At 70.9% G+C, this 57,671-nt stretch carries 40 protein-coding genes and 3 pseudogenes; 11 read left to right on the top strand and 32 right to left on the bottom strand.

Going from position 1 to position 57,671, the window contains the following annotated elements; genetic code table 11:
* Positions 1 to 71 precede the first annotated feature (71 nt).
* The 5 genes from ACY34J_RS19630 to ACY34J_RS19610 form a co-directional block, all read right to left on the bottom strand.
* Positions 72 to 2,510 (bottom strand): GcvT family protein, encoded by a 2,439-nt coding sequence (locus ACY34J_RS19630; protein ID WP_462727758.1) that lies wholly within the window; start codon positions 2,508 to 2,510, stop codon positions 72 to 74.
* Between the two features lie 362 nt (positions 2,511 to 2,872).
* Complete coding sequence (locus ACY34J_RS19625; protein WP_462727759.1) at positions 2,873 to 3,871, bottom strand: ABC transporter substrate-binding protein; 999 nt, start codon at positions 3,869 to 3,871, stop codon at positions 2,873 to 2,875.
* 45 nt (positions 3,872 to 3,916) lie between these two features.
* A complete protein-coding gene (locus ACY34J_RS19620) occupies positions 3,917 to 5,908 on the bottom strand; it encodes an ABC transporter permease (RefSeq protein ID WP_462727760.1) in 1,992 nt (663 codons plus the stop codon).
* On the bottom strand, positions 5,908 to 6,990 hold the full coding sequence (locus ACY34J_RS19615) for a quaternary amine ABC transporter ATP-binding protein (RefSeq protein WP_462727761.1): 1,083 nt from the start codon (positions 6,988 to 6,990) through the stop codon (positions 5,908 to 5,910). Before ACY34J_RS19615 ends, ACY34J_RS19620 begins: the two co-directional genes overlap by 1 nt.
* Before the next feature lie 131 nt (positions 6,991 to 7,121).
* Positions 7,122 to 8,591, bottom strand: coding sequence for an aldehyde dehydrogenase family protein (locus ACY34J_RS19610; RefSeq protein WP_462727762.1), 1,470 nt, complete (start codon positions 8,589 to 8,591; stop codon positions 7,122 to 7,124).
* A 225-nt stretch (positions 8,592 to 8,816) separates the two neighbouring features.
* On the opposite strand from ACY34J_RS19610, the gene purU reads away from it, so the two are divergent.
* Complete coding sequence (purU, locus tag ACY34J_RS19605) at positions 8,817 to 9,689, top strand: formyltetrahydrofolate deformylase (RefSeq protein WP_462727763.1); 873 nt, start codon at positions 8,817 to 8,819, stop codon at positions 9,687 to 9,689.
* A gap of 68 nt (positions 9,690 to 9,757) precedes the next feature.
* Here purU and ACY34J_RS19600 read toward each other — a convergent pair whose 3' ends face one another.
* Positions 9,758 to 10,639, bottom strand: coding sequence for a methylenetetrahydrofolate reductase (locus ACY34J_RS19600; protein WP_462727764.1), 882 nt, complete (start codon positions 10,637 to 10,639; stop codon positions 9,758 to 9,760).
* Between the two features lie 16 nt (positions 10,640 to 10,655).
* Positions 10,656 to 12,359 (bottom strand): choline dehydrogenase, encoded by a 1,704-nt coding sequence (betA, locus tag ACY34J_RS19595; RefSeq protein WP_462727765.1) that lies wholly within the window; start codon positions 12,357 to 12,359, stop codon positions 10,656 to 10,658.
* A 182-nt stretch (positions 12,360 to 12,541) separates the two neighbouring features.
* On the opposite strand from betA, the gene ACY34J_RS19590 reads away from it, so the two are divergent.
* On the top strand, positions 12,542 to 13,339 hold the full coding sequence (locus tag ACY34J_RS19590; RefSeq protein ID WP_462727766.1) for an IclR family transcriptional regulator: 798 nt from the start codon (positions 12,542 to 12,544) through the stop codon (positions 13,337 to 13,339).
* A 49-nt stretch (positions 13,340 to 13,388) separates the two neighbouring features.
* Here the strand turns inward: ACY34J_RS19590 and ACY34J_RS19585 are convergent, their stop codons facing one another.
* From ACY34J_RS19585 to ACY34J_RS19555, 7 genes are all read right to left on the bottom strand, one after another.
* Positions 13,389 to 14,522 carry an aromatic ring-hydroxylating oxygenase subunit alpha gene (locus ACY34J_RS19585; RefSeq protein ID WP_462727767.1) on the bottom strand — a complete coding sequence of 378 codons (1,134 nt, stop codon included), beginning with the start codon at positions 14,520 to 14,522 and terminating at the stop codon, positions 13,389 to 13,391.
* Between the two features lie 108 nt (positions 14,523 to 14,630).
* Entirely contained in the window at positions 14,631 to 15,821 is a 1,191-nt protein-coding gene (locus ACY34J_RS19580) for an NAD(P)/FAD-dependent oxidoreductase (RefSeq protein WP_462727768.1), read from the bottom strand.
* On the bottom strand, positions 15,818 to 16,192 hold the full coding sequence (locus tag ACY34J_RS19575; RefSeq protein ID WP_462727769.1) for a bifunctional 3-phenylpropionate/cinnamic acid dioxygenase ferredoxin subunit: 375 nt from the start codon (positions 16,190 to 16,192) through the stop codon (positions 15,818 to 15,820). Before ACY34J_RS19575 ends, ACY34J_RS19580 begins: the two co-directional genes overlap by 4 nt.
* 664 nt (positions 16,193 to 16,856) lie before the next feature.
* On the bottom strand, positions 16,857 to 21,920 hold the full coding sequence (locus tag ACY34J_RS19570) for a hypothetical protein (protein WP_462727770.1): 5,064 nt from the start codon (positions 21,918 to 21,920) through the stop codon (positions 16,857 to 16,859).
* Positions 21,921 to 22,012: 92 nt separating this feature from the next.
* The gene (locus ACY34J_RS19565) at positions 22,013 to 22,861 is read right to left on the bottom strand and encodes a hypothetical protein (RefSeq protein ID WP_462727797.1); all 849 of its coding nucleotides are present in this window, start codon (positions 22,859 to 22,861) and stop codon (positions 22,013 to 22,015) included.
* 214 nt (positions 22,862 to 23,075) lie between these two features.
* Positions 23,076 to 24,683 carry a hypothetical protein gene (locus tag ACY34J_RS19560; protein ID WP_462727771.1) on the bottom strand — a complete coding sequence of 536 codons (1,608 nt, stop codon included), beginning with the start codon at positions 24,681 to 24,683 and terminating at the stop codon, positions 23,076 to 23,078.
* Between the two features lie 153 nt (positions 24,684 to 24,836).
* Positions 24,837 to 25,547 (bottom strand): GntR family transcriptional regulator, encoded by a 711-nt coding sequence (locus ACY34J_RS19555; RefSeq protein ID WP_462727772.1) that lies wholly within the window; start codon positions 25,545 to 25,547, stop codon positions 24,837 to 24,839.
* A gap of 272 nt (positions 25,548 to 25,819) precedes the next feature.
* Here ACY34J_RS19555 and ACY34J_RS19550 point away from each other — a divergent pair, with 272 nt between their 5' ends.
* The 3 genes from ACY34J_RS19550 to ACY34J_RS19540 are packed head-to-tail and all read left to right on the top strand — an operon-like array spanning position 25,820 to position 28,070.
* Positions 25,820 to 26,584, top strand: a complete 765-nt coding sequence (locus ACY34J_RS19550) for a LamB/YcsF family protein (protein WP_462727773.1) — start codon at positions 25,820 to 25,822, stop codon at positions 26,582 to 26,584.
* Positions 26,581 to 27,201 carry a 5-oxoprolinase subunit PxpB gene (gene pxpB / locus ACY34J_RS19545; protein ID WP_462727774.1) on the top strand — a complete coding sequence of 207 codons (621 nt, stop codon included), beginning with the start codon at positions 26,581 to 26,583 and terminating at the stop codon, positions 27,199 to 27,201. The genes ACY34J_RS19550 and pxpB overlap by 4 nt, the downstream gene beginning before the upstream one ends.
* Positions 27,198 to 28,070 carry a 5-oxoprolinase subunit C family protein gene (locus ACY34J_RS19540; protein ID WP_462727775.1) on the top strand — a complete coding sequence of 291 codons (873 nt, stop codon included), beginning with the start codon at positions 27,198 to 27,200 and terminating at the stop codon, positions 28,068 to 28,070. The genes pxpB and ACY34J_RS19540 overlap by 4 nt, the downstream gene beginning before the upstream one ends.
* 112 nt (positions 28,071 to 28,182) lie before the next feature.
* On the opposite strand, the gene ACY34J_RS19535 is transcribed toward ACY34J_RS19540, so the two are convergent.
* The 5 genes from ACY34J_RS19535 to ACY34J_RS19515 all read right to left on the bottom strand — a co-directional run bounded on the left by ACY34J_RS19535 (position 28,183) and on the right by ACY34J_RS19515 (position 37,214).
* Positions 28,183 to 31,782: a hydantoinase B/oxoprolinase family protein gene (locus ACY34J_RS19535; RefSeq protein WP_462727776.1), complete on the bottom strand. Its 3,600-nt coding sequence runs from the start codon at positions 31,780 to 31,782 to the stop codon at positions 28,183 to 28,185.
* Complete coding sequence (locus ACY34J_RS19530; protein ID WP_462727777.1) at positions 31,782 to 32,957, bottom strand: SGNH/GDSL hydrolase family protein; 1,176 nt, start codon at positions 32,955 to 32,957, stop codon at positions 31,782 to 31,784. Before ACY34J_RS19530 ends, ACY34J_RS19535 begins: the two co-directional genes overlap by 1 nt.
* 260 nt (positions 32,958 to 33,217) lie before the next feature.
* The gene (locus ACY34J_RS19525) at positions 33,218 to 34,450 is read right to left on the bottom strand and encodes a glycosyltransferase (protein ID WP_462727778.1); all 1,233 of its coding nucleotides are present in this window, start codon (positions 34,448 to 34,450) and stop codon (positions 33,218 to 33,220) included.
* Positions 34,447 to 35,583, bottom strand: coding sequence for a glycosyltransferase family 4 protein (locus tag ACY34J_RS19520; RefSeq protein ID WP_462727779.1), 1,137 nt, complete (start codon positions 35,581 to 35,583; stop codon positions 34,447 to 34,449). Before ACY34J_RS19520 ends, ACY34J_RS19525 begins: the two co-directional genes overlap by 4 nt.
* A 182-nt stretch (positions 35,584 to 35,765) precedes the next feature.
* Entirely contained in the window at positions 35,766 to 37,214 is a 1,449-nt protein-coding gene (locus ACY34J_RS19515) for a HEAT repeat domain-containing protein (protein ID WP_462727780.1), read from the bottom strand.
* 404 nt (positions 37,215 to 37,618) lie between these two features.
* Between ACY34J_RS19515 and ACY34J_RS19510 the strand changes: the two genes are divergently transcribed.
* Positions 37,619 to 39,082 (top strand): PP2C family protein-serine/threonine phosphatase, encoded by a 1,464-nt coding sequence (locus tag ACY34J_RS19510; protein ID WP_462727781.1) that lies wholly within the window; start codon positions 37,619 to 37,621, stop codon positions 39,080 to 39,082.
* Between the two features lie 94 nt (positions 39,083 to 39,176).
* On the opposite strand, the gene ACY34J_RS19505 is transcribed toward ACY34J_RS19510, so the two are convergent.
* The gene (locus tag ACY34J_RS19505) at positions 39,177 to 40,649 is read right to left on the bottom strand and encodes a DNA-binding protein NsdB (RefSeq protein ID WP_462727782.1); all 1,473 of its coding nucleotides are present in this window, start codon (positions 40,647 to 40,649) and stop codon (positions 39,177 to 39,179) included.
* A gap of 264 nt (positions 40,650 to 40,913) precedes the next feature.
* On the opposite strand from ACY34J_RS19505, the gene ACY34J_RS19500 reads away from it, so the two are divergent.
* Both ACY34J_RS19500 and ACY34J_RS19495 read left to right on the top strand, forming a co-directional pair.
* Complete coding sequence (locus tag ACY34J_RS19500; protein WP_462727783.1) at positions 40,914 to 42,029, top strand: aminoglycoside phosphotransferase family protein; 1,116 nt, start codon at positions 40,914 to 40,916, stop codon at positions 42,027 to 42,029.
* Positions 42,030 to 42,384: 355 nt separating this feature from the next.
* A complete protein-coding gene (locus ACY34J_RS19495; protein WP_462727784.1) occupies positions 42,385 to 44,367 on the top strand; it encodes an N-acetylmuramoyl-L-alanine amidase in 1,983 nt (660 codons plus the stop codon).
* A 56-nt stretch (positions 44,368 to 44,423) separates the two neighbouring features.
* On the opposite strand, the gene ACY34J_RS19490 is transcribed toward ACY34J_RS19495, so the two are convergent.
* The 4 genes and pseudogenes from ACY34J_RS19490 to ACY34J_RS19475 form a co-directional block, all read right to left on the bottom strand.
* Positions 44,424 to 44,924: a hypothetical protein gene (locus ACY34J_RS19490; protein ID WP_462727785.1), complete on the bottom strand. Its 501-nt coding sequence runs from the start codon at positions 44,922 to 44,924 to the stop codon at positions 44,424 to 44,426.
* A gap of 106 nt (positions 44,925 to 45,030) precedes the next feature.
* Positions 45,031 to 45,432 (bottom strand): ACT domain-containing protein, encoded by a 402-nt coding sequence (locus tag ACY34J_RS19485; protein ID WP_462727786.1) that lies wholly within the window; start codon positions 45,430 to 45,432, stop codon positions 45,031 to 45,033.
* A 124-nt stretch (positions 45,433 to 45,556) separates the two neighbouring features.
* Positions 45,557 to 45,796 (bottom strand): DUF397 domain-containing protein, encoded by a 240-nt coding sequence (locus tag ACY34J_RS19480; protein WP_462727787.1) that lies wholly within the window; start codon positions 45,794 to 45,796, stop codon positions 45,557 to 45,559.
* Positions 45,797 to 45,872: 76 nt separating this feature from the next.
* Positions 45,873 to 46,100 (bottom strand): annotated as a pseudogene (locus ACY34J_RS19475) (thiolase C-terminal domain-containing protein); the annotation flags it as partial.
* Here ACY34J_RS19475 and ACY34J_RS19470 point away from each other — a divergent pair.
* Positions 46,096 to 46,355 (top strand): annotated as a pseudogene (locus ACY34J_RS19470) (AMP-binding enzyme); the annotation flags it as partial. The pseudogenes ACY34J_RS19475 and ACY34J_RS19470 overlap by 5 nt on opposite strands.
* 25 nt (positions 46,356 to 46,380) lie before the next feature.
* Here the strand turns inward: ACY34J_RS19470 and ACY34J_RS19465 are convergent.
* The 3 genes from ACY34J_RS19465 to ACY34J_RS19455 form a co-directional block, all read right to left on the bottom strand.
* Positions 46,381 to 46,923 (bottom strand): type 1 glutamine amidotransferase domain-containing protein, encoded by a 543-nt coding sequence (locus ACY34J_RS19465; RefSeq protein ID WP_462727788.1) that lies wholly within the window; start codon positions 46,921 to 46,923, stop codon positions 46,381 to 46,383.
* Positions 46,924 to 47,038: 115 nt separating this feature from the next.
* Entirely contained in the window at positions 47,039 to 47,557 is a 519-nt protein-coding gene (locus ACY34J_RS19460; RefSeq protein WP_462727789.1) for a VOC family protein, read from the bottom strand.
* A gap of 139 nt (positions 47,558 to 47,696) precedes the next feature.
* Entirely contained in the window at positions 47,697 to 49,277 is a 1,581-nt protein-coding gene (locus ACY34J_RS19455; RefSeq protein ID WP_462727790.1) for an acyl-CoA synthetase, read from the bottom strand.
* Positions 49,278 to 49,640: 363 nt separating this feature from the next.
* Between ACY34J_RS19455 and ACY34J_RS19450 the strand changes: the two are divergent.
* Together ACY34J_RS19450 and ACY34J_RS19445 are read left to right on the top strand one after the other, a co-directional pair.
* Positions 49,641 to 50,421 (top strand): annotated as a pseudogene (locus tag ACY34J_RS19450) (helix-turn-helix domain-containing protein).
* Positions 50,400 to 50,618: a DUF397 domain-containing protein gene (locus ACY34J_RS19445; RefSeq protein ID WP_462727791.1), complete on the top strand. Its 219-nt coding sequence runs from the start codon at positions 50,400 to 50,402 to the stop codon at positions 50,616 to 50,618. The pseudogene ACY34J_RS19450 and the gene ACY34J_RS19445 overlap by 22 nt, the downstream one beginning before the upstream one ends.
* Positions 50,619 to 50,731: 113 nt before the next feature.
* Here the strand turns inward: ACY34J_RS19445 and ACY34J_RS19440 are convergent, their stop codons facing one another.
* The 5 genes from ACY34J_RS19440 to ACY34J_RS19420 form a co-directional block, all read right to left on the bottom strand.
* On the bottom strand, positions 50,732 to 51,043 hold the full coding sequence (locus ACY34J_RS19440) for a DUF1266 domain-containing protein (RefSeq protein ID WP_462727798.1): 312 nt from the start codon (positions 51,041 to 51,043) through the stop codon (positions 50,732 to 50,734).
* 292 nt (positions 51,044 to 51,335) lie between these two features.
* Complete coding sequence (locus ACY34J_RS19435; RefSeq protein WP_462727792.1) at positions 51,336 to 51,743, bottom strand: hypothetical protein; 408 nt, start codon at positions 51,741 to 51,743, stop codon at positions 51,336 to 51,338.
* On the bottom strand, positions 51,743 to 56,437 hold the full coding sequence (locus ACY34J_RS19430) for a putative T7SS-secreted protein (RefSeq protein WP_462727793.1): 4,695 nt from the start codon (positions 56,435 to 56,437) through the stop codon (positions 51,743 to 51,745). Before ACY34J_RS19430 ends, ACY34J_RS19435 begins: the two co-directional genes overlap by 1 nt.
* Entirely contained in the window at positions 56,437 to 57,054 is a 618-nt protein-coding gene (locus tag ACY34J_RS19425; protein WP_462727794.1) for a hypothetical protein, read from the bottom strand. Before ACY34J_RS19425 ends, ACY34J_RS19430 begins: the two co-directional genes overlap by 1 nt.
* Positions 57,051 to 57,443 (bottom strand): SseB family protein, encoded by a 393-nt coding sequence (locus ACY34J_RS19420; protein ID WP_462727795.1) that lies wholly within the window; start codon positions 57,441 to 57,443, stop codon positions 57,051 to 57,053. The genes ACY34J_RS19425 and ACY34J_RS19420 overlap by 4 nt, the downstream gene beginning before the upstream one ends.
* Between the last annotated feature and the right edge of the window lie 228 nt (positions 57,444 to 57,671).

The raw sequence follows: 57,671 nt of genomic DNA, 5'->3' as shown, positions 1-57,671 counted from the left end.
TTCATACAACCTGCCTCGGTCGTGGGGACGGGAGGGGTCTGCGGAAGGGGAAGCAGTAGGACGGCTGCCGGCTAGCCCCGCAGCCGGGACATCGACGGGTCGAACAGCGGCTCTTCGGCGACGACCGCGGGGACGCGCTGGTCGAAGTAGCCGATGTGCAGGGTGCGGCCGGTTGTCGCCAGCTCGGCGGGCAGCCACGCGTAGGCGATGCCCTTGCCGATCGTGTAGCCATATGCGGCGCTGGTGACGTAGCCGGCCGGCCGGTCGCCGTCGTAGACGGGCTCCTTGCCCATGACGACGGCGCGCGGGTCGTCGATGGTCAGGCAGGTGAGGCGGCGGCGTACGTCGGCCGCGCGCCGCTCCAGCGCCGCCCGCCCGATGAAGTCGCCCTTGTCCATCTTCACGGCGAAGCCGACGCCGGCCTCGTACGGGTCGTGCTCGTAGGTCATGTCGGTGCCGAAGGCGCGGTAGCCCTTCTCCAGGCGCAGGCTGTTGAAGGCGCCGCGCCCGGCGGCGATTCCGCCGTACGGGCGCGCGGCCTCCCAGAGCGTGTCCCACAGCTTCAGGCCCATGTCGGCGGTCGTGTACAGCTCCCAGCCGAGCTCGCCGACGTAGGACAGCCGCATGGCGGTGACGGGTACCGACCCGATGTAGGCACGCTTGGCCCGGAAGTACTTCAGGCCGTCATTGGAGAAGTCGCTGTCGGCGAGCGGCTGGAGGACCTCGCGCGCCTTGGGTCCCCACAGCCCGATACAGCACGTGCCCGCGGTGATGTCGCGGACGGCGACCGAGCTGTCGTCCGGCAGGTGCCGGGTGAGCCAGTCCAGGTCCAGGTTGCCGTTGGCGCCGACCTGGAAGTGGTCGCGGCCGAGCCGGGCGACGGTGATGTCGCTCCGGATCCCGCCATCGTGGTCGAGCATCAGGGTGTACGTGACCGAGCCGATGGACTTGTCGACGTTGGCGGTGGTCATGCGCTGGAGGAACGCGGCGGCCCCGCGCCCGGTGACCTCGAGGCGCTTCAGCGCGGTCATGTCGTACATCGCGACGCTCTCGCGGGTGGCGTGGGCCTCGGCGCCGACGATGGGCGACCAGTAGCGCGCGGCCCAGTCGTTCGGGGTCGGGATCTCCCGCCCGGTCAGCAGGGGCTCGTTGGCGGCGTACCACTGCGGCCGCTCCCAGCCGGAGGCCTCCAGGAAGTACGCGCCGAGCTCCTGCTGGCGGGGGTGGAAGGGGCTGGTGCGCAGGGGGCGGGGCGCACCAGCCGGCTGGAGGGGGTGCAGGATGTCGTAGACCTCGACGAAGTTCTGACGGTCGCGCGCCAGCACATAGTCGGGGGCCAGCTGGTGCGGTTCGAAGCGGTTGACGTCGCACTCGTGCAGGTCGAACGAGGAGCAGTGGCCGTCGACGAGCCATTCGGCCACGGCGCGGCCGACGCCGGCGGAGTGCGTGACCCAGACCGCCTCGGCCACCCAGAAGCCCTTCACCTCGGGCGATTCGCCGAGCAGCGGCATGCCGTCGGTGGTGAACGAGAAGAGCCCGTTGATGCCTTCCTCGACCTTTGCCTCGCGGGTCGCGGGCAGCAGGGACCGGGTCTCGGTCCAGGCGTCGGCGAAGTCGTCCTCGGTGAAGCGGAGGACAGAGGGCATCTGCTCGGCGGCGTCGACGGAGAGGATGTCGTCGGGGGCGACGGGCATGGGGCGGTGACCGTAGTAGCCGATGCCGAGCCGGTCGAAGCGGTCGCGGTAGTACAGGTCGGCGTCCTGGTGGCGCAGGATCGGGCGTACGGCCTCCTGCGTCTGCCCGGCGAGCGCCGGCACGGGCCCAGTCCAGGCCAGCTGGTGGGCCAGCGGGGTCAGGGGCAGGTTCATGCCGGCCATGCGGGCGACCTTGGGGCCCCAGATACCGGCGCAGCACACGACGATGTCCGCGGGGATCGCGCCCTGGTCGGTGACGACGGCGCCGACGCGGCCGGACTCGGTACGGATGTCGAGGACTTCGTGGCGGCCCAGGACCCGTACGCCGCGGGCCTTGGCGGCGCGGAGCTGAGCTTCGACCGCGAGGACGGCCTTGGCCAGGCCGTCGGTGGGAATCAGCAGGCCGCCGAGCACGCGCTCGCGGCTGACCAGTGGGTGCAGTTCGACGCACTCGTCCGGGCCCAGCAGCCGGGCCTCGACGCCCCAGGAGGTCACCCAGCCGTGGCGGCGGTGGAGTTCGGCCAGGCGCTCGGGGGTGGTGGCGATCTCGAGGCCGCCGACCTGGAGGAAGCAGGGCTGCCCGTCGACGTCGAGAGAGCTGAGCTTCTCGACGGTGTAGCGGGCCAGTTCGGTCATGGTCTTCGAAGGGTTGGTCTGGAACACCAGGCCCGGAGCGTGGGACGACGACCCGCCGGTGGCGGGCAGCGGGCCCTGGTCGACGACCGTCACCTCGGTCCAGCCACGGGAGGACAGTTCGTCGGCCAGCGCCGCCCCTACGACGCCCGCTCCGATGATGACCACGCGCGGTCCCGCCATCGCATAACCTCCGGTTGCTGTGAGCGCAACATGCTTCAGGTTGCGCAACTCACAGTGCCGGGCCCCCACAGCGGTGTCAAGGGCCCTGAACAGGCCCGCTGAGAAGGCAATTTCAGCCCCGGGAAAAGAGGGCCGCAGACAGGCACGCGAGCACGCCAAAGGGCGCGCCGGCGCCGGGTCTGGGGGCACCGCCCAGCGGTAGTCCCCCTGGGCCTGACGGGCCGGGTGGGGGCGCCCCAGCGGTAGCTGGGGGGAGTGCCCCCAGGGGGAGCCCGGAGGTGAGCCGAGCACCAAAGACGCAGCCCGGCGGGCTGCTGGGCAGCCCGCCGGGCAGGGAACGGCGTGGGTTGAAGGCTCCTGGATCAGCTCTTTCCGAGCCAGGCGTCGACCTTGTCGCGGTTGTCCTTCACCCACTTCTCCGCGGCCTTGTCGGGCGACATCTTGTCCTGCGCGATGTACTTCGCCACGATGTTCTGATCCTCGTTCGTCCACTTGAAGTTCTTCACCAGCTTGTAGGCCGGGCTGCCGGAGGCGGCGAACTTCTTACTGACGATCTTGTCCAGGGCGTATTCGGGATAGTCGCAGGCGACCTTTTCCGGCTTGGCGTCGCAACCGTCCTTGTACGGCGGCAGGTTCACCTTCACGAGCTTGATCTCCGAGAAGAGCCACTGCGGCTCGTAGAAGTACCCCAGCACCGGTGTCTTCTTCTGTTCGGCCTGGCGGAACGCCTGGATCAGCGCGGCCTCGCTGCCGGCGTACACCACCTTGTAGTCCAGCTTCAGATTCTTCACCAGCGCGGCGTCGTTGGTGACGAACGAGGGGTCCCCGTCGAGCAGCTGACCCTTGCTGCCGGATTCGGAGGTCTTCAGGAGCTTCGCGTACTTGTTGAGGTTCTTCCAGTCGGTGATGTCCGGGTACTTCTTCGCCATCCACGGCGGCACATACCAGCCGATGACGCCCTTGTTGCCCGTCTCACCGGCGGAGACAGCCGTCTTCTGATCTTCTATGTACTTCTTCATCAGATCCGGGTGGCCCCAGTTCTCGACGATCGCGTCGACCTCACCGGTGCCGAAGCCCTGCCAGGCGACCTCTTCCTTCAGGTCCTTCTTCGTCACCTTGCAGCCGAGTTCCTTCTCCGCGACATACGCGATGACGGCCGCGTTGGCCTCGTAGCCGACCCAGGGGTTGATCGCGAGATTGAACGTGCCGCACTTGCCCGCGCCTCCGCCCGAGCCCGAGGCCGACTCGCCGACCTTCGCGCCGCCGCAGCCGCTGACCGCGAGGGCGAGCGCCGCAAGACCGGCCAGACCGGCCCTCCGCCGCCCGCGCCCTCTGATGATGTTCTTTACTTGCCGTTGCACGTGCTCTCCTGCCCTTTCTGCATAGCCTTGCCCCGGCGCTCGGCCTCAGCGCGCGCGAGGCGCCCTTCCGGCCCGGTGCGCCGCCGCTTGAGTAATCCGGTCGAACATCACGCCGAGCAGGACGATTGCCAGTCCCGCCGCCAGGCCCTTGCCGTACAGCTGGCCCTGCGAGAAGCCGGCGACAACGTTGTAGCCGAGGGCGCCGGCCCCCACCAGTCCGCCCACCACGACCATCGACAGCACATAGATCAGGCCCTGGTTGGTCGCCAGTGTCAGCGCGCTGCGGGACATCGGCAGCTGCACCTTGGTGATGAGCTGCCAGGTACTGGAGCCGGCCGCCGTTGCCGCCTCCACGGTCGTCACCGGTACCGCGCGCACCCCGTCCGCGATGATTTTGATCGCCACGGGGGCGGCGAAGACGATCGCGGCGACGATGGCGGTGAAGCGGGTCGCCCCGAACAGCGCCAGAATCGGCACCAGATAGACGAAGGCGGGCATCGTCTGCCCGGCATCGAGCGCGGGCCGGATCAGCCGGTCGGCCAGGGCGCTGCGCCCCATCCACACCCCGATCACCACGCCGAGAGCCATCACGATGACGGTGGCCACCAGGCTCGAGGCGAGCGTTGTCATGCTGTCCCGCCACAGGCCCGACGCGAGGATCAGCGCCACGCACACCGCCGCCGTAACCCCCGCGCGCCACCCGCCGAGCAGAGCGCCGACCGATACCAGGACCGCGCCCACGAGCCACCACGGGGATCCGGTCAGCAGCGCCTCGAAGGGGTTGAGCAGCAGCGTGGTGATCACATCGCGCAGACCGTTGGTCACCCCGGAGAAGCTGCCCTGCACCCACTGCGTGACGGAGTCGGCCGTACGGGCGATGGCACTGCCCAGATCGATGGTGTCGGGGAACTCCGCTGCCCAGACGTAGGTGTGCGACAGCCAGACACAGACGGCGGTCACGGCCCCGCCGGCCAGCAGCAGCGGGCGACGCCACGCCTGGGTACGCCCGCCTCGGCGGCGGGTGTTCTCCACCCTTACGCTCGCCGCGGTCGTGACCCGGTCGAGCACGATGGCCATGACGACGATGGCGAGCCCGGAGTTGAAGGCCACGCCGACATCCAGCGTCTCCAGCGCCTTGATGACCGTCTTGCCCAGCCCCGGCGCGTCGATGAGCGCCGCGATGGTGACCATGGACAGCGCGGCCATGATGGTCTGGTTCACGCCCAGCACGATCGTGCGCTTCGACATCGGCAGCAGCACCTTGGTAAGCGTCTGCCGCCGGGTCGAGCCCAGCGACTCGGCCGCCTCGACCGTCGTCTCCGGCACCCCGCGGATGGCGTGAGCGGTGATGCGTACGGCCGGGGGCGTCGCGTAGATCAGCGTGGCGATGGTGGCGGACGCCGGGCCGATGAGGAAGAACAGGGTGAGCGGGGCGAGATAGACGAACGTCGGCATCGTCTGCATGAAGTCCAGCACCGGAGTGACGATGCGGCCCACCCGGTCCGAGAGCCCGGCCCACAGGCCAAGCGGGATACCGATGAGCAGGGAGACCAGGACAGCCGCCAGGGTGAGGGCGAGGGTGTCCATGCTCTCCTGCCACAGCCCCTGCAGCCCGAAGAGGACGAAGCCGGCCACGGCCAGCGCCGCGACGCGCAGATTGCCGAGCGCCCAGGAGACGTAACCGACGATGGCGACCACGCCCAGCCAGCCGATCACGGGCACCGGCCGTCCGAACGACGCCTGGGAGATCAGGGCCTGGATGAAGGTGACCAGGTTGTCGATGACCAGCCGGATCTCATTGAAGAAGTAGAGGAAGACCGGGTTGCTGTTGCGATTGGCGCCGACAGCGTCATTGATGTCATTGAACTCGCGGTGCAGCGGCGTCAGATCGGCCGTGCCCAGGGGGAGGGTGTCGATGCCGCGCAGAATGAACCAGAGTATCACCCAGAGCGCGAGGATCGCGGCCACGGCGAGCGGGCGGCCGCCGCGACGCAGCGGCGACACGGGCCGCGCCGCGGCCTCTGCGAGGACCGCCATCACGCACCGCCCTCGGAACCGGCCACGACAGCCAGGATCTCCTCGTCGCCGACGATGCCCAGCAGCCGGCCGTTCTCCACGACCTTCACCGGCTTGTCGGCGGCGAGCACCGCACGGGTGGCCTCGCGTACCACGACGTCCGGGGCGAGTTCCGGCCCGTCGAGGCTGTCCTCCGGCCGCGCGTCACGCATGATCCAGCGCAGGGTGAGCACATCCGCGCGCGGGACATCCGACACGAACTCCCGTACGTAGTCGTCGGCGGGCGCGCCGACCAGCTCGTCGCCGGTGCCGCACTGGACCGTCTGGCCGTCGCGCATGATAAGGATGCGGTCGCCGAGTTTGAGCGCCTCGGACAGATCGTGGGTGATGAACACCATCGTCTTTCCGACTTCGTGGTGCAGCCGGATGACCTCGTTCTGCATGTCCCGGCGGATCAGCGGGTCGAGCGCCGAGAACGGCTCGTCGAAGAAGAGGACGTCCGGGTCGCCGGCCAGGGCCCGGGCGAGTCCGACGCGCTGCTGCATACCGCCGGAGAGCTGGTCGGGGTAGGAGTGCTCGTACCCGGCGAGTCCGACGAGCTCCACGACCTCCTGGGCCCGCTTGGTGCGCTCGGCCTTGGCCGTACCGCGGATCTCCAGCCCGTACGCCACGTTGTCGATGACCCGGCGGTGCGGCAGCAGCCCGAAGTGCTGGAAGACCATGGAGAACTTGCGGCGCCGCAGCTCGCGCAGCCGCTTCTCGTCCGCGCCGCGGATGTCCTCGCCCTCGAAGACCACCTCGCCGGCGGTCGGTTCGATCAGCCGGGTCAGACATCGCACCAGCGTGGACTTGCCCGAGCCGGACAGGCCCATGACGACGAAGACCTCACCCGGCGAGACATCGAAGCTCACATCGCGGACGGCCGCGGTGCAGCCGGTCCGGTGCATCAGCTCGCGGCGGGTGAGGCCGCAGAGTTCGGGCGAGCGGGGCACCTGTGCCGCCTTGGGCCCGAAGACCTTCCACAGGTCGCGTACGGAGATCACCGGGGGCTTGTCCCCGGACGCACTCCGCGGCGACGGCACTTCTGTCTGTGTTGCGGTCACTTTCGCCCTCTCCTGGGATGGCACGGCCGCGCGGCCCGGTTTTCCGGGGCTTCCGCGCCGGGGTTGTCTCCCGCCCACCCATGGTGTTTTGTGGGTATTTGGGCGGGAAGCGCGCGCCCTGGGTGTGCTGCTCAGCTGCGGAACCAGTGCTGCGGCCGGGGTTGGATGTTGTGCCAAATATGCTTGGGTTCGCGGTATTCCTCCAGACCCGTGGGCCCCAGCTCCCGGCCCAGCCCCGAGTGTCCAAAGCCGCCCCACTCCGCTTGCGGGACGTACGGGTGGTAGTCGTTGATCCAGACCGTGCCGTGCCGCAGGCGCCGGGCGACCCGCTGGGCCTTGCCCGCGTCCTGGGTCCACACCGCGCCCGCGAGCCCGTATTCGGTGTCGTTGGCGATCCGCACGGCGTCATCCTCGTCCGTGAAGCGCTCCACGGTGAGGACGGGGCCGAAGGACTCCTCGTGCACCACGCGCATGTCCTGGCGGCACTCATCCAGCACGGTCGGCAGGTAGTAGAAGCCTCCCGCGAGGGCGGGATCGTCGGGCCGGGAGCCGCCACAGCGCAGTACCGCTCCCTCGGCCAGGCCCGTGGCGACATACTCCTCGACCTTCGCACGGTGCTGTGCGGAGATCAGCGGCCCGGTCTCGGCGTCCGGGTCGAAGGGTCCGCCCAGCCTGATCTGCCGGGCGCGCCGTACGACTTCGTCGAGCAAGGCGTCGTGGATGGAGTCCTCGACGACGAGTCGGGCGCCGGCGGAGCAGACCTGGCCGGAGTGGACGAAGACGGCGGTGAGGGCGAAGTCCACGGCCGTCTCGAAGTCGGCGTCGGCGAAGATGACGTTGGGGTTCTTGCCGCCGAGTTCCAGGGCGATCTTTTTGACCGTGGCGGATGCGGCGGCCATGATCCGCTTGCCTGTCTCCAGCCCGCCGGTGAACGACACCATGTCGACGTCGGGGTGCTCCGAGAGGGGCGCCCCTACCTCGGGGCCGGCGCCCAGGACCAGGTTCGCGACGCCCGTCGGCAGCCCGGCCTCCTCCAGCGCGCGCATCAGCAGGATGGAGGTCGACGGCGTGAGCTCGCTGGGCTTGAGGACGATGGTGTTGCCGGCGGCGAGGGCGGGCGCGACCTTCCACGCCGCCTGCAGCAGCGGGTAATTCCACGGGGTGATGAGCCCGCACACGCCGACCGGCTCGTAGACGACGCGGCTGATGGCGTCGGTGCGGCCGGTGTCGACGACGCGGCCGGCGCTGGTGCCCGCGATCCCGCCGAAGTAGCGGAAGCAGGCGACGACATCGGCGATGTCGTACTCGCTCTCCACCAGGCGCTTGCCGGTGTCGAGCGATTCGGCGCGGGCGAACTCCTTCGCGTCGCGCTCGATGATGTCGGCAGTGCGCAGCAGCAGGGCGCCGCGCTCACGCTCGGGAGTGCCGGGCCAGGGACCCCGGTCGAAGGCGCGGCGGGCCGCGGCAATGGCGGCCTCGGTGTCGGCGCGCGTGCCCTCGGAAACTTTTGCGATTAGAACGCCGTCTGCGGGGCAGCGGATCTCTCGGTGGTCACCTGCCACCGCCTCGCGCCATGCGCCGTCGAGATAGAGATCTGCCACGCGTGGAGCCCTTCCTGTAACGGGGGACTTTCGTTGCGTATCACGCATTAAATTGCTCGTGGTGGAACACCTTGGTCCACTCCGCCGACGTACGTCAAGGGTTTGTACAGCCGTTTCTCCACCATGGCACATTGCCTCAGACCTCTTGACCCGCATTGTCAACCGGCTCGACGATGTTGCGTATCGCTCACCCTGTTGTGCAATGCGCATCAACGGAGGATGCTTATGTCTCCTCGACCGCAGCCCGGCCGCGAATTCGTCCTCACCCTCTCGTGTCCGGACCGGGCCGGCCTCGTCCACGCCGTCAGCGGCTACCTGGTACGCCACGGTGGCAACATCCTGGAGAGCCAGCAGTTCGACGACCGGCTGCAGGACCGCTTCTTCATGCGGGTGCACTTTGAGGTCTCGGAGCCGAACACTGCGCTGGAGGAATTGCGTTCAGGTTTCGGGCCTGTGGCCGAGGCGTTCCAGATCTCCTGGCAGCTGCACGACGCGTCGACCCCGACCCGTACGCTGATCATGGTCTCGAAGTTCGGGCACTGTCTGAACGACCTGCTCTTCCGCAAGAGCACCGGCGCCCTCAACATCGATGTGCCGGCGATCGTCTCCAATCACCGTGATTTCGAGCCGCTTGCCCAGAGTTACGGCATTCCCTTCCATCACATCCCCGTGACTGCGCAGACGAAGGCCGAGGCCGAGGCCCGGCTGATGCAACTCGTCGACGAACTGAGGGTCGATCTGGTGGTACTCGCCCGCTATATGCAGATCCTCTCGGACGACCTGTGCAAGCAGCTGGACGGCCGGGCGATCAACATCCACCACTCCTTTCTGCCGAGCTTCAAGGGGGCGCGGCCGTGCGTTCAGGCGCATGAGCGCGGCGTGAAGCTGGTCGGGGCCACGGCGCACTACGTCACCCCGGATCTGGACGAGGGCCCGATCATCGAGCAGGACGTGGTGCGTGTGGACCACGCACATGACCCGGATGAGCTGGTCGCCGTTGGCCGGGACGTGGAGGCGCGGGTGCTGGCGCGTGCGGTGGAGTGGCACAGCGAGAGCCGTGTGATGGTCAACGACAACCGCACGGTGGTTTTTCGTTAGTTCCCTGCCCACCCACTCCCGACAAAAGGGGCGGGTGGGCGGGAACGACCGCGCCGAAGGCGCGATGCTCAGCCGCCGAGGCGGTCCACCATGGCCCGCCGCCAGCGCTCGGTCTCCGCAACCTGGTTGAACGTAAAGACGTGCAGCCCCGCCACCAGCGCCCCAGGCGCGGTGAGCGCCGCGACGCTCCGGCGCAGCAGCCTCTCAGGCGAGTACCCGCCCGGCGCCGCGAAGCGCAGAAACCACGAGGCATGCCGGGTCAGGAACTTCGCCGACTCACCGACGCCGATCTTCGTCGCCATCGACAGCAGCTTCGCCCGCTCCACGGGCCCGGCGACACCCACCCGCACGGGCAACGAGACATGCCGCCGCCGCACTCGCGCGACCCATCCACCCAGCACCTTCGGATCGAAACACACGTTGCTGACGATGTACGTGGCATGCGGCTGCTTGTCCCACATCGACTGCACGGTGACATCGTCGTCGATGCGCGGATGGCTCTCCGGGTAGCCGGTGATGCCGACCTGCGCAAACGGGCTGCCCATCTCGCTCAGCCTGCGCAGCACGGGCAGGGCCGCGTCGTACGGGCCCACCGGCGGATCCGCGTCGCCGCCGGGCACGAACACATCCTCCACTCCGGCTTCCAGGAGCCGGGCGACGATGTCCGCCAAGTGCGCCTCGTCGGCGATCATCCGGGCGGGCAGGTGCGGGACGACGCGGTAACCGTGCCCGGCCAGTCGCATGACCAGCCGCAGTGTCGGGTCGAGCCCCTTGGCCGGTGACGCGGTGACCGTCACCGGCACCTCCACGGGGACGTGCCGCAGCACCTGCTCCTCGGTGGACTTCGTCGGCAGGACTTCGTACCTGACCCTGCGCAGCAGCTCCGGCAAGCCCCCGACGACGGGGGCAGGGGCCTGCACGGCACCGTCGTGATACGGCGTCAGCCGCATGGCCTGGCCCTCCCGCTCAGGCGGTCCTTGGGCGCTGCCCCTGCTCTGCGTCGCGACGGGGCCGGTGGGACCGGTGGGAACGGTAAAATTCAGCCTTCGACGGCGGCAGCGGGGTGTTGCCCAGAATCAGATCGGCCGACTTCTCCGCGATCATCATCACCGGCGCGTAGATGTTGCCGTTGGTGATGTACGGCATCACGGACGCGTCCACGACGCGCAGCCCGCCCAGGCCATGGACGCGCATGTTCGTCGGGTCGACCACGGCCATGTCGTCGGTGCCCATCTTGCAGGTGCAGGACGGGTGCAGAGCGGTCTCGCCCTCCTTCGCCACCCAGTCCAGGATCTCCTCATCGGTCCGCACCGTGGGCCCGGGCGAGATCTCACCGCCGTTGTAGGGGTCCAGAGCGGGCTGGCCCAGGATCTCGCGGGCCACGCGGATCGCCTCCACCCACTCCCGGCGGTCCTGCTCGGTGGACAGGTAGTTGAAGCGCAGCGCCGGGTGCTCGTACGGATCCTTGCTCTTGATCTTCACCGAGCCGACGGCGTCGGAGTACATGGGTCCGACGTGCACCTGGTAGCCGTGCCCACCGGACGGCGCGGAGCCGTCGTAGCGGACCGCGATCGGCAGGAAGTGGAACATCAGGTTGGGGTACTCGACGTCCTCGTTGCTGCGCGCGAAGCCACCGGCCTCAAAGTGGTTTGTGGCACCCGGGCCCTTGCGGAACAGCCACTGCAGCCCGACCCACGGCCGGTGCCGCCACTTCAGATACGGCTGCATGGAGACCGGCTGCTTGCAGGCGTACTGGACGTACACCTCCAGGTGGTCCTGAAGGTTCTCCCCCACGCCCGGCAGGTGGTGCACCGGGTCGATGCCCAGCGCACGCAGCTCATCGCCGTTGCCGACGCCGGAGAGCTGCAGCAGCTGGGGGGAGTTGATCGCACCGCCGCACAGGATGACCTCGCCGGCGCGCACCTGCTGGGGCGCCCCGCGGCCGCGGCGGTACTCCACCCCGACCGCCCGCTTGCCCTCGAAGAGCACCCGCGTGACATGGGCCCGGGTCCGCACGGTCAAGTTGGGCCGGTTCATGACCGGATGGAGGTACGCCCGCGCCGCCGACAACCGCCGCCCACGGTGAACATTACGGTCGAAAGGAGCGAATCCCTCCTGGCGATAGCCGTTGACGTCATCGGTCAGCGGGTAGCCGGCCTGCTGGCACGCTTCCAGGAAGGCGGGGAACAGCGGACTGGAGGCCGGGCCCCGCTCGAGTACGAGAGGACCGGAGTGGCCACGGAACTCGTCCTCGGGGTCTGCGGCGAGACAGGTCTCCATCCGGTTGAAGTACGGCAGGCAGTGCGCGTAGTCCCAGGTTTCCATGCCCGGGCCGGACGCCCAGCGCTCGTAGTCCAGTGGATTGCCGCGCTGGAAGATCATGCCGTTGATGCTGCTGGATCCGCCGAGTACCTTGCCGCGTGCGTGGAAGATACGGCGGCCGTGCATGTGCGGCTCCGGCTCGGACTCGTACTTCCAGTCGTAGAACCGGCTGCCGATGGGGAACGGGAGCGCCGCGGGCATATGGATGAAGACGTCCCACAGGTAGTCGGGCCGGCCCGCTTCGAGCACCAGAACGCGATTGCCCGGATCCGCGGAGAGGCGGTTGGCCAGTGCACTGCCGGCCGAACCGCCGCCGACGATGACGAAGTCGTAACTCGTGGACCCCATCGCTGCCTCCGTCTCTCCCAGCTCTGGGCCGGGGGCGCCCCAGCCGCCGATACGGCGGGCATGCTAGTACGGGTAGCGCTATATGCACCAGGTTGCGGTCAACGCAACTTTCCGGAGGTGGCCACAGACGGTTCCGGTCGCCACTATCCCCCTATGTTGGTTACTGCGCGTATAGTTGCATCATGAGCAACGACAGTGCAGCTGTGGAAAGTCCAGGTCAACCCACAGGCGGGGTCCAGTCCGTCGACCGCGCGGTCAGCGTTCTGGAGATCCTCGCCCAGCGCGGTGAGGCAGGGGTCAGCGAAGTTGCCGCGGAGATCGACGTCCATAAATCGACCGCGTTCCGCCTGCTCGGGGCGCTGGAGGCACGCGGTCTTGTCGAGCAGGCGACCGAGCGGGGCAAGTACCGCCTCGGCTTTGGGATCGTGCGCCTGGCCGGTGCGGTCACGGGCCGTATCGACCTCACCCAGCAGGGCCGGCCGGTCTGCGAGCGCCTCGCGGAAGAGATCGGCGAGACGGTCAACATCGCGGTGATGCAGGAGAATTACGCGGTCAACCTGTATCAGGTGCGCGGCCCCGGCGCGGTCGCCGCTCACAACTGGGTGGGGCAGCTCACCCCGTTGCACGCCACCTCCAGCGGAAAGGTCCTGCTGGCTCACCTGCCCGCGCAGGAGCGTGCCGAACTGCTGGCGGAGTCCGGCCTGCGGAAGGTGACGCCCCGCACCGTGACCGCCAAGACGAAGCTCGAGAAGAATCTGGCGGAGGTCCGGGAGCGCGGGTACGCGGTGACGCTGGAGGAGTTCGAGATCGGGCTGCACGCCATGGCCACGCCCATCCGGTCCCGGGACGGCGAGGTCATCGCCGCGATCAGTGCGTCGGGACCGGCGTACCGTTTCACGGAGGAGCGCATCCACGAGCTCGCCCCGGTGCTGCTCAAGGGCGCGGAGGAGATCAGCCACCGCATGGGATACCTCGGCTGATCCACCGCCGCGCCTTCGAACCGTACCGGCCATGCGAGCCGACCCGAGCCTAGTGTGGCTGCCGTGTGCCGAGCCGGGCGCGCACCCAGTCGTGGAACTCTCCGATGTGGTGCTCGCTCGGCACCAGTACGCCGCCCTTGGCGTACAGCCGGGAGCTCATCGTCGGCTGGCAGCGCTCACAGGCGTCAAAGTCCTGCCGGTTGACGCGGTCGAAGAGTTCGACCGAGCGGCTGACGTCCTTGCCGCTGTCCACCACGTCCTTCAGGTACAGCCAGTCGCATTCGACGATGGTGCGGTCGACCGCGACGGGGAACATCCGGTGGAAGATCACATGGTCCGGCACCAGGTTGATGAACACCTGAGGCCGGACGGTGATGGCGTAGTAGCGGCGGTCCTGATCCTCGGCGACGGTCGGGATGCGGTCCAGGCCCTCGGAGCCGTCGACCGTGAATCCCTTGATGTCCTCGCCGAACTCGGCGCCGTGACCGACGAAGTACTGGGCCGCGTAACCGTCGGCGAACTCCGGGAGCACCTCGGTGAGTTCGGGGTGGATGGTGGCGCAGTGGTAGCACTCCATGAAGTTCTCGATGATGAGCTTCCAGTTCGCCTTCACGTCGTAGACGATCCGCTTGCCGATCGCGAGGTCGGCGATGTTGTACCGGTCGATCGACTCCACATCACCCAGGCGCGCGACGACATCTGCGATGACCTGCTCCTCGAAGGACGGCGGGTCCTCCGCCAGGCAGACCCAGACATAGCCGAGCCACTCGCGTACGGGAATGTTCACCAACCCGTACTCGGTGCGGCCGACGTCCGGCATCTTGGTGAGGTTGGGGGCAGCGACCAGCTTGCCCTGCAAGTCGTAGGTCCAGGCGTGGTAGGGGCATTGGAAGGCCCGCTTGACCTCACCGGATTCCTGGGTGCACAGCTTGGCGCCCCGGTGCCGGCACACATTGAAGAAGGCGCGTACGGCGTTGTCGCGGGAGCGGGTCACCAGGATGCTCTCGCGCCCCACGTCTATGGTCCGGAAGGCCCCCGGCTTGTCGAGCTCGGAGGAACGCGCCACGCAGAACCACATCGACTCGAAGATCCGCTCCTGCTCCTGACGGAAGATCTCCGGGGCGGTGTAGAAGTCGCCGGGAAGAGTGGCGATCAGGCTCTCCGGCAGGCTGGTCGTTGTCACAGGCACTCCTCGCAGGAGACGTTGTCATCGGGTCGTGCGAACGCACCGGTGGGAAGAGCGGTCAGGACGGTGGGGCGGAGCGCGCGCCGCGGTGTCGGAGCCGTCGGATCAGGCAGTGCCGGGAGCGCCGGCGGCTTCGGCGGCGGCCGAGGCCAACTGGCGGCGCCAGCGCATGAAGGGCTTCGGCCGGTTCATTCCCAGCACCGCGACCGGGCGACTCCCGCGCCGGTAAACGGCGAGGATGCTGCGGTCGTCCGGCGCCCCCTCCTCGATCGTCACGGCGTCGGCTTCGGCAGCGTGCCCGGCGAACTGGATCCGGACGCCGTACTGGTCGGACCAGAAGTACGGGGGCCGCGGCGGCTCGGGTACGGCCGTACCGCCCGAGAGCAGAGTGGCCACGGCCGCCGCGGGCCGCTCCCGTGCACCGGTCCAGTGCTCGACGCGCCGGTGCGCCCCGACCACCGGGTCGTACCAGGCCGCGCAGTCGCCGACCGCGACGACACCCGGGATGCTGGTCGCACCGGCGGCGTCGCAGCGCACACCGTTCTCCAGCGCCACGCCCGATTCCGCGAGCCACTCGACGCAGGGGCGGGCGCCCACCCCGACGACCACGGTGTCGGCCGGGAGGCTGCGGCCGTCCTCCAGCAGGACCGCCTCCACACGCTGCCGTCCGCTCAGCCCGCGTACGCCGACGCCGCACAGCAGCCGGACACCGTGGTCGGCGTGGAGAGCGGAGACGAGCTCGCCCATCGCCGCACCGAGCGGGCCTGCGAGCGGGGTCGGCGCGACCTCGACGACCGTGACGTGCAGCCCCACGCCGTGGGCGGTTGAGGCGACTTCGGCGCCGATGAAGCCGCCGCCGATGACGACCAGGGTGCCGCCGCGCGCCAGGTCCTCGCGCAGCGCACGAGCGTCGTCGAGCGTCCGCAGCACATGGACGCCTTCGAGACCGTCGCTCCCGGGCAGCGTACGGGCGGCCGCCCCGGTGGCGACCACGACGCCATCGGCGCGCACCGTACTGCCGTCCGCCAGCCGTATCGCGCGGTCGGCGCGGTCGAGCCCGACGGCACGGGCACCGAGCAGCCACTCCACCGCAAGGTCCTCATCGTCCGCCTCGAGTGCGAGGTCGGCTTCGTCCATGTCTCCGGCCAGAAACTCCTTCGACAACGGCGGCCTGTCATAAGGGCGGTGGGGCTCGTCACCGATGACGACGAGCCGTCCGTCGTAGCCCTGCTTGCGCAGCGCGCGGGCGGCCGACAGTCCGGCGAGCGATGCGCCGACCACGGCCACGCTCTTCACGCGACGCCCCCGGCCAGCCGGGCCACGACGCAGGGGCGGGCGGGACGCGGGAGGTTCGGGACGGCGCCGGAGACCAGGACGTAGATCATGCCGTCCTCGACGAACACCTGGTGGGTACGCACCGGAAGCCGGGCGGGCGGGGCATCCACGCTGCCGGTGCGCAGATCGAACTTCGAGGCGTGCAGGGGGCATTCGACCTCGCACCCCTCCAGCCAGCCGTCGGAGAGCGAAGCGTCCTGGTGAGTGCACGTGTCGTCGATGGCGTAGACCTCGCCGTCCTCGGTGTGGAACACCGCGATCGGCGGATCGTACTCGAGCCGGAAGGCCTCGCCTCGCGGCAGATCGGCGAGACGGCACACGGGAATCATCATGACCACCTCGGGTCGCTCGGTGCGTATAGCGAAACCAATTGCGGTTAACGCAACGCCAGTGTGAGGTCGGCCCTATGCCTTGTCAAGGAGCCGATCAGGACAGCGAAAAGGGGTGTTCGGGCATCGGGAAACACCCCCGCCATTGCGCCACGCGGGGCGCAACTTCGACGTGGTTTGTACGGGATATGGCTGGGACTCGCGGAGCACGCGCGGGTATCCCCACCGGCCGGGGAGACCCCTTGGTGGACCGGGTGGGGATATGGGTGTGCGCGGACTGCCGGAGGATGCGGTCAGAGTGCCGCTACCGGGCGCGGCGCATCGCCCTGGCGCATCGCGAAGCAGGCCCACTCGCCGTCATCTTCGATCGTCTTGGAGACGCCGAACGGCCTTGTAGAGCGGCGATGGTTTCGACCGGGACGGGCTCGCCCTTCGCTCGGGCGACGACGGCGCGCACCTCATGAGCCATGGGCACTCCTCATCCAGGACATATCCCTCGGGCGGGCGACGTTGCGTTGCCCATCGCGATACGTGTCTCAGGCAACGCAACCGCAGGATTGAGCAGGGGAGACCCGGCGGTCAAGAGTTGTGCACCAGGAGCCTCCTCCCGCCCGCCCCGGCAGGGACGGTCGGGAGGACCAAGAGGCGTCATGAGCTGCGAACGGGGTCAGTCCGTGGCCGGCGGACGGCGGTACATCCGGGTGGCGGTGATCTCGCCGACCACCGTCTCCTCGGCCCCGGCCTGCTGCGGCAGGCCGGGCCGCAGATGCTCCTCGACACTGATGTACTTCAGCCCGGCCCGCAGATCCGCGTCGTTGCGCAGCCGAATGACGAGCGGGAACTCGGCGAGCGCCGTGGTGTCGAACAGGCCTGTGGTGTACAGCAGCTGCACCCCGAGCGCGTCGGCGACGGCCCGCTGCAGCTCCAGCAGATAGGTGGCGTTGGCCCGGCCGATCGGGTTGTCGAGGAACAGCGTGCCCGCGTGGCGGTGCCTGTCGCGCCCGCGGTCGTTGCTGCGCAGCGCCGCCATCGTGCAGTACAGCGCGATCGCCGCGGTGAGCAGCTGCCCGCCGGAGAAGACGTCGCCCATCTGCCCGACCGGGACCCGCTCGGCACGCAGCACGGCGTCCGGCTTCAGGATCTCCACGGCGACGCCCTTGGGCCGCAAGGCGGCGGCAACACCGCGCAGCAGCAGCGACATGCCGTCGCGGCGCAGGTCGGAGTTCTTCTTCACCGCGGCCCGGGTCGCCTCGTCGATGACCTCACCGAGCCGTTCGGCGAGCGTGGCATGGTCGGGGTCGTCAAAGCGGATCCGCAGGAACTCCTGCCCCGACCACTCCCCCAGGCCCTCCGGAAGCCGGGACAGCCGCTGCGCGGAGCGGAGGGTGGCGAGCGAGGACTCCACCAGGCCGCGGAGCCGGTCGACGATGCTGTCGCGGTTGCGCTCCAGCTGCGCCAACTCGTCGGTGAGGACACGCAGGCGCGGCGCGAACGCCTCCGCCCAGGCGGCGGCATGCTCGGGCAGGGCCGCCGCCGGCAGTTCCCGGATCTGCTGGCGCGCGGGTGTGCGGACCTGTTCGTACCGGGTGGAGTTGGCGTGCCGTACCAGGACATCGCTCGCGTCACGTACGGCCGACTCGGCGCTGGAGAGGTCGGTGGCGCAGCCGCGCAGCGAGCGACGGGTCTCGGCCGCGGCCTGCCGGGCTTCCTCCAGGGAGCCACGGTAGGGCTCCGGCGGCTGCTCCCCGCCCCCGGGCCCCATGCTGTGCGCGGGCTCACGCAGCAGGTCGCGCAGCATCGCCGCGGTCTCCTCGAAGCCGCCCGCCGCGTCCTCGGCGGACCGGTGAGCTTGCAGAAGCTCGGCGTGCCGGGCGCGCGCCGTCTCCAACGCTTCCGTACGGGCGGCGAGTTCGGACGTGGCCGTACGCAGCAGGGCCTGGGCCTGCTCGGCGTCGGCCGGGACCAGGTCGTCGGGCAGCTCGGTGTGCGCCTCGCCGTGGGGTCCCCCCTGCCGAAGGCCGGGGGACGGCGCCAGCCGCTCGGCCTCGCCGCGCAGCCGCCCGAGCTGCTCGCTGGCGGTGGAGGCACGGGACTCCAGCATCTGTACCAGCGATTCGGCGCGGGCCGCGGCCGCCTGGCGGGACGGGCCGTCCGCGCCGTCGGTGCTCTCCAGGAGCTGGGCGGCGCGGGTGCGGACCTTGTTGGTGAGCCGGTCGAGCTCGGCGCGGGCGGCGCTCTCGTCGCTCTCGGCGCGCGCCTGCTCAGCGCGCAGATCGGCGCCGACGCCGACCTTTTCGTACAGCTGCGAGGCCGCACGGTACGCCTCGCGCAGAGCGGGCAGCGCGGCAGTCGGCGGCGGAGCGTCGTCCGCCACGTCGTCGGGGGCGCCCGCGATCTCGGCGCGCTCGGCACGCAGGGCGCGGGCGGTGCGGCGGGCGTCGTCGGCAGCCCGCTGGGCGGCGCGGCGGTCCTCGTCGACGGCGCGGGCCCGCTCCAGACAGGCGGCGGCGCGGGCCTCGGACTCGGCCATTTCGTCGGCCAGTTCGCGCAGCCGACTCTGCCAGCGGGCGCGCTCGCGCAGCCGGAAGGCGAGGCCGGAGAGGGCGTCGGCGGCGCGGCGGGCGCGCTGGGCCGCATCCTGGCGCTCGTCCCGGACCCCGGCCGCCTCGGCGGCGGCCTCATCGGCTTCCGTACGCGCCGCTCGTGCCTCGGCCAGCTGCTCGCGAGCCGACTCGGCGGCTTGGCCCGCGGACTCGGCTTCGGCCGCCAGCTCGGCGAGCCGGCCGGACGGGCAGCCGGAGCGCCAGGAGGCGATGCGCGCCGCCAGGGCCCGGTCGCCGGCGAGGCGCGCGGCGAGCGCCCGGATCTCCTCGTCCCGGGCGGTGGCGCGGGCGCGCAGCGCCTGCCGTTCGTCGTCGGCGGCGCGCTCGTCGTGCATCGCCGGGTTCGGCGGGACCAGAAAGACGTCGGGGCTGTCCGCCGCGCCGGGCGCGGACGTGGGGGCCAGTAGCGCGGCCGCCGTACCGACGGCGACGGTGGAGCGCGGCAGCAGCGCGGCGCCGGAGATGACCTCACGGGCGCGGGCGTGGCTGTCGGGGTCGGTGATGACGACGCCGTCGACCAGCTCGGGGCGGGCCGCGAGCACGGTGGCGTGGTCGGCGGGGTCGACGGCCTGGGCGAGGTAACGCCAGCCGGGCAGCGCGGGGATGCCGTGCTCGCCAAGGAACTCGACCGTGGCGAGCACATCGGGGCCTGGCGGCAGCAGCCCGCCGTCGCCGAGCGCACCGAGAATCCGCGCATCGTCGGCGGCGGCCGTCCGCAGCTCGAACAACTGCCGCTCGGCGGAGCCGACGCTTTCCTCCAGCACCTCCCGGAGCGCGTCGGCACTCCGGTCGAACTCCTCAGCGGACAGCGGGCCGTCGACGGTACGGGGAAGATGGCCGGCGGCGGGCCCGTCCGGCGCCGCGTCATCCGCGTCGCCCCGGTAGCGGCCGCCCGCGCCGCCGTGGGGGGCGGACCCCTGGGCACGACCGTCCACGTCTCCGCCCTCGGCGGAAGCACCGCCGTTACCGCCGCCACCGCCGGAGCCGGCTGAGCCCGCGGCGAACGCGCCGTGCTCAGCGCCGCCTTCAGCGGCAGGCCCGCTCGTACGCGTCCCCTCGGCTGGGGAACCGTCACCACCGTCGAGGCCGTGATCCGCGGCGGACACGTCGGGCTGGGGCGGGACCTTGCCGGGGACCGTCGTCGGGTCGTCTTCGGACAGGGCCGCGCTGACATCTCGGCGGTCGGAACCGTCTGTTGCCGCAGGAGACATCCCACCGCCGCGGCGAGGCTGCGGCACGCCCACGGCCGCCCGCCGCGGCAGGCTGAGCAGCTCGGCGATGCGCTCGTCGGAGGCGATCGAGTCGGCGGCGCGGCGCTCGGCGGCGTACGCCGACTCGGCCGCCCGGGCCGCATCCTCCGCGCGGGCCGCGGCGAGTTCCGCGCGAGTTTCCTCCGCGGCCGCCTCCTTGGCCCGCTCGGCTGTCCGCCGGGCGGCCTCCCGGGCGGACTCCCACGCTTCGACCGCCGACTTCTCGGCGCCGCTCGCCGCCAGTGCCGCGCGCGCCGGATCCGCGTCGGGCGCGCCGGAGGCGCCCCCACCGGGCGGTGGCTGGGGAACCTCGAGCCAGCCGGCCCGTACTGCCTCCGCGGTCTCCTGCTCGACCTCGGCGAGCCGCTGCCGCAGGTGCTCGGCCTCGCTGCGGGCCCGCTGCGCCTCGGTCGCCGCCGCCGTGGCGTCACGGTGCGCGGACTCGCTTATGGCCTGGAGGCCACTGGAGCGTTCCTCCTCCTCGGCCGCCACGCGCTCGCCGTCCTCCGCGGCCGCGTGGAGGGCCCGTACGAGTTCGGCGGCGGCCGTCGCGCGGGCCGCGAGGGCCGGGGCGGCGTCCCGCTCGGCCTCGCGGATCGCCGCGGAGACCCGCGCCGCGCGGTCGGCGGCGGCGCGGTGCCGGAGCACGGCCTCGGCGGCCTGCCAGGCCGCGTGCAACGTACGGGCGTCGGCCAGCTCACGGCGCTGCGCCGCGGCCGCCTTCTCCGCCGCCGCGAGGGCCAGCGAGGCGTTGCGATAGGCGAGTTCGGCCGCGATCAGCGAGCTGCGGGTGCGCGCCGCCTCGGCCTCGGTCACGGTGTGCGCGGCGGACGTGACCTGCAGGGCGAGGTCGGCGGCGCGGCCGCGCTCCTCCGCGGCCCGCGCCGACAGGCGCCGTGCGAGCGTACGGGTGCGGCGCTCGGCCGCCGCGTGGACGTCTCGGGCGCGCTCGCGCTCGGCCGCCGCGTCAACGATCCGGCCGAGGAGGTCCACTGACCCCGCGGTGAAGTCCCGTTCGGCCATCAGCTCGGCCCTGCGGCCCAGCTTGTGCGCAAAGCCGTGGACGAGGTCGGCGAGGCCGTCCGTGTCCCGGGTATCGGTGACGGCCCGCAGCAGCAGATCGGTGAAGTCGGAGTCGTTCTTGACGGCGAAGAGACCGGCGGCTTCGCCCTCGTCGGCGTTCATCTCCCGCTGGTAGCGGAAGAGTTCGGGGTCGAGGCCGAGGTCGCCAAGGTGCTCGTTCCAGCGCTCGTGGATCTCCTCCCACACCACGTCGAGGTTCGGGTACGCCTTGCCCGCCTCGGTGATGGCGTCGCGGAAACCCTTCATCGTGCGGCGGCGGCCCCGCGCCCCCGAGGCGCCCTCGACAGGTGGTCGTACGGCGGTGGACTCGGCGACCGGCAACGAGTCGAGACTCATGCCGGGGCCGGGCCGGAAGGAGTACCACGCCTCGGCGAACTTCCGCGGGTCGCCCGAGACCTGGCGCCCCCGCCACTCGCTGACCTTGCCGACGACGACGCACTCGCCGGTGACGGTGTGCTGCCACTCCAGGGCGACATGCCCGCAGTCGTCGGCGAGGAGGAACTTGCGCAGCACGCCCGAGCTGGCACCGCCCAGGGTGTTGCGGTGGCCTGGCAGCATCACGGAGAAGATCAGCTTGAGCAGTACGGACTTGCCGCCGCCGTTCTCCAGGAAGAGCACGCCGGCGGGCGCGGGGCGGCGCGGCGGGCCGACGGGCTCGTCCTCGAAGAAGTCCGCCTGGGTGGGCGCCGGGTTGGCCACCGGCTCGCCCACACCGCGCAGGTCCAGCACGGTGTCGGCGTAGCGCGCACCGGCAGGTCCGATGGAGTAGAGGCGGACCCGGGACAGCTCGTACATCGGCGGACTCTCGTTGTGTCGTGCAGCAGGGGATGTGGACGGGGGACGGGGGGACGGGGGGACGGGGGGTGCGGACGGGGATCAGACGGGGATCAGGTGTGGAAGGGCAGGCCGGCGTCGGCGACCAGGTCGAGATCGTCGGTGTCGTCGGGCGGGAGCAGGGTCGCGCTGCCGTCACTGGTGGGAACGATGCCGAGTTCCAGCAGTTCGGCCATGGCGGCGCTGCCGGCCATGTCGCGGACCTGCAGCTGGTAGCGCGCGGTGGTGCGGTACGAGCCTCCCGAGTCGTCGCCGGTGCGCTGCAGAAAGCCGGAGTCGGTGAGGAAGGACACGGCCTTGCCGACGATGCCGGTGGTCGAACCGGCCAGCCGCCGGGCGTCCTTGGTGGCGCCGGTCGCGCTGCGGCGGGCGTAGACACGCCAGGCGGCCTCCAGGCCGGGGGCATCGGTGCTCGGGTCGGTGTTCTCGCCCCGCTCGGCCGCCCGCTCCTCCAAGCGTCGGCAGGCCTGGCGGACGAAGGCGTCGACGCCGTTGACGGTGATCCGCCCGATGTAGCCGTCGTCGGCGAGGTCCTCAGGGCGAGGGAAAGCCATGGCGGCCACCGCGAGATGGGCGAGCCCGTGCAGAAAGCGATCGGCTGAGTCGGCGGCGGCGCGCCGCGCGTAATCGCCCATACGGACGGCGAAGACGGAGTCCTCGGCTGCGGCGAGGGCCATACCCGCGCGGGTGGACACCTCGAGGACCACGAGGCCGAGGCCGGCGGCCACCGCATCGGCGAGCCGGGCGAAGGCGGGGTCGTCCCGGTGGCGGCGCAGCAGCTCGGCGTACTCGGCATCCCGGGCCGGGAGCAGCTTGGGCTGCAGCCCGAAGGAGACAAGCCGCGCGGCGTCGGCGGCGTCGGCGGGGGTGATCGCCGTGCCGGCGGGGGCGGCGCCGCTCACCTGCTGCCCGTACGCCGTCGCGGCGCCGGTACCGTCCCCCGCTGCCGCCGGGGATACCGACTGCGTGCCCTCCTCGGCACGGTACTCGGTCACTGCAACTCCTTGCTCAGAACGTTCTGGTGGTCCGCGCGGCGCACTGTGGCCGGCCCGGCGGCCCGTCGCGTCGCCGGCGCGGCCGGTCGCGGCGCCTGCGGCCTTCCCGGCGAGGGGGCTGTCACGCGGCCTCCGAACGGTCGGCGGCCATGCCCGCCGCGTCCAGGAGGGCCGCGCCGACGATGAGGTCGGCGCCGCCGAACTCCGGATCGTCGAGCTCGGTGCCGTCGTCGACGGCGAAGAGCAGCCGCTCCTCACCCTGCCGGTAGGCGGTGCCGACCGGCGGGCTGGCGGCATGCACGGCCAACAGCGCGACGAGGTAGGGCAGTTCGGGGTCCCGGCGGCGGGCTTCGGCGAGGAGTCCGGACAGCCGGCGCGGGGCGTCCGCCGGAAGGTCCAGCAGTTCCATGGCGACGGCCAGCTGCTCCTCGCTGAAGCGGCTGTCGTCGGGCGTGGCGACGAGGTCCGGCTCGGGCATCTGCGCGCCGAGGTGTTCGCGCTCGACAGGCGGGGTGAGGAGCAGGTCGACCAGGTCTCCGACCCGTACGGCGGACGGGGTGCGCAGCCCGGTGCCGCGGGCGAAGAAGGCGTCGGTGACCCGGGTCGCCTGCTCGACGGGCAGCGGCAGCACCGGCGCGAGCAGCTGGCCGTACAGATCGAGGCCGGACTCGGCGGCGGGCGCGGCGAAGGCCTGCCGGTCCTGCTCGGCCCGGAACAACGGACCCGCCTCCAGCAGCCGGGACTGCAGCTGTGTGTGCCGGCGGATGCAGTCCTTCACGATGTCGACAAGTTCGGCGGCGCGCCGCTTGTGCTCGGGGTCCTCGGCCTCGTCGCGGGCCCGGCGGATGTTGGTGAGGATCGCGCTCTCGTGGCGGTAGCGGTCGGCGACGTGGTCCAGCGCCTCGGCGATCATGTCGGGGACGGTGCTGAGCCAGTCGACGGCGCGTACGTTGCGCCGGGTGGCGTCAAGGGTCCTGCGCAGGGTCTCGGCGTACTGGACCGTGCGGTAGCGGGCCTGCTCGGCGGCGAGTTGAGCATCGGCGAGGCGGCCGCGGCTGATGAGCACTTCGAGCTTGACCTCGGCGGCGACCTGCGCGCTGGTCACATCGGTGTCGAGCGCGCCGACCAGAACGTTGACCGCTTCGTCGGTGGTGCGCAGATAGACGCTGCCGCCGGGCCCGGGGACCTCCTCGATGAGCTTGAAGTCGTAGTCACGGCGGACGTACTGGCCGTCCGGCCCGAACGTGCCGTACACCGCGCGGAATCCGCGGTCGACGCTGCCGACGTTGATCAGGTTCTCCAGCACCCAGCGGGCGACGCGCTCGTGCTCGGCGGCGGGGCGGCCGGGCGCCTGTGCGGCGACGCGCGGGAGCAGTCTGGCCACTATCTGCTCGTGGTCGGCCCCGGTGTCGAAGTCCATGTGGAGCGTGACGAGGTCGATGGCCGCGAGGGCCACCTCGGCCATCGCGTAGACCGAGTACTCGCCGGCGAGGTTGGCCTTGCGCGTGTCCAGATCGTGCAGCGGGGCGGTGCAGGCGAGCGCGCGCAGGCGCCGGGCCAAGCCCTCGTCGGCGGCCGGGCCGGGAGCGGGCCTGGGGGCACTCCCCCGGCTACCGCTGGGGGTACCCCCACCCAGGCGAAGCTCTGGGGGAGCGCCGAGGATGGCCGGCGGGGCTGTCGCCGAGGCTTTCGCATTCACGACGGACAGATTAAGCGGTGCTACTGACATTGCTCGAAACGGCGCGGATGGGACACCGCACGACACCAGAACTCAGCGGGTACGGGATGCTCCCTCAGCGGGCTGTCCGCAGCGGCTCCTTTCAACGATCGGACAAGAGTGCAATCCTCATTGGCTGACGGGACGTTGCCCCTGTGACAGCGCTCAACCCTCGGCGACCTGCTGGGCGTACGCAGCGGCCAACTGCGCGCGCGAGTCGTCCAGATACGCCGCGAGCAGCCGCTCGGCCTCCTGCGCGTCACCTGCCCGCAGCGCCTTGAGGATCTGCCGGTTGCGGACGAGATACGGCTCGTAGAAGCGCCGCGGGTCGGCCATCACATGGAAGACCAGGCGCAGTTCGGCCAGCACACCGCGCATGAGCTCGTCCGTGCGCGGGCTGCCCGCCAGCGCGACGAGGGCTTGGTGGAACCGGATGTTGGCGGTGGACAGGTCCTGCCAGATCTGGTCCCGGGCGGCCCGCTCGCCGGCTTCGACGGCCGACTCGACCGTCTCGAGCGGGTAGGGCGGCTCCCCCAGGCTGCGCACCGCCGCGCATTCGATCAGCCGGCGCACGCGGTAGATGTCGATGAGGTCGTCGACCGTCACGACGCGGACGAACACACCGCGATTCAGCTCGTGTACCAGCAGCCGCTCGTGCGTGAGCAGGCGGAAGGCCTCCCGGAGGGTGTTGCGGGACACGCCCAATGCCCCGCCGATACTGTCCTCCGCCAGCCGGGTCCCGGGCGGGAAGAACCCCTCGGCGATCCGGTCGCGCAGGATGTCCGCGACGCGCTCGGCGGTGCTGGTCCGCCCGAGCAGCGCCCGGTCCGACTCCAGCCCGGCGGCCTCTCCGAGCCTGCGTTCGACCCCGTCCATCACGGCGTCCCTCCCTCTCCGCCCTGACCGGGCGCTCTTCGGCCCCGGCCGGGCCCGGTACGACAGCGGCAGCAGTCAATACCGGATACCGATTCGGAACAACGTCCCTCTTGTCGGATCGTTCAACGATCCTCTACTTTAGGTGCGACCGGGCGGCTCGGCTGCCCTTGGGGGTGGCCTCTGCGGATCCGGGCCGACCGGTCACATCCGCTCACCGGCACGGGCCGGGCCCATCGGCCCCCCGCGACCCCTGCACGCAGGAACGGACGGATATGACCGACGTGGTGATCGATCTCAACGCCGACCTCGGGGAGGGGTTCGGCCGCTGGACTCTCACCGACGACGAGGCCCTGCTCTCCGTCGTCACCAGCGCCAACGTCGCCTGCGGCTTCCACGCCGGAGATCCGACCACCATGCGCCGGGTGTGCGCGCTGGCCGCCGAGCGGGGCGTGACGATCGGCGCCCAGGTCTCCTATCGGGACCTGGCGGGCTTCGGCCGCCGCGCGATGGACGTGCCGGCGGACGAGCTGGCCCACGAAGTCGCCTACCAGATCGGCGCGCTGGAGGTCTTCGCCAGGGCGGCGGGAGCGCGCGTCGGCTACGTCAAGCCCCACGGCGCGCTGTACAACCGCGCCGCCGTCGACGAGGAGCAGGCGGCGGCCGTCGTGGAGGGCGTACTCCTCGCCGACGGGGACCTTCCCGTCCTGGGCCTGCCGGACTCACAGCTGCACGCCGCTGCCGAGAAGGCCGGACTCCCGGTCGTCGCCGAGGCCTTCGCCGACCGCGCCTACACCGCGGACGGCACGCTCGTCCCCCGCCGCAGGCCGGATGCGGTCATCAGCGACCCGTCCGCGGTGATCAAGCGCTCCGTACGTCTCGCCCGGGACGGAGAAGTCACCGCCGTGGACGGCGCACGTGTCCGCCTGCGCGCCCGCTCCCTGTGCCTGCACGGCGACACGCCCGGCGCGGCCGAACTCGCCCGTACGGTGCGGACGGAGCTGTCGGCGGCCGGTGTCCGCGTAAGGGCCTTCGCGTGAGGCCCCTGCCGGTCGGGCGGCACGGGCTGCTCGTCGAACTCGACAGCGCCGCGGAGGTGGAGGCGCTCCACGCCGAGCTGCTGCGCCGCCGCGCCGCCGGGACCCTCCCGGCCGTCCAGGAGATCGTGCCCGCCGCCCGTACCGTCCTGATCAACGGCCTCGCCGACCCGGGACAACTGGCCGCGGAACTGACGCAGTGGCAGATCCCGCCGGTCGGCCGCGACCAGCAGGAGGCTGTCGAGATCCGCGTGCGCTACGACGGTCCCGACCTGGCCGAGGTCGCCGAGCACTGGGGGGTGGCGCGGGAGGAGGTCGCCCGGATTCACTCCGGCACCGAATTCCGCGTCGCCTTCTGCGGGTTCGCCCCCGGCTTCGGCTATCTCACCGGACTCCCCGAGTCCCGTCATGTACCGCGCCGCGCCACGCCACGGACTCGGGTCCCCGCGGGTGCGGTCGCCATCGCCGGGCCCTACACCGGCGTCTACCCGCGCTCCTCCCCCGGCGGCTGGCAGCTCATCGGGAGCACGGACGCCGTGCTCTGGGACCCGGCACGCGCGCGTGCCGCCCTGCTCGCTCCGGGCACCCGTGTCCGCTTCGTACCCCTGGTGGCCGCGTGACCGACCGCGAGTTCGAAGTCGTGCGGCCGGGACTCCTGACGACCGTTCAGGATCTCGGCCGGCCCGGGCACGCGCATCTGGGTGTCCCGCGCTCCGGTGCGCTCGACCCGTCCGCACACCGGCTGGCGAACCGCCTGATCGGGAACCCGGTGACAGCCGCCGCCCTGGAGACCACGGTGCTCGGCTGCGCCGTCCGCGTGGCGGGCCCGGTCACGGTCGCGGTGACCGGCGCGCCCTGCCCGGTCACCGTCGACGGGCGGCCCGCGCCCTGGGGAACCGCCGTACGGGTACCCGCCGGTTCCCTGCTGGACGTTGGCGCGGCGACGCACGGAGTACGCAGCTATCTGGCGTTCGCGGGCGGCGTCGCCGCCGAGCCGGTGCTCGGCAGCCGGGCGACCGACCTGCTCTCCGGCCTCGGCCCGTCGCCCTTGGCCGAGGGCTCCGTGCTGCCGCTCGGCGCCGTGGCGGGCCCAGCCGCGTCCGTGGACGTCGTGCCGTGGCAGGCGCCCCCACGCGAACTGGTACTGCCGGTGGTGCTCGGCCCGCGCGACGACTGGTTCACGGCCGAGGGCGTACGCAGCCTCTTCGCGGGCGACTTCCGCGTGTCGCCCGCGAGCAACCGCATCGGGCTGCGCACCGAGGGGCCCTCCCTGGAGCGGGCCAGGGACGGGGAGCTGCCCAGCGAGGGCATGGTGCCGGGTGCGATACAGGTTCCGCCGGACGGCCGGCCGGTCGTCTTCCTCGCCGACCATCCGACCACGGGCGGGTATCCGGTGGTCGGGGTCGTACCGGAGGAGTTCCTGGGCGCGGCGGCGCAGGCCGCGCCGGGTACCCCGGTCCGCTTCGTCCCCGTGGGTCGCACCTGCTGAGAGTCTCCGGTTCCCGGCCCCCACATCGCCTCGTCCACACCCGCGGCGCCGTCGTCCAGGGCAAGCGGAGGGGCCGTCTCCGTCCATGGCCCGAATCCGGCCGGCGGCTGCGTCAGTCCGCAGGCCCGTAACCGCCACCGCCCGGTGTCCGCACCACCAGCGCATCCCCTGGCGCAAGGTCCGCCGAGTCGCAGCCCTTCAGGTGTGTCACGGTGCCATCGGCGCGCTCGATCCAGTTGGCGCCCTTGGCTCCCGGTTCGCCGCCCGCCATCCCGTACGGCGCTACACGCCGGTGCCCCGACAGCACGCCGACGGTCATCGGCTCCAGGCAGCGGATCTTACGGGTGACTCCGCAGCCGCCGTGCCACCGGCCGCGCCCGCCGCTGCCCTCCCGTACGGCGAAGCTCTCCACGCGCACGGGGTAGCGCCACTCCAGCACTTCGGGGTCGGTGAGGCGCGAGTTGGTCATATGGGTCTGGACGGCGTCGGCCCCGGCGAAGCCGTCGCCCGCGCCCGAGCCGCTGGCGACGGTCTCGTAGTACTGCACACGGTCGTTGCCGAAGGTGACGTTGTTCATCGTCCCGGAGCCCTCCGCCTGGACGCCGAGCGCCGCGTACAGCGCGCCGGTGACGGCCTGGGACGTCTCCACATTGCCCGCGACGGTGGCCGCCGGGTAGGTGGGCGCGAGCATCGAGCCTTCGGGCACACGGACTTCCAGCGGCTTCAGACAGCCGCTGTTGAGCGGGATGTCGTCGGCGACGAGGGTGCGGAAGACGTACAGCACGGCCGCCATCACCACGGACGTGGGCGCGTTGAAGTTCCCCGGCTGCTGGGAGGAGGTGCCGGTGAAGTCCAGGACGGCGCTGCGGGAGGAGCTGTCCACGCGCACCGCGACCCGGATAACCGCGCCGCTGTCCATCTCGTAGCTGTAGCTGCCGTCCTTCAGGCCCGCGACGATACGGCGTACGGACTCCTCCGCGTTGTTCTGGACGTGCGCCATGTAGGCCTGGACGACGTCGAGACCGAACTGGTCGACCATCCGGCGCAGTTCGTGGATGCCCTTCTCGTTGGCGGCGATCTGGGCGCGCAGATCGGCGAGGTTGGCGTCCGGATCTCGCGAGGGGTACTGCGCCGTGGTGAGCAGTTCCCGCGTCTCGGCCTCGCGCATCCTGCCGTCGCGCACCAGCAGCCAGTTGTCGAAGAGGACGCCCTCTTCGCGGATGGTCCGGCTGAAGGCCGGCATCGAGCCGGGGGTGAGTCCGCCGATCTCCGCGTGGTGCCCACGCGAGGCGACCAGGAACAGAAGCTCATGGCCGTCCTCGGCGAAGACGGGGGTGACGACAGTGACATCGGGCAGGTGCGTCCCGCCGTGGTACGGGTCGTTGATGGCGTAGACGTCGCCCGGCCGCATGCCGCCCTGCCTGCGCCGCAGCACCTCCTTGATGGACTCGCCCATCGAGCCGAGGTGTACGGGAATGTGCGGCGCGTTGGCGATGAGGTTGCCCTCGGCGTCGAACAGCGCACAGGAGAAGTCCAGCCGCTCCTTGATGTTGACCGAGTGCGCGGTGTTCTCCAGGCGTACGCCCATCTGCTCGGCGATCGCCATGAAGAGGTTGTTGAAGACCTCCAGCATCACCGGGTCCACGTCGGTGCCGACGGCGACCCTGCCCGGGCGGGGGCGTACGCGCGTCAGCATCAGATGCCCGTGCTCGCCGACGGCCGCCTGCCAGCCCGGGTCGACCACGGTGGTGGCGTCGGCCTCCGAGATGATCGCCGGGCCCTGGATGACATCTCCCGGCCGCAGTTCCCCGCGCCAGTACAGGAGAGTGTCCTGCCGACGGCCCGCACTGAAAACCCGCACTGTGGCCAGGGGCGTGAGCGGGCCCTCGCGCGCCGCTTGCTCCTCGGCCTGGCGCCCCTCGGGGCCCGCCGATCCGACGGCCTCCACCGAAACCGCCTCGACGACAAGGGGTTTGTCCATGGTGAAGGCGTAGCGGGCACGGTGTGTGCGCTCGAAGTCCTCGGTCATCGCCGGCACTGAGTCCAGGGGGACGACCAGGCTCGAGTCGGTGCCGGCGTAGCGCAAGTGCACGCGCGCGACCGTGGCGATCGCGGTGTCGGGGATGCCGTCGGCACGCAGTTCCGCGCGCGTCCGCTCGGCCAAGCCGGCACAGGTCTCCCGGACCCCGGGCAGCGCCTGCTCGCCGAGTTCGGTCTCGACGGACTGCTCGCGCATGGCAGTGGCGTCGGCAAGACCGATGCCGTACGCGGAGAGCACGCCGGCCAGCGGGGGCACGATCACGGTGTTGATGCCGAGGGCGTCGGCGACCGCACAGGCGTGCTGTCCGCCCGCGCCGCCGAAGCTGGTCAGCGCGTAGCGGGTGACGTCGTGGCCGCGCTGTACCGAGATCTTCTTCACGGCGTTCGCCATGTTGAGGACGGCGATCTCCAGGAAGCCGGCGGCCACTTCCTCGGGGCTGCGCCGGTCGCCGGTGGCCTCGGCGGCCTCCTCCGCGAGCCGGGCGAACCTCTCGCGTACGACGCCGGCGTCCAGCGGCTGGTCACCGCCCGGGCCGAAAACGGCGGGGAAGTGCTCGGGCTGTACCCGGCCGAGCATGACGTTGGCATCGGTCACCGTCAGCGGGCCGCCGCGCCGGTAGCAGGCAGGGCCCGGAACAGCGCCTGCCGAGTCCGGTCCCACGCGGTAGCGCTGGCCGTCGAAGTGCAGGACGGAGCCGCCGCCGGCGGCGACGGTGTGGATGTTCATCATCGGGGCGCGCATCCGCACCCCGGCCACCTGGGTGCCGAAGACCCGCTCGAACTCGCCCGCGTAGTGTGAGACGTCCGTGGAGGTGCCGCCCATGTCGAAGCCGATGACGCGGTTGAGACCCGCCTGGCCGGAGGCGCGGGCCATGCCGACGACACCGCCGGCCGGCCCGGACAGCACGGCGTCCTTGCCGCGGAAGTGCGCGGCCTCCCGCAACCCGCCGTTGGACTGCATGAACATCAGCCGGACGCCGCGCAGTTCGCTCGCGACCTCCTCGACGTAGCGGCGCAGGATCGGTGAGAGATAGGCGTCCACCACCGTGGTGTCACCACGCGGTACGAGCTTCATCAGCGGGCTGACCTCATGGGAGCAGCTGATCTGGGTGAAGCCCAGGCCGGCCGCGGCCCGCGCGATGGCAGCCTCGTGCGCGGGATGCCGGTAACCGTGCAGAAGGACGACGGCGAGGCTGCGGAAACCGTCGCGGTGGGCGGTCCGCAGCGCCTCGGTCACGGCGTCCAGGTCCAGCGGCCGCACGGTGCCGCCGTGCGCGTCGACGCGCTCGGGGACCTCGACGACCCGCTCGTACACCGTCTCCGGCAGGACGATCCGGCGGTCGAACAGCCTGGGGCGGTTCTGGTAGGCGATGCGCAGGGCGTCGCGGAAGCCCTCGGTGACGACAAGGACGGTGGGCTCGCCCTTGCGCTCGAGGAGGGCGTTGGTGGCGACGGTGGTGCCCATCTTGACCACGGCGATCCGGTCCGCCGGAACGGACTCCTCGGGGCCGAGACCCAGCATGAAGCGGATCCCGGCGACGGCCGCGTCCCGGTAGCGCTCGGGATTGTGGGACAGCAGCTTGTGCGTGACGAGCCGGCCGTCCGGCCGTTTGCCGACGATGTCGGTGAAGGTGCCGCCGCGGTCGATCCAGAACTCCCAGCGTCCCGCCATCAGGCCATTGTCGCAGGGCCGGTGAGGGGTGCGGGAGATCCCGCCGCGGCCGTCACCGCCGCGAGCGCCGCTGCGGTCGCATGCTGCGCGCGGACGTCGAGCAGGTGGTCGGAGCCCAGCAGGCGGTGCCGGCTCTCCTGCACCGCCAGCCGCAGGAGATCCGGCAGCAGATCGGTGCAGCGGTTGACGACCCAGCGCGTACCGCGGGTCGCCATCCACCACACCTTGGCGGTACGGGACGGGGGCGCCCCGTCCGGTACGGCCACCGGCGGCGGGCCGGTCGCCACCCCGGCGGCGGTGACCAGGGCATGGAACTCGCGGGCGATCAGCCGGTGCCCGAGCTGGCTGGGGTGGAGCCGGTCGACGCTCACCGCGGCGCGGTCGGCAAGCCAGGGCTTGCTCTCGACATGGAGGTGCAGCGCGCCGTAGCGGTCGGACAGCGTATGGATGACGGTGTTGACGGCCCGCATCCGGCGGCCGAGCGGCCGCGCCAGCGAGGGCGGCAGGCCGAGCAACTGCCCCGCGTCCGGCAGGCAGGCGGTCAGCAGCAACGCGCCGTCGGCGCGCAGGGTGGCCAGGACGGAGTCGAGGCGGGCGGCGATCTGCCCGATATCGAACGAGGCACGCAGGGTGTCATTGCCGCCGACCAGGACGGACGCCACATGGGGGCGGTGGGCGCGCGCCGCGGGGAGCTGGGATTCCGCCACGTCCTTGCTGAGCGCGCCGCTGCGGGCGAGGTTGAGCAGCTGCGCGCCTCCGGGGGCGAGTGTTTCGGCGAGCAGCGCGGCCCAGCCGCGCCACCCCCCGGGGACGGGATCGCCGACGCCCTCGGTGATGGAGTCCCCGAGCGCAGCGAACCGTATGGCCTGCGGCGGGCTTTCGGGGTCCGCGGCCACCACGGCCCCGCCGGGCGCGTCGGCGCGCGCCCGCATCCGCGCACCGACCGCAGGCGCGAGGGTGCCGGTACGGACGGCACCACCTGGCCGTACGGCTACCGCGTTCGAGACCGCGTGAGCCCGGGCCCGGTTGGCGGCCTCGGACGCCAGCGCGCCGACAACCTCACCGTCATCGTGCGCATCCCCCGCAGCCCCCGGTCTCCCGGCCGGGCCGCCGGCCGTCGGCATGACCTCGACCGCGCCGACGTCGTTGCCGGGACGGCCCGCTGTGGCGTCCACGGCCGGGAATGTCCCGGGCCGACGGGCACTCGGTGCGGGCAGGGTGGCTCGCCGTGCCTGTGGAGCCACGGCTGCTGGGGCAGCTGCGTGGTGTTCCGGAGCGGGGCCCTCGGGAGTCGGCCAGGATGTGGGCGAGGCGGCGCGGTCGGGCCCTTCCGTCTCGGCGGAGGCCGCCGCATCGCCGCTCAGGCGCAGGCACAGGTCACCGGCGGAAGCGGAGGATTCCCTCCGGGGTGCGGACGGAGCCGTGGGGCCGGCGTTCACGCGGCGGCTCCCCGGGCGGCGCGGGTTTCCCGCCCATGGGCGGGTCCCGCGTCGGCGGTCGCACCATGTGACAACGCCTCACGCCTGGGCGCGTCGTGCGCGGCGAGGAAGGCGTCGACGGACGCGGACCAGCCGTACCGTTCGGCGCGGGCACGCGCGGCTTCCCTGCGGACCGGCTCCGGGCGAGCGGCCAGGCGCCGTACCGCGTCCGCGAACGCCGGCCCCTCGCCGGGCGCCGCCGCGCCCGCCGTGCCGAGGATCGCCGGCAGCGCGGACGCCGCGTTCGCCACGACCGGCGTACCGCAGGCCAGTGCCTCGAGGGCCGCGAGGCCGAAGGTCTCCACCGGCCCCGGGGCCAGGCACACGTCCGCCGTGGCCTGAAGGGCCGCCACGGCGTCGCGGTCCGCCAGATGCCCGAGGAAGGTCACCGGCAGCCGCTCCGCACGCGCGCGTTCCTCCAGCCGCGCGCGCAGCGGGCCGTCCCCGGCCACCACCAGAACGGCGTTCGTCCCGCCGCGCCGGCGCAGTTCGCTGAGCGCGTCGAGCGCGATGCCCGGCCGCTTCTCCACCGACAGCCGGGAGCACAGGACGAGCAGGACCTGCCCGGGACCCGCGTACCGCGCGCGCAGGGCGGCGCTGTGGTGGTCCGGCCGCCAGCGCTGCAGGTCGACACCGAGGGGGGCGCGTACGACATTGCGTGCGCCGATCCTGGCGAACTCGCGCTCCGCGAACGCCGTCGTGCAGACGACGCGCGCGTACGCCCGCGCCGAACGCCGGTTGAGCCCGTCCGCCATCCGCAGGGCAGCGGTCTCCGGAACGCCCCAGGTGCGCAGCACCCCGTCCACGGTCTCGTGGGACACCATCACCGCGCGGACGCGGGCGCGGCGCGCCCACTCCCCCGTCCAGCGCAGCGTCGTGCGGTCGGACACCTCCAACCGGTCCGGCTTCAGGGCTTCGAGCAGATCCGTGAGGCGCCGACGGTCGGTCAGCACCCGGTAGCCACCGGTGCCGGGGACCGCGGGGCCGGGCAGGGTGATCACCCGGCCCTGCTCGGTGTACTCGTCCGCGGCGCGCTCCCCCGGCACGATGAGGACGGGTTCGTGCCCGGCGGCCCGGTAGCCCGCACCGAGTTCGTGCAGGGCGGTTCGCAGCCCTCCCGACGCCGGAGCCACGAAGTTGGCGAGCCGGACGATCCGCAGCGGCCCCCTTCCGGCTATGGCCCCGGTCATGCCGCCACCGCCGTCCGCTCGGCGAGCACCTCGGCGTAGTGGTCCAGGAGTTGGTCGCCGACCGCGTCCCAGGTCCGTCCCTCGACGGTCGCGCGCCCGGTCCGCCCGTACTCCGCTCTCCGCTGCGGATCGGCGACGAGTGAGCGCACCGCGTCGCGTACGGCGCCGGCGTCGCGCGGCGGCACCAGCAGTCCCGTACGGCCGTGGTCGACGAGGTCCAGCGGGCCCCCGGCCGCGGGCGCGACGACGGGCAGGCCGCTCGCCATGGCCTCCTGGACGGTCTGACAGAAGGTCTCGTACGGCCCGGTGTGCACGAAGATGTCCAGGGAGGCAAAGAGACGGGCGAGTTCGTCCCCCGTCATGCGCCCGGGGAAGTAGGCGCCGGGCAGGGCGGTGCGCAGCGCCGGTGCGCTGGGGCCGTCGCCGACCACGACCACCCGCACACCCGGGAGGTCGCACACGCCGCTGAGCAGTTCGACGTGCTTCTCGGGGGCCAGGCGGCCGATGTAGCCGACGAGCAGTTCACCGTTCGGGGCGAGGGTGCGGCGCAGCTCGGGGTCGCGCCGGTCCGGGCGGAAGCGCTCGGTGTCCACGCCGCGCGGCCAGAGCCGGACCCGGGGGATCCCGTGGTCCAGGAGGTCGCGCACGGACGCGGAGGAAGGGGCGAGGGTGCGGTCGGCCGCGGTGTGCACGCTGCGGATGCGCCGCCACGCGGCGTTCTCGCCCGCGCCGACGTAGGTACGGGCGTAGCCGCCCAGATCGGTCTGGTAGACGGCGACCGCGGGGATGTGCAGGCGGGTGGCGGCGGCCATCCCGCGCACCCCGAGGACGAAGGGGCTGGCGAGGTGGACGACGTCGGCCCGGTGGGCCGCGAGCGAGGTGGCGACCCGCCGGCTGGGCAGGGCGACCCGCACCTGCGGATAGCCGGGCAGCGGGAGGGAGGGCACCCGTACCACGGGGCAGGGGGCGGAGTCGGGGCCGTCAGGCCCCACCAGGGGGACATGCGGTATGGAGGGGGCGATGACGAGGGGATCGTGACCGCGCCGCACGAGGTGCCGGGCGGTCTGCAGGGCGCAGTGGGCGACGCCGTTGACGTCGGGCGGGAAGGATTCGGTGACGATGACGACACGCATACCCGTGTTGTGGACGCGCTGGACGCCCGCTGGGTCACGTGGATCTTTCCACCTGTGAAACGCCCCATGAGCGTTTCTCCTGCGCCGACCGCTGGATGGTGTGTTTCACGGTCGCCTGCCCGTTTTCACCCCGCCCGCCGTGATCCCGCTGTGACCTCCGCGGATCTGTCACCCCGTCACGGTCAGACCGCCGGCAGGTCCGGGCCGATGCGGCTGCGGACGGCGGTCTGGACCTCGGCCTCCTCGGCCGGATCTGCGGCGAGCCGGCGCAGCTGCTTGACGACACGGGTGTCACCGATCGTGGCGTGCCGGGCGGCCAGCTCGCGGGTGCTCTCCTCGCAGTCCCACAGGCACTCGACCGCGAAGCCGGCGGCGAAGGACGGGTCGGTGGCGGCCAGGGCACGGGCGGCGCGGCCGCGCAGATGGGACGAGGACGTCTCGCGGTAGATGTGGCGCAGAACGGGGGCTGCGCAGGCGATCGACAGCCGGCCGGCGCCGTCGACGAGCGGCCAGAGCCCGGCGGCATCGGGCCCCTCGGTGCGAACTGTTCTGCGCAGGGCGGCCAGGACGAGGTCGGCGTCCCGGCTGCTGCCCCTGCACGCGAGCATTCCGGCGGCGGCCCGGCCGAGGGCGTCCGTGCGGTGCACCCACCGGCGGCTGCGTCCGAGGGCGGCGGTGCTGCACATGCGCTCGAAGGAGGCGACCGCGGCCTCGGCGACGACGCGGGAGGGGTCGCTCGCGGCGGCCTCCAGCAGGTCGAGGGCCTCGGGGTCCTGCTGCTCGGCGAGGTAGTGCAGGGCCGTGCACCGGGAGGCGTCCGGGCCGCGCCGGGCGGCCTCGACGATCTCGGGGCGGTCCTCGGGGCCGGCCACGGCGGTCAGGCAGCGGGCGGCGGCGGCATGGCGGGGCTGGGACGGGTGCTGGTCCAGGCCCTGCTGGGCCCAGTCGAGTACGTCGCGGACGCTCCAGCCGGGCCGCGGGCCGGTCGGCCGCAGCTGGCGCTGCCAGCGGTCGAAGCAGCCCTGTTCCCGCGCGGTGCGTACGCGGGCGGCCGTGGCAGAGCTCTGGGCGCGCTCGGGGTGCTCTTCGCCGTCCTCTGCCCACAGCCGCCAGGGCCGGGGCTCGAAGGCGTCCCGTACGGCTGCGGCGAGCTCCGCCTCGCCCTCGGGGGTCCGGGGGAAGCGGGCGAGGACGGGGGCGGCCAGGGCGCGCAGCGACGCGTCGTCGTCCCGGAGGGCGAGCTCGTCGAGGGCCCAGGTCCAGTTGGCGCCGGCGGCGGCGTAGCGGCGGAGCAGCAGCAGGGCGTCGTCGCGGCCGTAACTGGCGAGGTGGCCGAGGACCGCGAGGGCGAGTCCGGTGCGCTCCTCTGAGGTGTCCACCAGGTCGTCGGGGTGGAAGAGGTGCTGTTCGATCTCGTCGAGCCCGCCGTCGAGCTCGAGATAGAGCCGCGCGTAGTACAGGGACCGGTTCTCGAGGTGCCAGTCGTGCCGGGGGTCGCGCAGCACACAGTGGTGCAGAGCGGCGAGCGCCTCCGCCCGCGGAGCCGCGAGGGCGAGCAGGGTCCCGTCGCCGCGGCCTCGCTGCAGGAGGCCGAGCAGGGTGCCGCTGGGCGCTATGTCTGGATCGAACATGAGGTCAGCATCCGGTGCGGGGACATCACTGGCAACGGGATTTCCGCTGATCGGCATTCTTGCCGGGATCACAGGGTCTACGCCTGGTGAACGTCGTGGGCTCGCGGGTCCCGAGCGCCGCAGCCTACCCGGACTGATCCATTCCACCGATTCCGGCCTGCTCCTTCCCCACCGGGCTTCCCTCCGGGCGGGTCCCGGCTGCCGCTCAGGGCCTGTGGTTGCCGGGTCGATCGGCGCCGCCGCCGTGGGCCCTGCAGCGCCCGCACCGACCGGAAGGCCTGTGGCATATGACTAAAGCACCACCGAATCGTGTGTTGCCAAATCCCTTACGGGCCGTCGCTCGCTGTGCAAGAGTCGTAACCCGGCCCTGCTTCCCTCGAGCCGCGCCTGTATCGGAGTACGTCATGCCGTCCCACACGTATGCGGACCGTCCCGCCGCCCAGCCGCCCGAGCGCGGCATGCTCGACGCACTCATCTCGCAGACCCGCCAACTGCGCGGTGGTGTCGACGCGGTGCGTCCCGACGACGCGCCGGAACATGACGACGACCCGGAGATCCGCTGGCAGCGCGCACTCTGCGACCTCGCGGTGCACCACCTCGACGACCTCGGTCAGCAGCTCGGCCAGTTGCGCGAAGGGCTGCCGCCCGAGCCCGAGGAGGACGCCGCCGCGGTGACCGTACCGCCGCCCGCCGCCCTGCCCGGGGCAGAGCGCGGCTCGCTGCTCAGCCGGGTCGGCAGCGCCGAGTGGAACCTGCTCACCGACGAAGTCGACTGGTCGGACGAGCTGTTCCGGATCTTCGGCCGCTCTCCCGAGGACGGTCCGCTCCCCCTGGATGAACTGCCTTCCTGGCTGTTCTCCCAAGACCAGACGCTGCTGACCCGTATGGTCACCGACTGTCTGGTGGACGGGAAGCCGATCGACGGGGAGTTCCGCATCGTGCGTGCCGACGGCTGCGTACGCACGCTGCACATGATGGGCGAGCCGGTGCTCGACGCCGACGGCTGCACGGCCTCCATGTGGGCCGTGCTGCGGGACGTCAGCGAGCTGCGCCGCAGCCAGCGAGCGGTGCGCGAGACCCGTGACTCGCTGCAGCGCCACCGGCACGTCGCGCAGACCGAGCGCCGGCTTGCGGTCGAGCTGCAGGAGGCCGTGCTCCCACCGTGGCGCGGTTCCCTGCGGTTCCCGCAAGGCGGCCCGACCGCCCTCGACCTCGCCGCGCACTACCTCCCTTCCGCCTCCAACGCTCTCATCGGAGGCGACTGGTACGACGCGATGCAGCTGCCCGACGGCCGCGCTCTGCTCAGCGCCGGTGACTTGACCGGGCACGGCGTGACCGCCACCTCGAGCATGGCCATGCTGCTCGGCGCGCTGCGCGGGATGGCGGTCGCCGGGGTCGAGCCGGCTGCGCTGATGGGCTGGCTGAACGAGCTGCTCGACAGCGCGGCGCAGCCGGCTCTCGGCAGCGCGGTGTGCTGCCGGTACGACTCCCGTACTCGTACGCTCGTCTGGTCCCAGGCCGGCCACCCCGCCCCGCTGCTGTTCCGCAACGGGACGGGGCGGGTCCTGCGACGGCCGGAGGGTGTGCTGCTCGGCGCCACCTCCGGCGCAGGCTACGGGCAGGCCGAAGAGCAGCTGGCCCCCGGCGACGTGCTGGTGCTGCACACCGACGGCCTCCTGCCGCGCCAAGCCGAGCTCGACGACCCGTCCGCCGTCGGCTCCCCGGCGGCCCAGCGGCTGCTGGGTCTGGCACCGAGGCTGTCGTCGGCCCGCACTGCGCAGGAGTGCGTGCGGATCGTGGTCGAGGAGTTCGGCGATACGGAGCGTGAGGACGATGCCTGCGTGCTGATCGCCCGGATCGGCTCCTGACGCCAACAAGGGCACCCATAACTGACACTGCCAACGACCGTACTGTTGGCCTGTTCTGCGGACCTCGGCCGTCGTACGGCCATGCGACCGGGGCTCACACGGCTGTAGTCCTGCCCTTGTTGGGCGCTTTCGGCAGGGCCCGCTCGATCTCCTCGCGCAGGTCCCTGATCCGGGGGTAGTCGGCGTACTGCCCGGTCAGCCGGTACATCTCCCGCAGCCGGTCCCAGGTCCGGTGCGAGGAGGTCTCTCCGATGGACACCAGTGCCAGCCGGGCGTACCGGTCGGCCTGTTCCGGGTCATCGGCGATGAAGCAGGCCGAGGCGATCGAGATGTGGTCGAAGATCTGCGAGCGCTGACGGCCGTTCTCGCGCATGTCCAGCGCCTGCCTGGCGTGCCGCTGAGCGATGGCCGCGGCCGACGGCTCGTGCTCCGCCAGCGTGCGGTACACCAGGCCCTGCATGCCGTGCAGATCGGCTTCGTTGAACAGTTGCATCCAACTCGGCGGCGGTACATCGCCCTTGTCCGAGACGAACAGCTCCTCCGCCTCGCCCAGGGTGCGGCGCACCGCCTGTCCCTGTCCCTTCGACGCCTGTGCCCAGGCCTCGATGGTGTAGAACATGGCGCGCGTACGCGGCAGGGTCTGCTCACCGGCACCGGAGTTGGCCAGCTGCATCAAGTCCAGGGCGTCGTCGGGCCGTCCGAGGTGGACCATCTGCCGGGCGGCGCGGGACAGGGCCTCTCCCGACCGTGGCCGGTCGCCGCCTTCCCGGGCCGCGTGCGCGGCGATGATGAAGTACTTCTGAGCCGTGGGTTCCAGGCCGATGTCGTGCGACATCCAGCCGGCGAGCACGGCCAGATTCGCCGCCACGCCCCACAACCGGCGCTGGAGATGGTCGGGGTGACGGTAGGCGAGCATGCCGCCCACCTCGTTGAGCTGGCCTACCACGGCCTTGCGCTGCAGCCCGCCACCGCGGGCCGCGTCCCAGGCGCGGAAGACTTCGACGGAGCGCTCGAGCGCCTCGATCTCCTGCGAGCCCACGGGGGCGGCCTCGAAGCGGTCGAAGCTGGCGGGGTCGGCGGCCACGGCGTCGCGGACCCGCCGGGCGTCGGCGGCGAGCGCCGGATCGGATTGGAGCCATTCGTACATGGCGCTGGAAAGTGCTGAGCCTGCGGCGAGCGCGGCGCCCGCGCCCACCAGGCCGCGTCGGTTGAGCATGAGGTCCATTCCCGTGAATTCGGTGAGGACCGCGGCTGTCCGGTCGGGTGCCCATGGCAGTCCGTCGACGGACTGCCTTCTGCCAGCGCGCCCGCGCCGGTCGAATCCGAGGTCCTCGATGGTCACGACACGGCCGAGGCGCTCGGTGAACAGGGTTGCCAGTACCTTCGGCACGGGATCGCGCGGCACTTCGCCGGTCTCGATCCAACGCCGCACCCGCGAGGTGTCGGTCGCCAGCTGGGGGTGGCCCATGGCCACCGCCTGCCGGTTGACCAACCGCGCGAGCTCCCCCTTGGACCAGCCGGCCAGGCCGAACAGGTCCGAGAGTCGGGTGTTGGGTTCCTTGGTCACGTCAAGCCCCCAGGTTCCTCGGCTGAGTTGACAGTAACGGCCCGTCATGGGCCAGGCGACTATTCGCCAGGGTTCGCCAGGGTCCGCCAGATGGTGTGCCACCCGCGAACGGGTGTGATGTAGGAACGCGCCTCCCCGCCTGGGCGGTCGCAGACGCTGAATGCAGCGTCTGTCTCGTCACGCATTCCCCAGGGTGCGAACGGCGGTCCGCCTTGGGCCGGGAGCGCGCGTCACCGTCGGAACACGAAGGGATCTGTTTCGCCCATGTACGCAGCATCGTCCTCCGTGTCCGCCCCGTCCCGGCCCTACCGACCGCAGCAGACGGGAAGTGGGCCGTATCCCGACCCCTCCCGTGCCGCCGCGGCCGGGACGCTCGGCGGCGGGCGTGCCCGGCGGGCGCCGGGGCTCGGCAACCAACCGCTCAGCGGGAGAATCGACTTGTCCGGCCCCCAGGGCGCACAGCTGCGCAGCGTGATTGCGTCGGTGCACCGCATCTGCCCCGAGTTCCATCCGGTGCAGGTGCTCCGCCGCAGCAGCCGTTCGGTGCTGCTGGTCGGCACGACCGGGCGGAGCACGGCCGTCGCCAAGTGTTTACTGGACCAGTCCCCCGCCTGGGCTGAGCGGTTCCGGCGCGAAATAGCGACATACCGCGCCTTCGTACGGCATCGCCCACCGGTGCGGGTCCCCCGGCTTATCGCCGCCGACCCGGACAACTGCACGCTGGTGATCGAGCGCATGCCCGGACGAGCCGCGGCTCTGAGCCGGCACCCCGCCGAGGCTCCGCAGCGGGCGGATCTACGGGGCGCGCTGGGCGCGATCTGCCGTGTCAACCTGTGGCGGCCGCCGCCCGGGATGTTCGAGGCGCCAATCGACTACGCCGCCCGGATCACGCGCTATCACGAGCTGGGGCTGCTCACCGACCGCGACATGGGCGATCTGCAGAAGCTGCTGCACGGCTTGGCGCATGTGCAGGGGCAGTTCTGCCACGGCGAGGCCATCCTCTCCAATGTGCTGCTGTCCCCGGCCGGGCCGGTGCTGGTCGACTGGGAGCACGCCGGCTGGTATCTGCCCGGGTACGACCTGGCGACCCTGTGGTCGGTGCTCGGGGATGTGCCGGCCGCCCGCCGTCAGATCAGCCAGCTCGCCCAGGCGGACGGCCCGGCGGCGCGGGACGCCTTCCTGGTCAATCTGATGCTGGTGCTGACCCGGGAGATCCGGACGTACGAGACGGCCGTACAGCGGACGATGCGTGACCCCGCTCCCGTGGTGCCGGGTGCGCCCGGCTCGTCGGGCGAGGAGCAGCGACTGCTGCTGCGCCGGCTGCACGACGACTGTGCCATGGCCCGCCGGGCCGTACGGGCCGCCGTCGGTACGCGCTGAGCCTGATCGCGGCTTGCGGCGCCAACAGATTGCAGCACCAAGCGGCGCGTCCGGTTACCGGGCGCGCTGCTTGGTGCTGCTGCCGGTGCCCGGCGTTCAACCGGCCAAGCCATCCGAATGAGCCCACGCGCAGAAATTCCGGAAACACGTTCGCGCTCCGTCACCGGCCCAGACCACTGGCGCGCCGCAGGCCCGGACGCCTGCGGCCCGAAAGACCTCGGCCCGGGCGCTGACGTGCGAAATCCGGCCCGCGCGGCCTAATTGACGGATCGTCGGCCAACCGATAGCTCTAGTCGGGTTCCGCCCCACTTATGCGTCCGCGCATCATCCGGCACGCTCCACTTGAGGAGGCTGCATGCGAGGATCGGCCCTTGATGGCGTCACGAGCACCCGACGACGTGTGACCCGCGTGGCAGCCGCCACCGCGACCGCCGCTCTGCTGTTCCCTCTGCTCTCGGCCGCGCAGCCCGCGACCGCCGCCCGGCAGCCGGCACCAACGGCCCTGCAGCGGGCCTTCGCCGACGCCGCCGCGGAGTACCACGTGCCGCAGAGTGTGCTGCTCGGCGTCTCGTATCTGCAGTCCCGCTGGGACGCGCACGGCGGAGCGCCGAGCGTGTCCGGTGGCTACGGCCCCATGCACCTGACGGATGCGCGCACCGCCCTGTCCCGGGCAGGGCACCACAGCGACGGCCTCGAGGACCCGCGCGGCGACAGCGCCCGGGCGGCCAAGCGGGTGCCTGAGAAGCTCCCCGAACCGGCCGAACTCCCCGCGCGCCTTCGCACCCTGGAGAAAGCCGCCCGCCTGTCCGATATCGACGCGGCCGAGCTGCGCACGGATCCGGCGGCGAACGTCCGCGGTGGCGCGGCCCTGCTCGCCGCAGCGCAGCGAAAGCTCGGCCTGCCACTGAGCGCCGACCCCGCCGACTGGTACGGCGCGGTGGCCCGCTACTCCGGCGCCGAGGACGCGGCGACCGCCTCCGCTTACGCCAACGACGTGTTCTCGGTCATGCGCAGCGGCGAGCGGCGCACCACCGACAGCGGGCAGCGGGTCGTACTCCCGGCCGCCCCGAAGCTGGCCGCCCACACCGGCCAGGTACAGCGGCTGAACCTGCGGAGCATCGACCCGGCCAAAGCCGAGTGCCCGCCCACGCTGGCCTGCGAGTGGATCCCGGCGCCGTACGAGCAGTTCGGGGAGAACGACTACGGCAATCACGACAAGGCCGATCGCCCCACATCGCAGAAGATCGAGTACATCGTCGTGCACGACACCGAGGCGACCTGGGACACGACGCTCAAGCTGGTCCAGGACCCGGCCTACGTCTCCTGGCAGTACTCGCTGCGCTCCTCCGACGGCCACATCGCGCAGCATGTGGCGCTGGCGGACGTCGCCTGGCAGGCGGGCAACTGGTATATGAACGCCAAGTCCATCGGCCTGGAGCACGAGGGCTTCCTGGCCAGCCCCGACGCCTGGTACACGGAGGCCATGTACCGCGCCTCGGCGCGGCTGGTGCGCTATCTGGCGCTGCGGTTCGGCATCCCGCTGAACCGGCAGCACATCATCGGCCATGACAATGTGCCGGGCCCGACCACGGCGACCATTCGCGGTATGCACACCGACCCGGGGCCGTACTGGGACTGGGCGCACTACTTCCAGCTGCTCGGCGCGCCGTTCCACGCCACGGCCGGCCGGGACGGCGGTCTGGTCACGATCCTGCCGGACTACGCCAGGAACCAGCCGAACTACACCGACTGCACCGAGCACGGTCAGCCCTGCGCTCCGCACGGCTCAGGCGCCGTTCGGCTGTACACCGCCCCGAGCGAGAGCGCCGCACTGGTGAAGGACATCGGACTGCACCCGGACGGCAGCGACTCGACGACCGGAGTCAACGACACCGGCGCCCGGGCCTCCACCGGCCAGCAGTACGCGGTGGCCGAGCGCAAGGGCGACTGGACGGCGATCTGGTACCTGGGGCAGAAGGCGTGGTTCCACAACCCGCGCAAGCAGCCGACGGCCGTGGACGCCAAGGGCATGGTCATCACCCCGAAGGCGGGGTTGGCGGAGATCCCGGTGTACGGGCGGGCCTATCCGGAGAAGGAGGCCTACCCCGAGGGCATTCCTGCCCAGCCGGTGTCCCCGCTGCCGTACAAGCTGCTCGCGGGCCAGGAGTACGCGACGGCTGGTGGCCCGGTGCAGGGCGAGTACTACTGGGCCACGACCTTCGACACCACGAACCACACGGTGGTGCGCGGCAAGCAGCGGTACTACGAGATCCAGTTCGGTCACCGGGTGGCGTATGTGAAGGCCGACGACGTGACCGTATGGCCGTCCGGGAGCTAGCCGAAGCCACCGGGGTTTCCCGCTCATCCGCGCGTTTCCGGGATGAGCGGAGCCGCTCAGCGCGTCTGGAACATCTCCGCCGGCAGCGGCTTGAGCAGCTGGTACAGATCGTCGGTGATGGGCCGGTCCCAGCTGGCGATGGTGACGAGCACGCCGTCGCTGCGGTCGAACTGGACGCAGGAGACCCGGTCCTCCGACACCTTGATCCGCTTGACGATCAGCAGGTTGTCGTCGTGCATCACCGGGGTGTCCTCGGTCTCGACGATGTGCACGGGCTCGTCGTTGCCCAGAGCGGCGAGCAGCTGCGCCACCTCGAAGGGCACCTGGCCTTCCTCGAGTTCGCGGGCCGGGGACCCCTCGGGCAGATTCCCGATGATCATCGCCGGGCCGCGGCCGCCGAACAGGTCGTAGCGCAGGAAGACGCCCTGGCAGCTGCCATCCGGTGCGGGGAGCAGGCCCGCGCCGAGATTGCCAGGCCAGTCACTGGGGTCCATCGCCAGGACGTCGAAGTCCGGACCGGTGGGCGTGGCTGCGCTGCGGCGGCGGAGGAACGACATGCGGACATGGTACGTGCACAGGGCGCGAGTGCGCGGCTCGGGAGCCAGGGCGGGCATCACCGAGGGTGACAGGGGTCGCGCTGCCGGGTGGCGCCCCGCCCGGGTGTCATCCGGCCCGGCTCTCCGCGAGCGAGCCGAGCAGTTCGGTCGCCTCCGCGGCGCGGTCATGCGGCACGAACAGATGGTCGTGGTGGAAGCCCGCGACCACGTTGCAGCTGATTCCGGCCTGTGCGAGCACGGTGGCGACAGCCGCCGTCAGTCCGACCGCCTCCAGCGCGGAGTGCACGCGCAGGGTGATCCAGCCGGCCACGTAGGTGTACGGCAGCCCGGCGTCATCCGCCTCCTGCTGCGGCACGACCAGGGTCAGTCCCTCGTCCTCGGTGACGGTGACCACGGGTGCGACGCCTTCGGGGATCCGCTCCGGCGCCGTGGTGAAGACGTAGCGGCCCGGGTTGAGCCGGGGCAGCATGCCGCTCAGCAGCTTCGTCAGATCTCGCTCGCCTGCCATGATCGCCACCCTACGACGCCACCCTGTGTGCGGTGGGGCGGTCGTACGCCCGCGCCGCGCCTGCTTCAGCAGCCGGCACGGCGCGGGTACGTGGTCTGATGCGTTTCAAGTCCCGAGTGACCCCTCAGGTCAGGTCGAACTCGCCGTCCCGCGCGCCGAGGACGAACGCACGCCACTCCGCCGGGGTGAAGATGAGCGCCGGGCCGTCCGGATTCCGGCCGTCCCGCATGGCGATATAGCCCTCGATGAAGGCGATCTGGACATCGCCGGACCCCTGGCTGCTGGACTGCCACTCGGCGTTGGTGAGGTCCAGCTTCGGCTTCTTGAACTCAGCCGGCGCCTGCTGTGTGGTGCTGTCCGCCACGTCCGATTCTCCTCCCGGTTCGCTTACGCCATGCAGCCTAGCGATCGCGACCGGTGCCCGACAGGCCGTGCGCACATCACGCCCCCGGACAGTTGACGCCCACCAGCCACATGGAGAAGAACTGGGCCCCGCCGCCGTACGCATGGCCGAGCGCCCGGCGTGCGCCGTCGACTTGGTGCTCCCCCGCCCCGGCCGCGTACCTGGAGCGCGGCCTCCCCGAAGCGGATCATGCCCGAGGCCCCGATCGGGTTCGTGGACATCACCCCGCCCCGGGATTGACCGGCAGATCGCCGTCCAGCTCGGTGGTCGCGGGCGTGCCGGACGAGCGGTGGGGCAACCGCGTGGCGGCGGTCGTCCAGCTCCGGGAGGGCGCCGGACGCCAACGCTGGAGGACATCCAGAGCCACTGCCGGGGCCGGCTCGCCGGCTACAAGGTCCCGCGCGGCCTGGTCACCGCCCCGCGCATCGAGCGCTCGCCCAGCGGCAAGGCGGACTACCGCTGGGCACGCCAGTGGCGGCACGGGCCGCGCCTGACGGCCCGTGCCGCTGATCGACGCTGATCGATGAGGCGGCTGATCTGATCGATTACGCGGCGATCTTGGTGAACTCGGCCAGGAAGGCCTGGTTGAACGCCGGGAGGTCGGCCGGCTTGCGGCTGGTGATCAGGACGTTCGGGCCGCTGGTGCAGATCACGACCTGTTCGTCGACCCAGTTGCCGCCGGCGTTGCGGATGTCGGTTCGCAGGCTCGGCCACGAGGTGAGCCTGCGGCCGCGCACCGCGTCGGCCTCGACCACGGTCCAGGGCGCATGGCAGATGGCCGCCACCGGCTTGCCCGCGTCAAAGAAGCCCTTGACGAAGGCGACGGCCTTGGGGTCCATCCGCAGGAAGTCCGGATTGGCGACCCCGCCGGGCAGGACGAGCCCGTCGTACTCCTCGACGGACGCCTCGGCGACGGTCTGGTCCACGTCGAAGGTGTCGGCCTTGTCGAGATGGTGGAACGCCTGGATCCTGCCCGGCTTGGTGGATACCAGCCGGGGCGTGCCGCGGGCGCCCTCGACCGCCTGCCACGGTTCGGTCAGCTCGACCTGCTCGACACCCTCAGGGGCGACAAGGAAGGCAACCTTCACGCTCTCCACGTCCTTTCGGGCACGCGACGTCATACTCCGTTACGCCGCACGCGTGCCCCGGCAAACGGGAGTGAAACAGGCCAATCGCCCTGTCGAGGACCTGGTCAGGGTCTGCTCAGGAGATGATCCGCTTCCCGTTGAAGACGCCGGTCTTCTCGCGGAACAGCTCGATCGGGACACCGTTGGGATCGCGGAAGTACAGGCTGTCCTCGACGCCGCGATCCGGGCCGAGGTAGTCCAGGCCCGCGGCGTCCAGGGCCTTGCGCGCGGCCGCGAACTGCTCGTCGGCGACCGACAGGGCCAGGTGCTGGATCCCGCCGACCGTCTCGGTGAAGGCCGGATGATCGTGGCCCGGGAAGTCGAAGAAGCCGAGCAGATTGCCGTGGCCGATGTCGAAGAAGAAGTGGGTCGAGCCGCGGTAGTCGCGGTTCTCCACGATCTCCACCAGCGGGAAGCCGAGGAAATCCTGATAGAAGCGAATCGTTTCCTCAACGTCGCGGCAGATGAACGCCACGTGGTGGACGCCGCGGGCCGTCGTCGTCGGCCGCTCGGACGGCTCACGCAGACAGCGCGCCCGCAGCTCCTCCCGGCGTGCTCGTATGGCCTCCAGGGCGGCACCCTCAGGCTGAGGCATCTTTTACCGTCTCCTTCGCTTTTAGGCGTACGCCGCGGCTGCCACCAGCGTCCCACCTGCACCGCTGGGGCTGCGCCAGGTGGGTGTGCCGGCGCCTGCGGCGCGATCTTCCGGAAGGAGATCACGCCGCAGGCGCCGCTCACAATGCGGCGAAGCGGTCGCGCAGCTCGCGCTTGAGGATCTTCCCGCTGGCGTTGCGGGGCAGTTCATCCACGAACAGGACGCGCTTGGGCGCCTTGAAGTGGGCCAGACGCTCGCGTGCGTGGTCGATCAGCTCCTGCTCGGTGACCTCGCCGCGTGCTACGACGACGGCGGTCACCGCTTCGATCCAGCGCTCGTCCGGCAGGCCGATGACGGCCACCTCCGCGACCCGCGCGTGCTCGTACAGCGCGTCCTCGACCTGGCGGGAGGCGACCAGCACCCCACCGGAGTTGATGACGTCCTTCACCCGGTCCACGACGGTGAAGTACCCCTCCGCATCGCGGACGGCCAGGTCTCCGGAGCGGAACCAGCCGTCGCGGAAGGCTTCCGCCGTCTCCGCCGGCTTGTCCCAATAGCCCTCGCACAGCTGCGGTGAGCGGTAGACGACCTCGCCGGGTGTCCCGTCCGGCACGTCCTTGCCCGCCTCGTCGACCACCCGCGCCTCGACGAACAGAACGGGCCGCCCGCACGAGTCCATCCGGCCCTCGTGCTCGTCCGGGCCGAGCACGGTGGCAAGGGGGCCGATCTCGCTCTGCCCGAAGCAGTTGTAGAAGGCGAGCTGGGGCAAGTGCCGTAGCAGCCGCTCCAGAACCGGCACGGGCATGATCGAAGCGCCGTAGTACGCCTTGCGCAGCCCGGTCAGGTCACGCTCGGCGAAGGCCGGATGGTTGGCCAGTCCGATCCACACGGTGGGCGGCGCGAACAGGCTGTCCGCGCGGCCCGCCTCGATCAGATCGAAGATCTGCGCGGCGTCGGGTGCGTCGATGACCGTGTTCTCCGCGCCCACCGCCAGATAGGGCAGCAGGAAGACGTGCATCTGCGCGGAGTGGTACAGCGGCAGGGAGTGGACCGGCCGGTCGCTCTCCTTCAAGTCCAGGGCGGTGATGGCGCTGACGTACTCGTGCACCAGAGCGCGGTGGGTCATCATCGCGCCCTTGGGCAGCGCCGTGGTGCCGGAGGTGTACAGGAGTTGCACGAGGTCCTCGGCGTCGGGCCCCGGCTCCGATTCCGGCTCCGGCCCCGGCCCCGGCTCCGATTCCGGCTCCGGCCCCGGCCCCGGCTCCGATTCCGGCTCCGGCCCCGGCTCCGCCGGCGCGGCGGTGGGCAGCCGGGCCAGCAGCGAGTCGTCGCTGTCGCGCAGCGCCAGCACCCGCGCGGATTCCGGAAGCCGCGCGGCCAGGTGCGGATCGGACAGGACAAGCGCGCTGCCCGACTGGTCGACGAGATAGCGCAGCTCCTCGCCCGCCAGGTTGTGGTTCATGGGGACATGGATGAGTCCGGCGCGCGCGCAGGCGAGAAAGCCGATCAGATACGCGTCGGAGTTGTGGCCGTACGAGCCCACCCGGTCGCCCGGCCGCAGACCGGCCTCCCGCAGGACCGCGGCCCCGGCCGACACCGCTTCGTCCAGTTCCCGGTAGGTCCAGGCCCGGTCCCCGTACCGCACCGCCGTACGGTCGGGCACTCGCCGTGCGCTGCGCCGCAGGATCCCGTCCACCGTGCTGCTGCGTACACCCGTCATGACGGGATCCTGGGCGCCGGCGCCTGGCAGGTCAAGAACCCAGAAGCCGTTGATCACATGTGGCCAGGGGCCGTCGAGGGCCCACGGTCGCCGGCGGCAGGGCGTGGCGCCCGTGGCCGCTGCTCCTCCGCGCTGAGGTACGGGCCGCGCCCCCGGGCCGTCGCAGCGGTCGCCGGGGGCTCGTCTCGACCGCCTCTCCGACGGGCGGAATCACCGTTCGCAGCTCGGCGATTGCCGTACGCAGCTACGATCGACAGAGGTCGTGTCTCCCAACGCCAGTAGGCAAGGAGGAATGGGCACTTGGCATTTCGGCCTCGCGAACTGACGCCGGACCGATCCGCACGCGATCTCTACGGGGCGGAGATGCGTCGGCTCCGCGAAAAAGCAGACATGTCGTTGGCCCGGCTCGCTGAAGTGCTGAAGTACAGCAAGAGCCGTCTGGCACGCATCGAGACAGCGGAAGCCATGCCACCGCCCAAGCTCTCGGAGGCGCTGGACGCCTGCTTCGGCACGGACGGCCACTTCGTGCGGCTGTACCGACTCGCCCGCCGCGAGGCGCACCCCAACCGGTACCGCCGGTACATGGACTTCGAGGCGAAGGCCACGGCCATCGAGCACTGGGCGGCACATGTGGTGCCGGGACTGTTGCAGACGGAGGCGTACGCCCGTGCGTTGCTGCGCGCTGGTGACTCCGGCGCGACCAGTGAGGAGCTCGGAGAGCGGGTTGCGGCCCGCCTGAGTCGACGGGAACGGCTGCGGGGCGAGGCGCCCCCACATGTTTGGGCCATTCTCGACGAGGGAGTGATCCGGCGACTGATCGGCGGACCGGAGGCGATGCACGAGCAACTGGCCGCGTTGCTCCCCTTGATGCACACCGCACGCACCAAGGTCCAGGTTCTGCCCTACGGTCATGGCGCTCACAGACTGATCGGCGGTTTCCCTTCTCAGTCTCCTCGGCGGTTCCGCGGTGGCGTATGAGGAAGGTATTGACGCCAGCCATCTCTACGAGGAAACCGACTCGGTGCACGAGCGCCAACAGGCTTACGATGCGCTCCGGGCGTACGCCCTCTCGCCCAGGGAGTCTGCGGCGTTGATCCGATCGGCCACGGAGGACTGTGAGCCATGCGAGCCACTCTCGACCTGAGCACCGCTGAGTGGCGCAAGTCCAGCTACAGCAACACCCAGGGGGGCGAATGCGTCGAGGTGGTCGATGGCTTCGTCGGCGTGGTGCCCGTCCGCGACTCCAAGGACCCGCACAGCCCGGCCCTCGTTTTCCCCTCCGACGCGTGGACCGCCTTCATATGCGCTGTGAAGGCTGGCGACTTCCCTGCCGCAGACTGAGCCTCCGGGCACCCGCCCGGGGGGCTCGCCTTGCGAGGGAACTCCCTCCAGCCGTCACGGCAGCGGAGCGCTGACCCGCTCGACCCGGCAGAGGGACAGGATGCAGCGCACAGCTACCGCAGCCGGCGGTCGGCTCCGAAGCCGCCTTCAGTCATCGGTAGCGTGTCGGCCTGGTAGGTGGTCTCCCATGGCACCAGCCGCCAGGGGCTGCTGTTGTTCGCCGGTTCCAGCATTCTCTGCACCGCACGGGCAGTGTCCTCCTGGGTCCCCTCCCAGTCCTTGCCTGCATTGCGCATCCACAGCTGGCGGCCAGCCACGACGTCATCGGCGATCTGCTTCCAGGAGTCATAGGCTTGCGCAACTGGCGCAACCGCATATCTCAGCTGTTGCCAGGCGCTGGCTTCGTCGATGCATCCGGCGCCGATTCCGCCCGGAGGCTATACGTATCGGCTGAAGTCCCATGCCACCGGCGGACGTCCGAGCACTGGGGCCATCTGCAAGCGGTGTCCCTCGGTACCCGAGCCATGCGGGGTCGCGTGCAGGTCGGCAGGTGAGGCGATGCCCCAGCTCCACTCCAGAGCCGTCTTGCAACTCGAGGTGTCGATCCGCTTATAAGGATAGATCCTCAGGTGGCTGTGGCCCGACATGCGCTCGGCGCAGGGGAGGCCGCACACAGGGCCTCCGATCGCTGGGTCGAATCCACTCCTGACCATTCAGTCAACTTCGCGAATCTTCACTTCGCATTTGATCGATTTCTGCTCGCATTGCCAGGTAGTCGTCCGGTGACAGCCAATAGGGGGCTGCTACGGTGTCGACCCAATCCCTATATTTGTCGTGAGTCAGAGTAGCCAGTTTCGGATGCCGTGCGGCGTACTCGGCCACGAATTTCCAGCGCTCCGGATGGCCTGAGAGTTTATACGTCTTGCGCCATGCCTCTGCTTTGGACTCGGCGCCGGCTCGTGTGTACGACTCCACGATCGAGTCGAGCAAGGACCGGAGCGCCATGGCGTACGGCGGGCTTCCGACGAAGGGGATTGAATCCGGGCCCCCGTCGAATTTGAACATGACTGCCGAGCGCAGCAGGGTCTGGATTTCCAAGTCGCCCGTGAATTCGACACTAATCATCAGAACGGATTCTTTCCGTGGTACGGAATATCGGCCATGGGGATCTTCAGGCCCCCTCGATGAATGAACTCATTTGGTTGCTCGCCTGGCAGGATGAAGGCACCTTCGGGCTTTTGGAAGGCAATGAGGTAGTCACCCTTCCCGGCGTACATGGGGTTCCCGATGAAGATGTTCATTTCGACTTCGCTGGCGTTCAGCATGTCTTGCGTTGTGAACAGTTTACCTTGGAGGTTTGCGACAAACCTTGCCCCTTCGGGGCGCATGATCAGCTCGTATCCCTCCTTGTTCGTGTAGTGGAAGAAGGTATTTTCGTCCATTCTGTCCAACAAATCTTCAAGGCACGGTGAGAGCCCCAACGGGTCACACCATGTGTAAGGATTGTGGACGTAGCTGGCGGGGTTGTCTGCGGGGTGGAGGCCGAGGGGGTCGGGGGTGAGGTAGCGGGCGGTTTCGGGGTCGTAGTGGCGGAAGTAGTTGTAGTGGAGGCCGGTTTCGGGGTCGAAGTACTGGCCTGGGAAGCGTAAGGGCGTGTACGCCGTGGCCGTGCGGTTCCAGGCGGTGGTGCCCCAGAGGGTGGTGCGGGTGCGCCAGGCGATGTCGCCTTGTTCGTCGACGAGTTCGGTGGGGGTGCCGACCAGGTCGGTGACGATGGCGTAGAAGCGCTGGTCGATTTCCTCCTGGGGTGCGTTGGCGGCCGGGGTGGTCTTGCGTTCGGTCTGGGTCAGCGGGCGCAGGCCGTGGTGGTCCCAGGTGAGGGTGATGGCCGGCTGGGTCGCGCCGGGGACATGGGTGGTCTGTTCGCAGAGTGTGGTGCCGTCCCAGGTGAAGTCGATCTGTTCGACGACGGTTTGGCCGTCTGCGGCGATGCGTTGTTTGGCGATGCGGCGGCCGAGCGGGTCGTATTGGTAGCACCAGGTGGTGCCGTCCGGAGTGACGACGGAGGCCAGGCGGTCTTCCGCATCCCAGGTGTAGCGCCAGGTATCGGGTTTGCGGGACAGGCGGGTCTTCTGACGCAGGGTGATGCGGCCCGCTTGGTCGTGTTCGTAGCGGACGTTTCCGGCGGTGTGGATGCGGGTGCCGGTGTAGGTCCGGGCCCCGGTGGCTTCCTGGCCGGGCATGGGCGCCGGCCAGTTGGCGTGGATCTGGTTGCCTGCCTCGTCGTAGGCGTACGTCTCCGTCCAGCCTTCGGCGTGGACGGCGGTGACTCGTCCGGCGGCGTCCACATCAAACCGGCGGGTGCCGTTGAGGTGGTCGTCGATGCCGATGAGGTTGCCGTCGGCGCGGTAGGTGTAGGTGCGGTACTGGAGGAGTCGGTTGGCCGGGCCGGATAGTTCCTGCTTGGTCAGGCGGCTGAGCGGATCGAAGGCGTTGGTGAGGGTGAGAGCGTCGCCGATGTGGCGGGCCAGTTCGCGGCCTGCCGCGTCGTGGTCGAAGGTGATCGTGTGACCTGAGGTGGTCAGTTCGGTGCGGTTGCCTGCCGCGTCGTACGTCCACGTGCTCACCGCGCCCGTCGGCGAGGTGCGACTGGTGCGGCGGCCAAGGACGTCGTACGTAGACGTCATGGTGCGGCCGTTGACCGTCTCGGATATCAGGTGGCCCGCGTCGTTCCGCTGCATGTTCAGGACCACATCCGGACCTGTCGCCTGGGCCAGGCCGCCCGTCACGTCGTACGTGTAGGTCGTGACTGCTCCGGCCGCGTCCTTGCGCACCATGCGGCCCAGGACATCGCGTTCGAAGCGTATGACCTCACCCGAGGCGGTGGCGCGAGCGATCAGCTGGCCGGCCGCGTCGTGCTCGTACGCCACTCTGCGGTCGTCGAAGTCCGTCTCGGAGATCAGACGACCGGCTGGGTCGTATGCGTACGTCCAGGTCAGCCCTTGTGGGTTGGTGACCTTGGTGAGACGGAGTTCGGTGTCGTGGTCGAACTCATAACGCACGCCGTCCGGGCCGGTGCGGGCTGCCAACAGGTCGAAGTGGGTGTACTCATAACGGGAGACACCACCCGCAGCATCGGTGTGGCTGGTGCAGTTGCCCTCGCCGTCGTAGGTCCACGACTGGGTACTGCCGTCCGGGGCGATGCGGCGCGCGAGCTTTCCCTCCACCGTCCACTCCAGACGTGTGACCGCCCCGAGCGGATCGGTGATGGCGACCGGGCGCCCGAAGGTGTCCCGCTCGTAGCGGGTGACCGCGCCCAGGGGGTCGGTGATCTCAACCGGCAGGCCCGCCGCATTGCAGCGCACCTGCGTGGTCTCACCCAGGGGGTTGGTGACCGATGCCAGGTGACCGACGTCGTCGTACGTAAAGCGAGTGGTCACGCCCGACTCGTCCGTGAGCCGGGTACGGTTGCCGAACTCGTCGTACTCCTGCTGGATCCGGGTACCGTCCGGGTTGACCACCGTGACCGGCAGGCCTTGCTCGTTGTAGGCGACGCTCGTGTAGCGGCCGTCGGGGCGGATGATCAGCATCGGTCGGCCTGACGGGTCGTAGACGTAGCCGACCGTACGGCCGAGCGGGTCGCTGATCGTCAGTGGACGGTGGCACCGGTCGTACGTCGTATGGGTGGCCGTACCGTCCGGCCGCACTTCAGCGACCACGTGCAGCTCGTCGTTGACCAGGTGCCGGGTGACTTGGCCGAGTGAGTTGGTCTGTGTGGTGACGGCGAGCCCGCTTGCCGGATCCGTGCCGTCGTAGGCGTACGAATTGCGCAGGTGCCCGGCTTCGCCGGTCTGGTAGGTGCAGCGGTCCTGGTCGTCGTAGACGTAGCTGTACGACGAGCCGTTCGTGTCCGTCCAGCTGGTGATCCGGCCCAGTTCGTCGCTGGTGAACCGGGTCGGTATGCCCGAGGAGTTCGTTACCGCCGAGGTGTGGTCCCGCTCGTCGTAGTCGAAGCGGACCAGTTCCTGATCACCCCCGTCGGTGGCGGCGCCCACGAGGTGAAGGGCGGTGATGCGCTGGCCCTCGGTGGTGATCTTCAGGTGGTATCCGGCGGAGTGGACGATGGCCGTGGGGGCGCCTTCGGTGTCGTACTCGAAGGTGAGCCATTGGCCCGAGCGGTCGGAGATCTCCTCCAGCAGGGCGATGCCGTTGCCGTCACCGCCCGGGGCAGCGAAGTACCAGGTGCGGCCGGATTCAGGGTCGGTGACGGTGTAGTCGCCGTAGGCGTCGACGGTCAGCGGGTGGCGCTCGCCCTCCAGGGGCAGAACAGGGACTCCTGGCGCCGGGTGAGAATAGGCCAGCAGTGAGCCGTCCTCACGGATGAAGATGACACCCTCGGCGTCGATCTCCAGGCGCTGGTCTGCGGTCGAGGTCCAGGTGGGGCCGAACCAGCGTCCGGCCCGGTAGGACGACTCGAAGTAGCGGGAGAAGACAAACGGAAGCCTTGCGGGCAGGGACAGATCCTGCTGCGGGAGCGTCATGCGCCCGGTAGCCATGTCGACGGGGTCGCCGCCGGTGATCTTGCACTTGAGCTGTCTGCCGAAGTCCTTGAGCGCCGCGCCGACACCCCTGCGCGCTGCGCCGGTCGCTGCTCCCCGCGCCGCTCCCCTGGCGGCACCTCGCGCCGCTCCCCTGGCCAGCCCGCCCGCGCCCTTGCCTCCGATCAGATTCGATGCGAGGTAGCCCAGCGCGTCGCCTGGGTCGCTGCTCCAGCCGCTGCCGACGACGGCCATGGGCAGGCGTTCGGGATGGGCGGCGGTGCCCACCAGACCGGCCAGCAGCATGGACCCGTTCTTGTTCCACTCGCCGGGATGGGTGAGGTTGTAGGGGTCCATCGGGTTGACCGTGCGGGCCAGCTTCAGCATGTCCGCGCCGCCCCGCAGGAACCCGCCGGCGAGATGGACCGAGTTCAGCCGGGTGCCGTCGAAGACGTCCGTGGCGTTGGCGCCGAGCCGGCCGGCGAAGTCCGGTTTGGCCGGGGCCATTTCCAGGGCGCTTTGCACCTTGGTACGGGCCAGCCGGGCGGCGTCGGAGCGTTGTCGGCGTGCCTCGGCAAGGATCTCCTCGGCCTCCTGACGGCCCTCGACACCCGGGTCGACAAACGTGCCTGGCTCGATGGGCTTCGGGCCCGGGTCCAGACCCGCCCAGGCGGCCGCATTATACTGGTCGGCGGCGTCGTTGTACGCGTCAACCCTGGCCTGGTGGGCATCGGCCGCCTGTTTGCCGGCCTGCTGGGCGTTGCGGTAGGTGTCGATCGCGGTCTGCGCCTGGCCCTGGGCCCAGCGAACGGTGTCCGCGTATGCGTCAAGGGCTCCCGCTGCCGCCTCGCAGGCGTCGGCTGCCTTCAGCCACTGCTTGGGCTGCATCTCGAACTTCTCGCGGAAGGAGTCCGCGGCCTTGCCCGCCCAGCTGCCCGCGTCCAGGGACCGCATTCCCTGGCCGACGTTCTCAAAGGCCCGCTGGAAGTCGCGCAGGTGCCTGGCACGATCCTCGAGTGCTCCCGGGCTGCCGTGGATCAGCTCCTTGGGGTCGTCGCTCTCCCCCAGCTGCCGCTCGTCGACATCGCCGCCCAAGCGGTTGTTGATGCCCTCGCCGACATCGCGTACGCCTTCGGCCAGGCCGTCAGCACCTAAATTCGACAAGCCGTCGGCCGTAAGATCCGTGCCCCAGTTGACGGCCTCGCCGACGCCCTCCTTCGCTGAGTCGAAAGCGCCCCCGATGCCGTCCCCGACCTTGTTGATCGCGTCGCCGAGCCCCATCAGTCCCTGCCCTCCCCGGGCTCAGCGGGCGATTCCGTCTCGGACGGTGGCGGGCCGCTCCACTGCCAGTCGGTCTTCTCGTCAAACAGCGCGTCCGGCGTCACCGTGGAGGTCTGGATGTCCTGCCAGGTCTGCCCCCAAGCCCGCGCGGCCCCCTCCTGCCCGGCCGACAAGGACCCCGGGCTGTAATCCGCATCCATGACGTGGGAGATCGGATTGTCCTTGAGCGTGTCCCCCCACGAGCGCTTCTCCACCTCCTCCTTGGACGCGTACGGGTTGCCTGCCCCGGCCGTCCACACCGTCTTCAACGTGTTCGACAGGTACTCCTCCTGCTCGTGGTACAGCCCCGCCGACAGGTTCAGCCGCGCCGCGAACTCGTTCGCGTTCTGCATCAGCGACCGCACCCCCCAGCCCCACCGCTCGCAGAAGTCGGCGAAGGTGTCCCGCAGCCCGGCGTCACCCACCTCAAGGCCAGCGAGCTCCAGATCGTCGAAGCCGCGCCCCAGATTCGCCTCGATGTCGAAGCCCAGCTCCTTCAGCTCCGACATGGCCTGATTGATGCCCTGGGTGATCCGCTCCAGGGCCTCCGGATCGACCTTGTAACCGTCCCCGCTCAAGCGCCCGCACCCTCCGCGTCCAGCGCCACCGCGTCCGGCACGATCCCCACAACCGGAGGCAGCACCATGCCCGTTGGGCTCCCGGCGTCCACCGCGACGCCCATCGGTCCGTCCGCATGGGGAATCACCTGGTCGAGCAGGCGCGCCCCATACACCGGGATCCGCTCGGGAAACGCCTCGCCACGCGCCTCGGCGAAACGCGCCAACGCCGCTTCATCCGTGAACGCGAACAACCAGCGGATACCGCCCGCCTCCGCCGTCAACAGCGAGCCGTCCACCACCGGCACCAGCACCTCGCCACGCCGGAACTCCCCCACCAGCGCGCGCAGATCGCCCCGCTCCGTCGCCGCCAGCTCCGCCAACCGCAGCCGCAACGCCTCGGCACTCACGCCGGGCCACCCCCGTAGTCCGTCGCTACTCATCGCACAACTGCACGACACGCTAGTGGGTTGGGGCAAGGGAGCACCAACGGCCTGTGGCGCAAATAGTGGCCATCGCTTGCGCGTTGTGCTGTGTCAGAGGGCAGTACGTGAGTTGATGTCCGTTTCTCCCTTTCGGGAGGGGCAAGCGGGCTGGTCGCGGCGTCCCCAGGCGACTACGGCCGCGGCTGGGTGAAC

This window comes from Streptomyces sp. HSS9-12, assembly GCF_054963655.1.
This window is presented reverse-complemented; position numbering and strand designations above follow the sequence as displayed.

Bases quoted from the DNA above. Each gene is read 5' to 3' on its own strand.
- ACY34J_RS19460 (WP_462727789.1), bottom strand. From the start codon at position 47,557: ATGCCTCAGCCTGAGGGTGCCGCCCTGGAGGCCATACGAGCACGCCGG.
- ACY34J_RS19455 (WP_462727790.1), bottom strand. From the start codon at position 49,277: ATGACGGGTGTACGCAGCAGCACGGTGGACGGGATCCTGCGGCGCAGC.
- ACY34J_RS19570 (WP_462727770.1), bottom strand. From the start codon at position 21,920: ATGTACGAGCTGTCCCGGGTCCGCCTCTACTCCATCGGACCTGCCGGT.
- ACY34J_RS19525 (WP_462727778.1), bottom strand. From the start codon at position 34,450: ATGACCGGGGCCATAGCCGGAAGGGGGCCGCTGCGGATCGTCCGGCTC.
- ACY34J_RS19600 (WP_462727764.1), bottom strand. From the start codon at position 10,639: ATGCGGCTGACGCCGTATCACGACGGTGCCGTGCAGGCCCCTGCCCCC.
- ACY34J_RS19510 (WP_462727781.1), top strand. From the start codon at position 37,619: ATGCCGTCCCACACGTATGCGGACCGTCCCGCCGCCCAGCCGCCCGAG.
- ACY34J_RS19515 (WP_462727780.1), bottom strand. From the start codon at position 37,214: ATGTTCGATCCAGACATAGCGCCCAGCGGCACCCTGCTCGGCCTCCTG.
- ACY34J_RS19560 (WP_462727771.1), bottom strand. From the start codon at position 24,683: ATGTCAGTAGCACCGCTTAATCTGTCCGTCGTGAATGCGAAAGCCTCG.
- ACY34J_RS19535 (WP_462727776.1), bottom strand. From the start codon at position 31,782: ATGGCGGGACGCTGGGAGTTCTGGATCGACCGCGGCGGCACCTTCACC.
- ACY34J_RS19620 (WP_462727760.1), bottom strand. From the start codon at position 5,908: ATGGCGGTCCTCGCAGAGGCCGCGGCGCGGCCCGTGTCGCCGCTGCGT.
- ACY34J_RS19590 (WP_462727766.1), top strand. From the start codon at position 12,542: ATGAGCAACGACAGTGCAGCTGTGGAAAGTCCAGGTCAACCCACAGGC.
- ACY34J_RS19550 (WP_462727773.1), top strand. From the start codon at position 25,820: ATGACCGACGTGGTGATCGATCTCAACGCCGACCTCGGGGAGGGGTTC.
- ACY34J_RS19430 (WP_462727793.1), bottom strand. From the start codon at position 56,437: ATGGGGCTCGGCGACGCGATCAACAAGGTCGGGGACGGCATCGGGGGC.
- betA (WP_462727765.1), bottom strand. From the start codon at position 12,359: ATGGGGTCCACGAGTTACGACTTCGTCATCGTCGGCGGCGGTTCGGCC.
- ACY34J_RS19575 (WP_462727769.1), bottom strand. From the start codon at position 16,192: ATGATGATTCCCGTGTGCCGTCTCGCCGATCTGCCGCGAGGCGAGGCC.
- ACY34J_RS19520 (WP_462727779.1), bottom strand. From the start codon at position 35,583: ATGCGTGTCGTCATCGTCACCGAATCCTTCCCGCCCGACGTCAACGGC.
- ACY34J_RS19555 (WP_462727772.1), bottom strand. From the start codon at position 25,547: ATGGACGGGGTCGAACGCAGGCTCGGAGAGGCCGCCGGGCTGGAGTCG.
- purU (WP_462727763.1), top strand. From the start codon at position 8,817: ATGTCTCCTCGACCGCAGCCCGGCCGCGAATTCGTCCTCACCCTCTCG.
- ACY34J_RS19500 (WP_462727783.1), top strand. From the start codon at position 40,914: ATGTACGCAGCATCGTCCTCCGTGTCCGCCCCGTCCCGGCCCTACCGA.
- ACY34J_RS19445 (WP_462727791.1), top strand. From the start codon at position 50,400: ATGCGAGCCACTCTCGACCTGAGCACCGCTGAGTGGCGCAAGTCCAGC.
- ACY34J_RS19495 (WP_462727784.1), top strand. From the start codon at position 42,385: ATGCGAGGATCGGCCCTTGATGGCGTCACGAGCACCCGACGACGTGTG.
- ACY34J_RS19630 (WP_462727758.1), bottom strand. From the start codon at position 2,510: ATGGCGGGACCGCGCGTGGTCATCATCGGAGCGGGCGTCGTAGGGGCG.
- ACY34J_RS19435 (WP_462727792.1), bottom strand. From the start codon at position 51,743: ATGATTAGTGTCGAATTCACGGGCGACTTGGAAATCCAGACCCTGCTG.
- ACY34J_RS19485 (WP_462727786.1), bottom strand. From the start codon at position 45,432: ATGGCAGGCGAGCGAGATCTGACGAAGCTGCTGAGCGGCATGCTGCCC.
- ACY34J_RS19490 (WP_462727785.1), bottom strand. From the start codon at position 44,924: ATGTCGTTCCTCCGCCGCCGCAGCGCAGCCACGCCCACCGGTCCGGAC.